This is a genomic window from Treponema denticola, from assembly GCF_024400535.1.
Classification (GTDB): domain Bacteria; phylum Spirochaetota; class Spirochaetia; order Treponematales; family Treponemataceae; genus Treponema_B; species Treponema_B denticola_C.
This window is the reverse complement of the sequence record NZ_CP038800.1, coordinates 922,743-980,413: the sequence shown is the minus strand read 5'-3', so window position 1 is coordinate 980,413 and position 57,671 is coordinate 922,743. Positions and strand designations below refer to the sequence as shown.

General features: G+C 35.0%; 54 protein-coding genes, 1 tRNA gene and 1 pseudogene (2 of these 56 cut by a window edge). 11 read left to right on the top strand and 45 right to left on the bottom strand.

Annotation, left to right across the window (positions count from 1 at the left end; translation table 11 throughout):
- The 4 genes in view from E4N78_RS04440 to E4N78_RS04425 are tightly spaced (at most 11 nt apart) and all read left to right on the top strand, a layout consistent with a single transcriptional unit that may run on beyond the window.
- Positions 1–433 carry the 3' portion of a VirB8 family type IV secretion system protein gene (locus E4N78_RS04440; RefSeq protein WP_255811848.1) on the top strand. Its footprint begins 260 nt before the window's first position, so 433 of the gene's 693 nt are visible here — the last part of the coding sequence; its start codon lies beyond the left edge, outside the window; it ends in the stop codon at positions 431–433.
- Between the two features lies 1 nt (position 434).
- Positions 435–1,466, top strand: a complete 1,032-nt coding sequence (locus E4N78_RS04435; protein ID WP_255811847.1) for a TrbG/VirB9 family P-type conjugative transfer protein — start codon at positions 435–437, stop codon at positions 1,464–1,466.
- An 8-nt stretch (positions 1,467–1,474) separates the two neighbouring features.
- Positions 1,475–3,016 (top strand): TraB/TrbI/VirB10 family type IV secretion system protein, encoded by a 1,542-nt coding sequence (locus tag E4N78_RS04430; RefSeq protein ID WP_255811846.1) that lies wholly within the window; start codon positions 1,475–1,477, stop codon positions 3,014–3,016.
- A gap of 11 nt (positions 3,017–3,027) precedes the next feature.
- Complete coding sequence (locus E4N78_RS04425) at positions 3,028–8,739, top strand: hypothetical protein (protein WP_255811845.1); 5,712 nt, start codon at positions 3,028–3,030, stop codon at positions 8,737–8,739.
- A gap of 80 nt (positions 8,740–8,819) precedes the next feature.
- Here the strand turns inward: E4N78_RS04425 and E4N78_RS04420 are convergent, their stop codons facing one another.
- From E4N78_RS04420 to E4N78_RS04390, 7 genes are all read right to left on the bottom strand, one after another.
- Positions 8,820–9,659, bottom strand: a complete 840-nt coding sequence (locus tag E4N78_RS04420) for a hypothetical protein (RefSeq protein ID WP_255811844.1) — start codon at positions 9,657–9,659, stop codon at positions 8,820–8,822.
- 118 nt (positions 9,660–9,777) lie between these two features.
- Positions 9,778–10,266 (bottom strand): hypothetical protein, encoded by a 489-nt coding sequence (locus E4N78_RS04415; protein WP_255811843.1) that lies wholly within the window; start codon positions 10,264–10,266, stop codon positions 9,778–9,780.
- Positions 10,202–10,930: a hypothetical protein gene (locus tag E4N78_RS04410; RefSeq protein WP_255811842.1), complete on the bottom strand. Its 729-nt coding sequence runs from the start codon at positions 10,928–10,930 to the stop codon at positions 10,202–10,204. Before E4N78_RS04410 ends, E4N78_RS04415 begins: the two co-directional genes overlap by 65 nt.
- 28 nt (positions 10,931–10,958) lie before the next feature.
- Positions 10,959–11,450 carry a hypothetical protein gene (locus E4N78_RS04405; protein ID WP_255811841.1) on the bottom strand — a complete coding sequence of 164 codons (492 nt, stop codon included), beginning with the start codon at positions 11,448–11,450 and terminating at the stop codon, positions 10,959–10,961.
- Positions 11,440–11,646 (bottom strand): MerR family transcriptional regulator, encoded by a 207-nt coding sequence (locus E4N78_RS04400; RefSeq protein WP_155238380.1) that lies wholly within the window; start codon positions 11,644–11,646, stop codon positions 11,440–11,442. Before E4N78_RS04400 ends, E4N78_RS04405 begins: the two co-directional genes overlap by 11 nt.
- A 294-nt stretch (positions 11,647–11,940) precedes the next feature.
- Entirely contained in the window at positions 11,941–12,681 is a 741-nt protein-coding gene (locus tag E4N78_RS04395) for a hypothetical protein (protein ID WP_255811840.1), read from the bottom strand.
- Between the two features lie 3 nt (positions 12,682–12,684).
- Entirely contained in the window at positions 12,685–13,110 is a 426-nt protein-coding gene (locus E4N78_RS04390) for a hypothetical protein (protein ID WP_255811839.1), read from the bottom strand.
- A gap of 129 nt (positions 13,111–13,239) precedes the next feature.
- Between E4N78_RS04390 and E4N78_RS04385 the strand changes: the two genes are divergently transcribed.
- From E4N78_RS04385 to E4N78_RS04370, 4 genes are all read left to right on the top strand, one after another.
- A complete protein-coding gene (locus E4N78_RS04385; RefSeq protein ID WP_255811838.1) occupies positions 13,240–20,118 on the top strand; it encodes a MuF-C-terminal domain-containing protein in 6,879 nt (2,292 codons plus the stop codon).
- Positions 20,119–20,330: 212 nt separating this feature from the next.
- Entirely contained in the window at positions 20,331–21,902 is a 1,572-nt protein-coding gene (locus tag E4N78_RS04380; RefSeq protein WP_255811837.1) for a DUF4116 domain-containing protein, read from the top strand.
- Positions 21,903–21,975: 73 nt separating this feature from the next.
- Positions 21,976–22,917 (top strand): hypothetical protein, encoded by a 942-nt coding sequence (locus E4N78_RS04375; RefSeq protein ID WP_010691781.1) that lies wholly within the window; start codon positions 21,976–21,978, stop codon positions 22,915–22,917.
- On the top strand, positions 22,907–24,019 hold the full coding sequence (locus E4N78_RS04370) for a JAB domain-containing protein (RefSeq protein ID WP_255811836.1): 1,113 nt from the start codon (positions 22,907–22,909) through the stop codon (positions 24,017–24,019). Before E4N78_RS04375 ends, E4N78_RS04370 begins: the two co-directional genes overlap by 11 nt.
- 115 nt (positions 24,020–24,134) lie before the next feature.
- On the opposite strand, the gene E4N78_RS04365 is transcribed toward E4N78_RS04370, so the two are convergent.
- From E4N78_RS04365 to E4N78_RS04230, 28 genes and pseudogenes are all read right to left on the bottom strand, one after another.
- On the bottom strand, positions 24,135–24,455 hold the full coding sequence (locus E4N78_RS04365; RefSeq protein WP_255811835.1) for a hypothetical protein: 321 nt from the start codon (positions 24,453–24,455) through the stop codon (positions 24,135–24,137).
- A 58-nt stretch (positions 24,456–24,513) separates the two neighbouring features.
- Entirely contained in the window at positions 24,514–24,789 is a 276-nt protein-coding gene (locus E4N78_RS04360; protein ID WP_255811834.1) for a hypothetical protein, read from the bottom strand.
- The gene (locus E4N78_RS04355) at positions 24,789–24,995 is read right to left on the bottom strand and encodes a hypothetical protein (RefSeq protein WP_255811833.1); all 207 of its coding nucleotides are present in this window, start codon (positions 24,993–24,995) and stop codon (positions 24,789–24,791) included. The genes E4N78_RS04360 and E4N78_RS04355 overlap by 1 nt, the downstream gene beginning before the upstream one ends.
- A gap of 5 nt (positions 24,996–25,000) precedes the next feature.
- Positions 25,001–25,162, bottom strand: coding sequence for a hypothetical protein (locus tag E4N78_RS04350; RefSeq protein WP_255811832.1), 162 nt, complete (start codon positions 25,160–25,162; stop codon positions 25,001–25,003).
- 11 nt (positions 25,163–25,173) lie between these two features.
- Positions 25,174–25,311, bottom strand: a complete 138-nt coding sequence (locus tag E4N78_RS04345; protein WP_255811831.1) for a hypothetical protein — start codon at positions 25,309–25,311, stop codon at positions 25,174–25,176.
- The gene (locus E4N78_RS04340) at positions 25,312–26,055 is read right to left on the bottom strand and encodes a P-loop NTPase family protein (RefSeq protein ID WP_255811830.1); all 744 of its coding nucleotides are present in this window, start codon (positions 26,053–26,055) and stop codon (positions 25,312–25,314) included. It abuts the gene before it with no gap.
- 9 nt (positions 26,056–26,064) lie between these two features.
- Complete coding sequence (locus E4N78_RS04335; protein WP_255811829.1) at positions 26,065–27,177, bottom strand: hypothetical protein; 1,113 nt, start codon at positions 27,175–27,177, stop codon at positions 26,065–26,067.
- 16 nt (positions 27,178–27,193) lie between these two features.
- Positions 27,194–28,057: pseudogene (locus E4N78_RS04330) on the bottom strand (DNA-methyltransferase).
- Positions 28,050–28,409 carry a single-stranded DNA-binding protein gene (locus E4N78_RS04325; RefSeq protein WP_255811828.1) on the bottom strand — a complete coding sequence of 120 codons (360 nt, stop codon included), beginning with the start codon at positions 28,407–28,409 and terminating at the stop codon, positions 28,050–28,052. Before E4N78_RS04325 ends, E4N78_RS04330 begins: the two are co-directional and overlap by 8 nt.
- 18 nt (positions 28,410–28,427) lie before the next feature.
- Positions 28,428–28,763 carry a hypothetical protein gene (locus E4N78_RS04320; protein WP_255811827.1) on the bottom strand — a complete coding sequence of 112 codons (336 nt, stop codon included), beginning with the start codon at positions 28,761–28,763 and terminating at the stop codon, positions 28,428–28,430.
- 12 nt (positions 28,764–28,775) lie between these two features.
- Positions 28,776–29,042 (bottom strand): hypothetical protein, encoded by a 267-nt coding sequence (locus E4N78_RS04315; protein WP_255811826.1) that lies wholly within the window; start codon positions 29,040–29,042, stop codon positions 28,776–28,778.
- A gap of 3 nt (positions 29,043–29,045) precedes the next feature.
- The gene (locus E4N78_RS04310; protein WP_255811825.1) at positions 29,046–29,354 is read right to left on the bottom strand and encodes an HNH endonuclease; all 309 of its coding nucleotides are present in this window, start codon (positions 29,352–29,354) and stop codon (positions 29,046–29,048) included.
- Positions 29,355–29,367: 13 nt separating this feature from the next.
- Positions 29,368–30,018 (bottom strand): DUF5131 family protein, encoded by a 651-nt coding sequence (locus E4N78_RS04305; RefSeq protein WP_255812317.1) that lies wholly within the window; start codon positions 30,016–30,018, stop codon positions 29,368–29,370.
- A gap of 13 nt (positions 30,019–30,031) precedes the next feature.
- Positions 30,032–30,958, bottom strand: coding sequence for an ATP-binding protein (locus tag E4N78_RS04300; protein ID WP_255811824.1), 927 nt, complete (start codon positions 30,956–30,958; stop codon positions 30,032–30,034).
- A gap of 144 nt (positions 30,959–31,102) precedes the next feature.
- Positions 31,103–31,345 (bottom strand): hypothetical protein, encoded by a 243-nt coding sequence (locus E4N78_RS04295; protein WP_255811823.1) that lies wholly within the window; start codon positions 31,343–31,345, stop codon positions 31,103–31,105.
- 49 nt (positions 31,346–31,394) lie between these two features.
- A complete protein-coding gene (locus tag E4N78_RS04290; protein ID WP_255811822.1) occupies positions 31,395–31,667 on the bottom strand; it encodes a hypothetical protein in 273 nt (90 codons plus the stop codon).
- Positions 31,668–32,132, bottom strand: coding sequence for a hypothetical protein (locus tag E4N78_RS04285; protein ID WP_255811821.1), 465 nt, complete (start codon positions 32,130–32,132; stop codon positions 31,668–31,670).
- Entirely contained in the window at positions 32,133–32,420 is a 288-nt protein-coding gene (locus tag E4N78_RS04280) for a hypothetical protein (RefSeq protein WP_255811820.1), read from the bottom strand.
- A 93-nt stretch (positions 32,421–32,513) separates the two neighbouring features.
- Positions 32,514–33,974, bottom strand: coding sequence for a flotillin family protein (locus E4N78_RS04275; protein ID WP_255811819.1), 1,461 nt, complete (start codon positions 33,972–33,974; stop codon positions 32,514–32,516).
- An 18-nt stretch (positions 33,975–33,992) separates the two neighbouring features.
- On the bottom strand, positions 33,993–34,646 hold the full coding sequence (locus tag E4N78_RS04270) for a hypothetical protein (RefSeq protein WP_255811818.1): 654 nt from the start codon (positions 34,644–34,646) through the stop codon (positions 33,993–33,995).
- Between the two features lie 20 nt (positions 34,647–34,666).
- Positions 34,667–35,119, bottom strand: coding sequence for a hypothetical protein (locus E4N78_RS04265; RefSeq protein ID WP_255811817.1), 453 nt, complete (start codon positions 35,117–35,119; stop codon positions 34,667–34,669).
- Between the two features lie 21 nt (positions 35,120–35,140).
- The gene (locus E4N78_RS04260) at positions 35,141–35,887 is read right to left on the bottom strand and encodes a ParB/RepB/Spo0J family partition protein (protein WP_255811816.1); all 747 of its coding nucleotides are present in this window, start codon (positions 35,885–35,887) and stop codon (positions 35,141–35,143) included.
- Positions 35,888–35,891: 4 nt separating this feature from the next.
- Positions 35,892–36,095 carry a hypothetical protein gene (locus E4N78_RS04255; RefSeq protein WP_255811815.1) on the bottom strand — a complete coding sequence of 68 codons (204 nt, stop codon included), beginning with the start codon at positions 36,093–36,095 and terminating at the stop codon, positions 35,892–35,894.
- Positions 36,092–36,484 carry a hypothetical protein gene (locus tag E4N78_RS04250; RefSeq protein ID WP_255811814.1) on the bottom strand — a complete coding sequence of 131 codons (393 nt, stop codon included), beginning with the start codon at positions 36,482–36,484 and terminating at the stop codon, positions 36,092–36,094. The genes E4N78_RS04255 and E4N78_RS04250 overlap by 4 nt, the downstream gene beginning before the upstream one ends.
- A gap of 101 nt (positions 36,485–36,585) precedes the next feature.
- A complete protein-coding gene (locus E4N78_RS04245; RefSeq protein WP_255811813.1) occupies positions 36,586–37,923 on the bottom strand; it encodes a coiled-coil domain-containing protein in 1,338 nt (445 codons plus the stop codon).
- Positions 37,920–38,297 (bottom strand): hypothetical protein, encoded by a 378-nt coding sequence (locus tag E4N78_RS04240; protein ID WP_255811812.1) that lies wholly within the window; start codon positions 38,295–38,297, stop codon positions 37,920–37,922. Before E4N78_RS04240 ends, E4N78_RS04245 begins: the two co-directional genes overlap by 4 nt.
- A gap of 12 nt (positions 38,298–38,309) precedes the next feature.
- The gene (locus E4N78_RS04235; protein WP_255811811.1) at positions 38,310–38,867 is read right to left on the bottom strand and encodes a hypothetical protein; all 558 of its coding nucleotides are present in this window, start codon (positions 38,865–38,867) and stop codon (positions 38,310–38,312) included.
- Positions 38,868–38,876: 9 nt separating this feature from the next.
- A complete protein-coding gene (locus E4N78_RS04230; RefSeq protein ID WP_255811810.1) occupies positions 38,877–39,641 on the bottom strand; it encodes a ParA family protein in 765 nt (254 codons plus the stop codon).
- A 238-nt stretch (positions 39,642–39,879) separates the two neighbouring features.
- On the opposite strand from E4N78_RS04230, the gene E4N78_RS04225 reads away from it, so the two are divergent.
- Both E4N78_RS04225 and rpmB read left to right on the top strand, forming a co-directional pair.
- Positions 39,880–39,952, top strand: a tRNA-Asn gene (locus E4N78_RS04225).
- Positions 39,953–40,011: 59 nt separating this feature from the next.
- Positions 40,012–40,203: a 50S ribosomal protein L28 gene (gene rpmB / locus E4N78_RS04220; protein ID WP_255811809.1), complete on the top strand. Its 192-nt coding sequence runs from the start codon at positions 40,012–40,014 to the stop codon at positions 40,201–40,203.
- Positions 40,204–40,280: 77 nt separating this feature from the next.
- Here rpmB and E4N78_RS04215 read toward each other — a convergent pair whose 3' ends face one another.
- The 10 genes from E4N78_RS04215 to E4N78_RS04170 form a co-directional block, all read right to left on the bottom strand.
- On the bottom strand, positions 40,281–42,200 hold the full coding sequence (locus E4N78_RS04215) for an ABC transporter substrate-binding protein (protein WP_255811808.1): 1,920 nt from the start codon (positions 42,198–42,200) through the stop codon (positions 40,281–40,283).
- A 52-nt stretch (positions 42,201–42,252) separates the two neighbouring features.
- On the bottom strand, positions 42,253–43,212 hold the full coding sequence (locus E4N78_RS04210; RefSeq protein ID WP_255811807.1) for an ABC transporter ATP-binding protein: 960 nt from the start codon (positions 43,210–43,212) through the stop codon (positions 42,253–42,255).
- Positions 43,212–44,201, bottom strand: coding sequence for an ABC transporter ATP-binding protein (locus tag E4N78_RS04205; RefSeq protein WP_255811806.1), 990 nt, complete (start codon positions 44,199–44,201; stop codon positions 43,212–43,214). The genes E4N78_RS04210 and E4N78_RS04205 overlap by 1 nt, the downstream gene beginning before the upstream one ends.
- Before the next feature lie 163 nt (positions 44,202–44,364).
- Positions 44,365–46,317, bottom strand: coding sequence for an extracellular solute-binding protein (locus E4N78_RS04200; RefSeq protein WP_255811805.1), 1,953 nt, complete (start codon positions 46,315–46,317; stop codon positions 44,365–44,367).
- A gap of 58 nt (positions 46,318–46,375) precedes the next feature.
- Positions 46,376–47,866, bottom strand: coding sequence for an ABC transporter permease subunit (locus E4N78_RS04195; RefSeq protein ID WP_255811804.1), 1,491 nt, complete (start codon positions 47,864–47,866; stop codon positions 46,376–46,378).
- 1 nt (position 47,867) lies between these two features.
- Positions 47,868–48,890 carry an ABC transporter permease subunit gene (locus E4N78_RS04190; RefSeq protein WP_255811803.1) on the bottom strand — a complete coding sequence of 341 codons (1,023 nt, stop codon included), beginning with the start codon at positions 48,888–48,890 and terminating at the stop codon, positions 47,868–47,870.
- 250 nt (positions 48,891–49,140) lie between these two features.
- Entirely contained in the window at positions 49,141–51,093 is a 1,953-nt protein-coding gene (locus tag E4N78_RS04185) for an ABC transporter substrate-binding protein (protein ID WP_255811802.1), read from the bottom strand.
- Between the two features lie 213 nt (positions 51,094–51,306).
- A complete protein-coding gene (locus E4N78_RS04180; RefSeq protein ID WP_255811801.1) occupies positions 51,307–53,259 on the bottom strand; it encodes an extracellular solute-binding protein in 1,953 nt (650 codons plus the stop codon).
- 110 nt (positions 53,260–53,369) lie between these two features.
- Positions 53,370–55,133 (bottom strand): dihydroorotate dehydrogenase, encoded by a 1,764-nt coding sequence (locus E4N78_RS04175; protein WP_255811800.1) that lies wholly within the window; start codon positions 55,131–55,133, stop codon positions 53,370–53,372.
- A 108-nt stretch (positions 55,134–55,241) separates the two neighbouring features.
- On the bottom strand, positions 55,242–56,201 hold the full coding sequence (locus tag E4N78_RS04170) for a hypothetical protein (protein WP_255811799.1): 960 nt from the start codon (positions 56,199–56,201) through the stop codon (positions 55,242–55,244).
- A 148-nt stretch (positions 56,202–56,349) separates the two neighbouring features.
- Here E4N78_RS04170 and asnS point away from each other — a divergent pair, with 148 nt between their 5' ends.
- Positions 56,350–57,671, top strand: the 5' portion of a protein-coding gene (gene asnS / locus E4N78_RS04165; RefSeq protein WP_255811798.1) for an asparagine--tRNA ligase. The gene runs 100 nt beyond the window's last position; the window shows 1,322 of its 1,422 coding nt (coding positions 1–1,322); it begins with the start codon at positions 56,350–56,352; the stop codon falls past the right edge of the window.

Genomic DNA, 57,671 nt, shown 5'->3' with positions numbered 1-57,671 from the left:
TATGAAAGTTCCCGATATTGCAATTCAATATCAGATTAAAAGGTTTGTAACAAATATGAATACCATTACAAGCGATGCCCAAGTTATGAGGCAAAATATTCGTGATTGTTACAATATGCTTTCAGGAGATGCAGGCTTAAAATTAAGCAATATTTTAAAAAATGATAATCCTTTTGATAAGTTCGGAGACATAAAGCAAAGTATTTTGCTTGAATCCATTTTGCAGTTATCTCCACAAAGTTATCAGGTAGACTATATTCAGTCAAAAATAACCATGACTGGAGTAGTTACGGATAGAACTCGATACAGAGGGATTATCTCTATAGCATTACTTGAGCCGCCTGAAGATAAAAAGATAGAAAATCCATTGGGGATTTATATAAGCGATTTTGATTTTACAAAAGTAAATACTTTAACACAAGGAGATAAATAAAATGAAAAAGATTTTTAAGGTAATTGCAATTTTATTAATTGCTATGAGTTTTGCAGGTTGTACTACAACCAAGGATATGGAGCCTTTTAATGAGCTTAAAACGGAAGCTTTAGACGGTTCTGTTTCCTTACAGGAAGAAGAAAAAAAGATTGAAAAAGAAGATGAGGCTTTAATGGTAGAAGCTCTTCAAAAACAGGTAGATATAGAAAAAACTATAGTCTATGTTGAAAAGCCTGTTTACCGTCCTATCGAAGATAAGACAAACGAATTGGCTCGAAAAAAGCTTGACGGCCAAGAAGCCGTAAAAGAAGCTATGAGATCGGCTTTAAAAACACCTGAAAGGTATTCATCAGGAAAAATGTTTTATGATTTTGATGAGAATTTTGTGTACGAAATATACTGTGCTCCATACCGTATAACCGACATCGAACTTGAGCCCGGAGAAGAAATCTTGGAAACTCCTTTTGTATCTGAACCGGAAGTATGGCAGGTTGGAGCGGGAGTTTCTAAATATAAAGGTCTTGATGTGCAGCATTTTTTTGTAAAGCCTTCATATTCCAAACTTACTACGACTATGATTATCATAACAAATAGAAGAATATATCATATTCTTTTAAAGAGCTTTAAAGATGATTATATGGCTATGGTAAAATGGAATTATCCGATTCAAATGCCTTATACAATTAAAAGCGAAATGGCTCATCCTGACTCAAAAATAAAAACCGTACTTGAAGGAATATCCCCCGAATTTCTTTCTTTCGATTATAAGATGAAATACTCGCCCTTTAAAAAACCTATATGGCTTCCTACCCGTGTCTATGATGATGGAAGGAAAACCTATATAGAGCTTGATGAAAAGGTTTTAAATACGGAGCTCCCGGCTCTTTTTGATCAAAAGAATAATATCATCAACTACAGAGTAAGAAAAAATATTCTTATCGTTGATTCTTTAATTACTAAAGTTACTTTGAAATTAAATAAATCAAAAGTGATTATTGAGAAAAAGAAATCGAAGCTTGAAGCAACAAAATGAGGTAAGTTATGAGTGATGAAAATAATATTTTTGACTTGGATCTAATGAGTCAAAGTCAAAATGAAAACATTGAGGAAAATGATTATTCTCCTATTGATAATGAACCTTCGGTGAGTCCTGATTCTGTATTAAACGGTGAGGATCAGCATACCGTGTCAAATGATGATATTTTAGAAAGCGGAGATAATGAGAAGCAGAGTGAAGCTCAACAAATACCTTCAGAAGAAGCTAAATATGAAGAAAGCAAGAAAAATCCTGATGATGTTATAAAACAAAAGAAAAAAGGTGCTTTAAAATTAAATAGACAACTTATTTTAACCATTGTCGTTTCTTTATTTCTTGCTCTTATGCTGATTACTTTTTTAAGTACTGGTAAAAAAGAAAGTAAAAAAGATGATGAGAAAATAAAATCGGCAGGTGAGGCTTATATGCCGGATTTTGAAGCTATGGCTTCCTCATCGTATAATTCTGCCGTTTCAAACGATACGGCGCCTGATGTAAATGCTCCTTCAAAATTTTTTGAAAGTAATGAAGATGCTTTGATTGCCAGTGCTAACTCAAAAATGCCTGACATAAATGAGGTAGGTAAAGCCCCTGTTTCTCCAAATCAAGGAGGCGGTAGCAGTCAAGGTTATTCACGGCCTGATACAAGGAATAATCCTATCCAAAAACAAATTCAAGGTATTAAAGGTTTAACTCCAACAGGAAGGCAAAATCAGGGATTAGGGCAAATAAATCAATCATACGGTAATCAGGAACAAGGCTCCAATAATCCATATTCACAGTTTAATTTACCTTCCAAAGAGGATTTTATAAAACAAATGCTCGCCTCTCAAGGTATGCAGGGAGGCTTTTTAGAAGGATACGGTAACGATAATGATAATGCAGGAAAAGAAAATTTCTATAGAAAAAATATAGGCTCTACTTCACAAGGGGAATTCTTAAACTCATTATCGATATGGCAAGGCACTATTATTCCGGCAGTTTTAATTACGGGAATAAACACAGACTTACCCGGTAATATTATAGCTCGTGTTATGCAAAATATTTACTCATCTCTTGACGGCCGCTTTTTGCTTATTCCGCAAGGAACCTTGCTTTTTGCAGATTATAACTCTTCGATTTCTTATGCACAAAATAGAATTCAAGTTGCTTGGACATACATGATTCGCCCTGATGGTTTTGCCGTTCAACTTGGGAACATGGGAGGAGTCGATAATCAAGGTTTTGCAGGATATAAAGGACGAGTCAATAATCATCCATGGGCATTTTTAAAGGGAATGCTTTTGGTGTCGGCTATTTCAATTGCAGATACGGATTTAAATGCTGCGGCGAAAGAACTGCAAACCGATCCTTATGCAAAAAACATAATGGAAAGATTACAAGATCCTTATAAAAAAATAACCAATAAAATAATTGATAGAGCTTTGGATATCCAGCCTACAATTATTAAAAATTCGGGTATTGGCATAAATATTTTAACCAATACAAACCTATTTCTTCCGCCTGTCGAAATACCGGAAGTTACACAAAAATACATTAGACATTAAGGAGGTCTAAAATGAAAAAATTTAATTCAAAACTTTTTATCGTGTTTGCAATATTTTTTATTGTAAATATTTCAAGCTGTAAAATGGCCATTCAAAGCCTTTTAGGAAAAAAAGATGAGCAAAAAAATGAATCCGTACAGCTTGAAATGCTGGCTTGGAGTAAGGCTTCAATAGACCTTAAAATCGGGGGAATGGACAATATTCTTTTAACTGCCAAGCCTGAAAGTAAAAGAAGCGAGGCAACGATTGTATATGAATATAATTCGGATATAATCAATTTGATCACAGACTCCCGAGGAGTTATTGTAGAAGGATTAAAAAAAGGCAAAACGACTTTATCTGCAATAAACGGTAAAATCAGAACAAACTGCATAATTAATGTTTCAGGTTATGATGAAAATTATGAGAAAGAGCCTTATATCTATTCTGTAAACAACATAATTCAGCTAAGGCCGGGTACGCAGGAGCGTGTTGCAGTTTCTCTTTATGGAGGTTCTGCAGAAGATAGTCAAAAATTTATATGGAAAAATGAAAAAAATGAAGTTGTAGAGATTGCTCCTAATGGGCAATTTTGTCTTATCAATGCTAAAGGGGAAGGAAATTCCAAAATTACAATTACTCATCCTAAAGCATCTTATCCTTATTCAATTTTAGTTTATAATTTAGCCGATACACAAAAAGCTACATATATAAGCACTACTGACAATGTCATTACATTACAAAAAAATAAAGGAGATAAAGAAATTTCGGTTGTGATGGAAAACCCTCCGGATAATTTCAACCCTTCTTTATTTAAATGGGAACTTGTGCAAAATGAAGGTGAAGTTTGCTCGATAGATTTTAATAGGGAAAAATGTGTAATCAGCCCATTGAGTGCAGGAACGGCAATAATTAAAATTTCTCATCATGCCGCTCCCTATCCTTTGGAAATTTTGGTAAGAGTTGTTGAACTTGTAAAAAATGTTTATATAAAACCGTCAGACACTTATGTTGAAATATCGGGAGATGAAAGTAAAACTTTATCTCTACAACTTGAGGGAACTTCTGAAAACTATGATGTAAATGAATTTCAATGGAATATACCGGATAATGAAGTTATAACTTATAATCATTACGGAAACGAAATATTACTTTCAGGAAAGAAAAACGGAATGGTTAAAATAACCGTCTCTCATCCTATGGCTGCTTATCCTCGTGATATTATGATAAATGTAAAAAATCAAACATCTGATGCCGTAGATTCATCACATTATATCACTACTTCTCAAAATTATATAAGAACTAAGGTCGGTGCGGAAGCGATACCTTTAAACATTCTTCTTGTAGGAGGAGAGGCCGGGGATCAGAATAATTTTAAGTGGACGATAAAGCATACTCCTAAAGTTGCAAACATGGATGTAATTAAATTTGAAACAACTCATGGAAAGGTCTTTACTCGCTCTGCCGTCTCCTCTTATGAAGACGGTACAGGTTATATTACTCCTCTTTCAGAAGGTACGGCCGTTATAGAAATTACCCATCCTAAAATTATTTATCCTACAGAAGCATTAGTAAAGGTGTTGCCCTCTTATGCCGTATTGGAAGAACCTTTTTATTTTACAGGAACTCCTATTGTAAAGATTTTAAATGGAACAGAACAAGAAGTTACTATAAGTCTTCACGGTAAAAATAAAACCGAAGCCGATAACACTAATATAACATGGAGAACGGAAAGTTCTCATATTAATCTTATCGGTAATGGAGAAAAGGCTGTTATTAAGGCTACAGGCCATGGCTCTCATATTTCACATATCAAGGCATCTCATCCTCGCTCTGATGCCGATAAGAAGATTGTAGTATTAACCGCCGACACTCAAGAAGAGCTTGATAAGATGAAAACTCTTTATGCTTATAAATATTCTTATAAGATGAAAGTAGACGATACATTGATTATTCAAGCAGAACAAACAGGTTTTACTAATGAAGAGATTAAAAACTTAACATGGACTTCTTTAACTCCTAATCTTTTAACTTGTGAACCTTATGTTGACGAGGCTTCAGGTCAAACTTTTTATACTTATACAAAAATTAAAGGCCTAAAATCAGGTGAAGCTAAAATAGTTTTAAAATCAAATTTACCCGATATTCCTAATCTTACTTTTGATATCACTGTTTTACCTAAAAATGCAAATCTTGAAGCTGAACCGGATGAGGCTTATTTGACAACATTTCAAAATGTCGTATCATTAAAAGAAAAAAATGAATCGGCTAATGTTGAAGTAACTGCCGTGGGGCTATCTTCCGAGAAATTATCAGGAATTTCTTGGACTCCGGAAAAAACAGGTATTGTTTCTATTAATGCACAAGGTGCTTCTGCCGTTTTTACCGCTTTAAAGGAAGGAGAAACTAAAGTATTCGTTTCTCACCCCGACTGTCAAAATAAACTTACCATTCATGTAAGAGTTGGAAAAGAATATATTTTTAATAACAACAATAAAACTATCTATATTTCAACAGATATAGATACGATTTTGGCTGTTAAGGATGAGCCTGCAAAAAAAATTACGGCAAGGTTAGTAAACTATTCGGATTTTACAAATGAAAAGTTTAAATTTGAAATCGATAAGCCGAATATTGCTTCCATATCGCAAAGTGATAATTCTTGTCTTGTTAAACCTATAAAAGCAGGTCAAGCATTAATTACCGTCTCTCATCCGAAAACTAATTTTACTAAATCGGTTTTGGTTGTTGTCGGAAACAGTAAAGAGGAATTGGAAGGCTTTTCTTATTTAACTACGGCAAATAATGTTATTACTGTTATAAAAGGCCAATCCAAAAATATTTCTGTTTCCGTTATGAACTCTCCCGATATTATAATTGATGGTTATTCATGGGAATCAAAAAATCCTGAAATTGCAACAGCCCAAGGAGTTGGAGCGAATGCAATTATTCACGGAAATGAAACAGGGACTGCAAGAATTGTAGTATCAAACACTAAATGCACATATCCTCTTAAACTTATTGTAATTTGTGTCGATTCATCTCAAGCGGCTTTAAATCCATTTATTGATACAACTACTAATGTGTTAAATTTAAAAGCTGAGCAAGGACCGTCTCCATGGACTACATTTACAGCAACTCTTGAAGGCGGTTCCGACTTTGATCAGCAAAATTTCAGTTGGCAGATAGAAGATTCAAATATGGTACAAATGTTCGGCCAAGGCGCAACATGCAAAATGAGAGCTTTGAAAGCAGGTACTACACGCCTTATAATTACTCATCCAAAAGCTGAATATCCTTGCTATGTTCTTTTAATCTGTGATGAGGTAAAACCGAATAAGTGTTATATCAGTGTCCCTGAAAAAATTATTTCGATGAAACCGAATCAGAGCGAAATGGCTATTACAGCTTCTTTGGTCAATGGTGATATTGAAGATAAGTATGCTTTTAACTTTTATGCCGATACTTACGATGTTATTGAGCTTAATTACTCTGCTAATGTTGCAAGTATTAAACCGATAGGTCAGGGGCAAACTAAAATCCATGTAACGCATCCGAAGGCAGCCTTTGAACAGCAAATTATTGTAAAGGTTTCAGAATATACCCAATTTGAATTTGGGATGGAGTATTATAAGCTTACTCAGGGAAAAACCGGTTATGTTTCAATGAGAGTGCCGATTACTTCAGTTCCATGTCATGTTGAGTATGAATCTTTAAATAAAAATGTCTGCATGATTGAAGGAACCAATAGTACTGCTCAGCTTACAGGCCTAGCTCCAGGAAACACCAAGGTAAAGGCAAAACTTGTTGCTACAAAAACAAATATAGTTCAAGCAACGGCAGAAATGCTTATCAATATCGAAAAAGCTGAAGAAAATTTAGTTTATATTACTACAAGTAAAACCGTTTATAGTATAGAAAAAGGAACTACGACTACCATTGCCGCCAATATTACGGGAGAAGGTATAGGTACTGCAGATCAGCAGAATTTAAGATGGAAGTCAAGTGATCCTTCAGTTATTAAGCTGGTCGGGGCTTCCACAACAGGAATCTCTACAGGCCCTCAATGTATGCTTCAAGCTTTAAAAGCCGGGGAATGTACTGTTACTATATCTCACGATAAGTGTAATACCGACTTGATTATTAAAATAATCGTTCCCGGAACCGATGATGTAGATATTTCTTTAAACAAGACATATATACGTCTTGAAACGGGAGGCAGAACTGAAGTTAAGGCAAAATTAACTAATGCAAAGCCCGAAGATTATAAAACTATAGAATGGTCTATAGAAAAACAAAATGAAAATGTTATAGCTGATGTTTTAGGAAAAGGGGAAACTGTTGCAGTTTTTGCACGGAATGTAGGTAAAACGGTTCTTCATGCACGCCTGCCTAATGGAAAACTTGCCGAATGTGAAATAGTGGTTGAAGCTTCAAGACATATTACTCTTGCAAGTCAAGAAGTATTTGTAGAGCCCGGTCAAACTAAAACTATAAAATATTCCGTAGCTCCTGAAGATGCCGGTATCACTTGGACAACCGATTCGGATGCTTACTTTGATTACTCTATTGATGAACATTCAAAAACTGTTACAATTACAGGAAAGGTAGAAGGTTTTGGAAGACTTACAGGTGTAACTCAATATGGAAACAGAACAACCCTTGCAGTAAAATGTTCTTGGAATTATAAATTCTCAATAGATAAGTCGATTATAAAAGCGGAGCCTGATGATCCTATAGTTTTAAATTATAAGGTAATTCCTGACGATGCGGAAATCGAAGTAGGACTGTTAAATAATTCCTCAGATTTTGTTGATTGGACTATAGATAAGTACAACAAGCAGATTCTTCTCACTCCTAAAAAAGAAGGTTATGGAGAGCTAAAGCTTACGGCTGTAAATCCTAGAGACAATAATCATACAATTGGTAGTAGTACATGTAACCTAAGCTTTTTATACAGAGATATTGGTCTTGATTTTAAATTCATAAATAAAGACGGAAATTTCAGTCGGTTTGATGAAAAAAAAGTAATATTTATTATCGGAGATGGCGAAAAAGCAACTTTTTCTGTAAAGGGTAGTAAATCAAAAGCGGATATAAAAATAGTTAAGATTGAAGCTGATAATAACTTAATCAATAAAGGATTTTCGATATCTGAAACTGAAGATTCAACTGAATTTAATATTAGTCATAACGAAGATGTGATTGAATATGTTTATAAAATTGATAAGGATGTTAAACTTTATCACAATACCGATCCAGATCACCCTGAGAAAAATAAGACTCTTGAATGTAAAGGTATAGATTGGAAATATTATGAGGATACCGATAATGCTTACGTCAGAATAAAAGGAATTTTTCCACATCTTATATTGATTACTGGTACTTTACACGAGCGCCCCTCGTATTCGTGGTTATCTAAGAGAATTCAATTTTCTACCTCACCTTGTACTCCATATTATGTTAGTGAATCTGAATTTAAAGCTAATTCTTTATGGTATAAACCCCCTTCATGGGAGAAGTTTTGGATGAATCTCAATAATAATTGGAATTTAATGGAAGAGTTTGATTTTCCTGAAGTTAATTTTCATAATTTTAAAAGAATGAGTACCTTCGTAAAGGATATTAAAAAAACTGAAATGGCCGGTTTTTTAAATATAACCTTCCTCCGGCTTGGGAAACAAAATGTAAAAAAAATACCTATTTTTTACGAAGAACGTAATTGTACAAAGAATCAAGAATAAAAAAAAACAAAGCCCGAGAAAACTCGGGCTTTGTTTTAATTACTAATTTTTAATACTACTCAGGAAGTTTCCTTAATCAATCACTCAATCATATTGATAGTATAGCCTTTACCTAATTTATTTTGCTCTATACTTTTTATCTTTCCTTTTAAAGTAATATTTTCACCTTTACGATATTTTATATAATTATCATTATTAGTTTTAAAGAATATCAGCATATCCTCTGTAACCCAACTGTTTCTTTTCTCTTCTTCAGGTGTAAAAATACCTACAATTTCATACTTATAACCTTCTTCTTTACTTTCAGATAACTCGTATAAAGGCATGGTAAAACTTAAAGTTCTTTCTGTTATTTTCATATCATCCATCCATTTTTTAAATGCAATGGAATTCATACCGTGACATACTGAATAGATAAAATCTAGATTAGAAATAGTTTTATCTAACTTTTGTTCAAACTCATTGTCAGACTCATTCATTACCTCAACTATTGCACCTGCAACTGCATTCTCAATATTTACAAGATCAAGACTATAATCTTCAAAAGCTTTAGTTTGAGGATTTTGTAATTTTGATTCACTTGCTTTGACAAGAACAGTAGTTTCACCATCTTGTCCCTTTTCGGTTTTAACTTTTATAGTACATCGACAAAGTGAACTTGTAAGACCAAATGTTGCAAGATTTTTTGCTTTAAAATGGTAATATCCGGAATACTCGTCTTTTAATACATCAAATCCAGTAAAAACAGTAACGGTTTTATCAGTATTCAATCCTTGGTATACCCCAACAAAAATAGGTCTGTCATTTTTATAGCTTAGACTTTCTTTTTTTGTCATACCACTAAACAAAGCACAGCTTGTAATTCCACCTGTAATAGCTGCCAGTGCTATTAAAACCATAAATGATTTAAATTTTTTCATTTTTCTTTCTCCGTAGATTATTATATTTATAGTTAATATTATACTTTAATCCTCAAAAATAAACCAGTCAGCCGGATCGATTTTTGGTGAAAATTCTATCAGTTTTTTCTCCTATGCTTTATTGTAAGATCACTGGATTTAGCAATAGAAGATGACTGGCAGTAAAAAATTCATTTGCCTTGCTTAAATACAACTGATTCATTTGGCTGATACCATCAGGTTCAATTCCAATTGCTTTTTTACTGTTTCCGACTACTACCAAAACCGATTTAGTAAAATTACTTTTAGGATGTCCTACTCTAATTATAGCATTGCCGAAAACAACTTTTTTTGCAGTAATTTTTACAGTATTTCCATTAGGGACAATACTAATAACATCTTCACCTGTAACTATATACCACTCAAATTTAGAGTTATCAACTGAAACGGATTTACCTTTTCCATCCGTCATTTTAACCGTAACCTTTATAGTTTCACCGACTTTTAAGTTTGTTATATCGGGCTCAAGAGCTATATACTTTGCTTTTGATGCTGAATTTCTATCACAGCACACAAATACAGTACTTATCAAAAGTACAGTCATATAGTAAAAAATTACCTTTTTCATTCTTTATTTTCTCCTTAGTTTTTATTTCTTCAATAGAATTAACACAATATTCTATCGGAATTTGATAACAATAATAGTGCCCTAATTTTATTTTGTTTAGCTCAACGAATCTTATGACTTCATCAATTGATATGATATACGGGGTATCCTGTACCTCTTCTCTGTCTTTGATCTCAAATACAAAAAGATATACTTTTTTATTATGCAATTTTTGCCAGTTTGATAGCTTTTCTAATTCATAATTGTTTATACAGCAATATAATTTTCCGAATGAATTATTTATAGATTGTGCTTTTACCTCAGCATATATATCCAGTCCTTGAATTATATAATCAGGACTTTTTATATTTTCACCTTGATTTAAAGCTACATACTTATCATGTTGTTCTTTATCCTGTCGAAGTCTATCAACAGGATATCCTGTATTTTGCATAAAGTTTTCAAATTTCATCTCCCCTAATTTACCCATTTTTGGCATATAAGAAAAATAATCTTTAAACTTTTCATGATCTTTAATAAATTTGGGTTTCCATCCTACTGCAGCTTCATAGATTAAACTATCTTTTGTAATTCGTTTATCTGTAATATCAAAAATATCCTCTGGTTTATCCAGATATATACTATCCAGCCCATCTTCAATTGTAAAAACTATGTGAAAACCCATAATTACTCCACTGATACCACATTATACCTTAGTCCTCAAAAATAAACCAGTCAGCCGGATTGATTTTTGGTGAAAATTCCATCATCCTTTTAAAGGTTAAAATCCTTGTCTTGCCCGTTTTTAGCTTATATATGGCTTGTTTGTCAATTTTTAATTCTAAAAACTCATCTTTACTCAATTTTTCAAGCTTCTTAAAGCCGAGGGTGTTTTTTAGTTCTACCTTTTCAATCGTTATTGTCTTTATTTTCTTTGTCTTAGGTTTTGCCTCATCGATGCTTGTAAACCATAATATAGGGTGAATTACCTCACAAAGTGCAAGGATTATATAATATCCGGGGGCTCTTTCTCCGGTTGCCATTCGGTAAACATCGCTATTCGGAATATTATGCTCTATACAGAAAGAACGTAAGGTTCTCGCCTTTATTCTATCAATCATCATTTGCTGTGCATAAGAGATGTTTTCTAAACCTTCCGACGGTACTATTTTTATAAGCTTTTCTATGTAATACTCATTTGCCATCTTTTCTAGGCCTTCCTTTGCCACGGCGATTAAAGAATTTTTCAATATCGGATTCTGTATAAAGGTAGATTTTTCTTCTTCCATCTCCAATATATTTTACTCCGTTCTTTTCAGCCCAATTCGTAACATTACGCCTGTTTTCAGGCGGATTTTTCCTTTTACAAACTTCTTCTGTCGTATAATATCCGTCAATCATAGATATAATATACCACAGTAGAGTATTTTTGTCAATAGTTTTTATCGGCTTTTTTATGCTTCTGTGGTATAATTATTAATCACATTAAAAAAAATAGATTAAAAACTAAAAAAATTCTTTAAAGCGTAGGTAATACTTGATATAAAATAAGGTAATCGATGATATAAAAATAAACAGGCTAGAAATAATAGTACAATTTTTATAATCTTGAAAGCCGTGCCTATAATACTGCAGGCTTTTCGATGTGAGCGGCTTAGTCCGAAATCCCCAAAAGATATGATTATTCTGTTGTCTTCATTGTCGTTCCTGTTGAAAAACATAACCTCTCTCCATTTTCTTTTCAAATTCCGATACTCTGTTTATAAACCCTATGTTTACGGGCTCTTTTATTTTGCAGCCGATTGTAAGTTTTCCGGTTTCTTTATCGGCAGAATCAACTCTTATAGGCTCCGTAATTAAAAAAAGACAAAGTACAGGATTGATAAACATAAGTTTTATTCCTAAAACTGACGATATAAGAGTTAAACTTTCAACTGCTCCGGTTTGAAATCTCGGATAATAAAAGCTTATTCTTATACCGTGCATTGATACATCTTCAATTATACAATCATATTCAAATCCCGATATAACAACCCTTTGTTTTATATTATCCAATCCAAAAAGTCTATAATTTTCCCTGCCTACTTTTAGCCGTAGACCTTGCCGTTTTTCTGCAGAGCCGTATTTGTCCTTTAAAACATTAATTTTATATGAGATACTTAAAGGTAAAGGTTTTATAAAAAAAATTATATATTGCTTATAGTTTTGATCAAGTTTTTTTATTTTGCATGGTACTTTTATAAATTCGTCATCTGTTTTCAATATTTCAAGATATGCCGATTTACTTGTAAAATTATTATCAAGCCCTATATATATTCTCCAGCAATCATCATAAAATTGTACAGGTAAACAAACTACTTTTTTGTCTGGTACTATACTTATGTATACTGCTTTTATTTCTATATATTCCAATATTTCTTTTGTAATACTCAGCATATTTTACTCCTTAAATAATCCGTATTTTTTCATCAATAATTTTAATTTAAACCGATTTAACTTTTTTGAATCGGCTAAAATTCCCATTTCGTAATAAAATTCTTTTGGAAAATATAAATAAGCTTCTTGTGTAGTTTTTTTTAGATAATGAAAGGCATTTTTTGTAACATCAAGAGCTTTTCCCATACCTCTAAAAAGTATAGTTGCCGGTTTATCGGTACAAGGAAGCTGGACTTTCTCTCCGGCTCCTTTGGAATGTAATATATAAAGTCTTCGATGATTTGGATAGGTGTAATATAAGACTAAAATAGAACTGTCAGAAAAATGTAAATATAAATCGCCTCGGCTTGTTGTTTCCATATCAAGTAAAGCCCCTTCTGCAAAAACTGAAAATCCGTCTCTTTGTTTAACCGGAATAAAAACTTTCATGACTTATATTTTATCATTTAATATATTTTAATGTCAATATTGACAATACAACTAAATTAAGATAAAATATAGTTGTGCAAAAATAATTCCCCTTTTTTGCAACAACATTACAAAGATGAGGTGGCCATTATGGAAAAATATGATAGGGAAAATCTTGACTTTTATTCAAATCTACTGGACGAAATCAAACAAAACTTTAATCTTGACAACGAGGGTGCTGAGACTGCCTTACTTTTAATAAGGGAGAGGGCTTTATCACTTGAATTGTCTTTATCTGAATATATGAGAACTTATCATCCTCAAGGATTTTCCGAAAAAGATAATTCTTTAAATGACGAGTATAAAGGATATATCAAGTTTATAGGCGAAGATACTGCTTCTATCATTAAAACAGGTAAAACAGCCGATTTTTCTACTTTTACCCATGAAATAGCTCATAGTTTTAGACGGCAACTATCGGGAGAATTAAAGGAGACGGCAGAGAAAGCCTTTAAAGTTGAAAATGGACAGTGGACTCAAGTTCAAGAAGAAGCCTTTGCCGTAGGGTTTGAAGAATACATAAGGCTTCGTTTAACCGAAAATGAAGAACTTGAAAAGGTTTTTGAAAAAGGAAGCCTTTATATGCAGAGAGTCTATAACGGCCTTGACCGCATAATAGAGCTTAATCCTGAAATCATTAAAGTATATGATCAAATGTTCACACACGGCCGATTCCAATTTAATCAAGAGGAATTTGATAAAACCATTGATAAGATTGCAAATTTTAAAGATGAAACATCAAAATTTTCTTCTTCCCATGTATACCTTGGAATGACTCCACCTATTTATCAAGAATTGGGTTTTGAGCGGCTGCCTGTGATGGCTACTGCATTTCATTTAAAAACGGCTATGATGGAAAGAGGTAATGATCCAAATATAAACTATCACGGTATTCCTTCTGATATGATCAAACAAATACCTGAAGCTATTAAAAAGCCTTTGCTCATTATGCAGTCGCAGAACAAACAACATAAAGAAGATATAATAGCTGTTATTGAATTAAAAGATAAAGAAGGAAAGCAAATTATTGTTCCTTTTTCACCGAATAAAAAAGGATATTTCAATGATATTGAAATAGATATAAATCTTGCGAAAAGTATCTACGGTAGAAATAATTTTAATAAGTTTGTGCAAGATGCTTTCAAAGAAAATAGAATTTTATACTTAAACGAAAAAAGCCGAGAACTTACAATCCCGCAGGTACAATACCCACGCAACCATAAATCTCAGCTTCTATACAATAATATAGCAGAATATCATAAAGCTGTCAAGGAAAAAATTCCCGATTTTAATATTTTATATCAAAAACAAGCTTATTATTCAGGCGGACAATTTGAATTTGATTTCTTAAATGATCCTGAAAAAAAGGAAGAACAAAGGGTACAAGAAAAACCTATTCAAGCTCAAAATGAAAATAAGGTGTCTATAAATACGGAGAATAAGCAAAACACCGGTATTATCGTACAAACCGATAAAATAAAAATTTTAAACAATACCGAAATGGAGCGGGTACAATTATTTTTTCCTAAAGCTCCTGATGTAGAGATAAGGAACGATTTAAAATCACACGGCTGGAGGTGGTCGCCTCGTAATTTCTGTTGGCAGAGGCTTAACACCGAAAACGGTTTAAACGATGCAATTCGTATCTTTGACAAATGGTACAGGGAAAATGAAAAAATTATACTCAATAAAGAAGATTATAATAAGCCTACTGCAAAGAATAAAGAAAAGGTCTATAATGAAACTGAACAAAATAAGGAGAAGCAAAAGGTAGAAGAAAAATTCCCTGTAGCCGAAAAGCATGAAATGCCGCTTATTCAGAAAGATAGACATCCGCCGGTACAGGAAGTCGATTGGTATCAGGCTTTTGCAGGATCATGGAATACTTTTTATCCGAACGGCAGCGATTTTAAACCATATATTGAGGGTTATTATAAAAACTCAGAAAATCTTACTATAAAATATTACAACAGAGGGGTATCAAAAACCGATTTTGGCGCATTACTTGAGGGTGTCAATGATGTCGTATTTAATGCGGAGCATCTTGGAGAGAAAGCAACAGATAATTTTTTAAAGCGGTTTAAGAATTACGGCTTTTATCCTCAGAAACAGTATACCAATGAAAGAGGAGAGAGGGCTTTTATTCTGATGATTCGTGACGGATCAAAATCAGGCAATGTTGAAATGATTACCGATCGGAAAGATAAGCGGTTACAGTATACTGTATTAACAAAAGACGATGACGGAACGATACTTGAAAAGAAAATTTTTGATAAAAGTGATAATGCTCAAGCCTATATGGACTTTAAGCGAAGAAAATTAAATGGAGGAAAAGAATATGCAGGAAACACTGATCACAGAATACCGGACAGAGAACGGAACCGTAATACGGGAAACGGAGGAGAATGGAATAAAGACGAGGGAAGAAATACCGGCTTGGATGATAGAGGACTTAAGCAGGGAAGAACAGAAGCTATTGGAAGAAGTATCGATGAATCTTCAAGAGACGAAATTCCCGAAAGTTTGCATTATGGGCAAACAGAACGCAGTAAAGTGGGCAATAGCCATGAACCGCAAAATGGGCAGAGAAATAACGCAGCAGAATATCAAGTCATCCCTAATCAACCTAGAAATGGACTTATAGATGATGAGAAAAAATCTTTAAAAGAAGTAAAATCAATTCGTGAAAAATGCCTTAATCTTCTTAATTCTAAAGAGGATCATGAGTTTACACAGGAAGATAAAAAGCTTCTTTTACAATATGAAGGTGGAGGAGGAACAGGAGAAGAAAACAGAAGCACATCAGGAGTGCTTTATGAGTTTTACACGCCCAACTCTGTTGTAAATAAGGTATGGGACCTTATAGATAGTTATGCTCCAAATGCAAAAACAGTATTGGAGCCTTCCGGAGGCACCGGTCGATTTATTCATGGAAGAGATAAAAATGAATGTACCTTAATCGAGCTTGATAAAACCTCATCACGCATTGCTTCTATATTGCATCCTAATGCAGAAGTTAAAAATCAAGCCTTTCAGGAGCTCTTTTTTAAAGACGGAGTTATCCATAAAGAAAACTATGAAGGTAAAAAATACGATGTTGTTATAGGAAATCCTCCTTACGGAGACTATACAGGTATTTATAAGGGAAAAGGCGAAGGAAAAAAGCACTCAAGATATGAGCAGTATTTTATCGAAAGAGGACTTGATACCTTAAAAGAAAACGGTATTTTAGCCTTTGTTCTTCCATCTTCTTTTTTAAGTAACGGAGAAAATGAAGGGAAACGTCTTATTGCCTCAAAAGGTGAATTGATAGACGCTTGGAGGCTTCCTGCAGGAGTTTTTAATACTACGGATATAGGTACCGATATTGTAATCATCAAAAAGGGACAGGGAAATATAAAGGATTTTTGCAGCGATACCTTCTTTTCCTTAAACCCTGATCATATTTTAGGAGAAGAAAAAGAAGTATCGGGCCGATTCGGAAAACCGGAAAAAAGAATAATTCCTTTTAACGAATATTCTACACAAGAAACTCTTAATCTTATTGTACCTCAAAAGAATATTTCTTTTACCGCAATAAAAAATATTACTGTTTCTAAACCTACAGAAAAAACTGAAAATCCAATAAAAAAAGCAGAGAATAATGAAGTTAAAGAAGTTAAAAATAATGTAGCGCAATCTTCCTTACTATCTGCCGGTGAATTTAGTTTAAAATATGGAAATGAAATAGATAAAAGAGAATTTCCTATATGGAAACTTACCGATTATGAAGGAAAAATAAATGAATCGGCAATGACTAAAGAAGATATTGATTTTATCAGTAAAAATCCCAATTATGTAAAGATAGACTCATCTTCGTGGATGCATATAGTAAACTATACAAAAGGTAATGTTTATGAGAAACTCGATGAACTTGAAAAGGAAGCCCATAAGATAGATTTTCAAGTTTATTTAAAACGAAAAAAACTTCTTCAAAATGCAATTCCTCAAAAAATACCTTACGAAAAAATAAACATTCCTGTTCACTCGTCGATTGCTCAAGAGTTTATAGTTGAAAGAAATCCTGATGGTACTGATGTAAATTTACAGGAAGGTTTTATTAAATGGGCGATCGGAGAGAAAGAGCAGGCTCAAGCCCAAGCAAATAATCTTAAAAATTATACAACTACTTATTATATCGATTATGAATATTCTCCATTAAATCAAAATGATATGCCTGAAAACATTGGCTGGTATGATATTATAAATTTTATTAACAAGGAACCTGTAAGGGCTAGGGCTGCGGATGGGATAGAAGAAAAAAAAGCGGCTCAAATAGAAGCTCAAAAAAAGAGAAACACACGCCGTGATACGGCAGAACTCCTTTTTAATAGATATATTCAAGAAGGTGTACCGCAACATTTAAAAGATGAACTTTGCGATATGTGGAATAGAAGGTTTAACGGGTATGTTAATCCGGATTATACTAAATTTCCTCTATTCGTTGAAGGTATGAATCGGTTTAAAAATGGTGAAGAATTTACTCTTTACAATCAGCAAATAAAAGGAGTTTCTTTTTTATCCAATAAGGGCAACGGTCTTTTAGCATATGATGTCGGAGTCGGAAAAACCGCTTGCGGTATAGTGTTTAATGTAAATCAAATACAGTCAGAAAGAGCAAAAAGACCTTTAATATGTGTTCCTAAGTCGGTTTATTCAAAATGGGTAAAAGATATAAAAGAGTTGTTTCCTAATATAAAGGTTAATGAATTAGGGAATTTCAGTAAAGATGTTCTAAACCCTTTTGCCGCCGATGATCATGGCCTTAATATCCCCGAAAAAAGTATTTCTGTTTGTACACTTGAAGCCTTGCAAAAGATTACTTTTATGCAGAAAACTATTGATAATGAAATAGCAGCAGATTTACTTGATGCAAGATTAAACTTAACCGGAAACGCTCGAACCGATGCTCAAGACAAAGAAAAGGTATATGAAATATTGGGAGGAGCAACACAGGCAAAGGATGAAGATTATATATTTTGGGAAAAAACAGGTTTTGATTCTATAACTGTAGATGAAGCTCATCGATTTAAGAATTTATTTACAGTTCCTAGATCCGTTAAAGAAGATGAAAAACAGACAGCAAATGAATTTGAAGGAATAGGAAGCGGAGTTCCTTCTAGAAGAGCTCAAAAGTTATTTGCAATCACTCAGCTTATTCAAAAAGAAAATGATGGAAGAAATGTATGTCTTCTTACAGCAACGCCATTTACTAATTCACCCACGGAAGTCTATTCAATGCTTTCATATGTTGCCCGTCAAAAATTAAAAGATATGCATATTTATAATTTAAGTGCTTTTTTAACCGAATTTGCAGAAACTAAAACCGAATGGGCCGTAAAACCTAAAGGAGATATTCAACCTAAACAGGTTATGAAAAACTTTAAGAATTTAAAGAGTTTACAAAACCTTTTAACCGAATATATAGATAAAGTAGATGCCGAAGAAGCAGGGGTTATACGGCCTGAAAAAAAGCCTCATGTCATAGAACTTGGAATGAACGATATTCAAAAGAAAATTATAGAGACTGAAACGAAAAGAATCCAAAACGCTTCTAAAGATGATCCCGGAGCTGTTCTTGTTGCAATGAATAACATGCGTATGGCTCTTTTATCTCCGGCCTTGGTTAATCCGGTATATGATTTTGAGCTTCCTCCTCCTTCAAAAATTGTTGAAAGCTCTCCTAAACTTACATTTGTCTGCGATTCTATAATTGCTTCTTATAAGAAAGAACCTCAAGGCGGACAGGTTATGTATATGCCGAGAGGTGTCCCGGAATTTTCTCATGTAAAAAACTATCTTGTTTCTCATGGAATACCAAAGGATGCTATCGCTTTGGTAAGTTCTTCTACAACCAATGCTCAAAAAGATAAAATCACGGAAGATTTTAACGATAAGAATAAAAAACTTAAAATAATAATCGGCAGTGAAACTATAAGCGAAGGCATTGACTTAAACGGAAATTCCTTTGCTCTTTATAATACTATGTTAGGTTGGAATCCCACTGAAAGTATTCAGGTTGAAGGCCGTATCTGGAGGCAGGGTAACGAGCAAGGACATGTTCATATAGTATATCCTGTAATGTATGATTCTATTGATTCTCTTATGCTTCAAAAACATGATGAAAAATCTTCCAGAATAAAGGATTTATGGAGTTACAAAGGAGATAAACTCAATGTTGAGCATATTCATCCTGAAGAATTAAAGTTTGACCTAATTAAGGATCCTATAAAAAAGGCTGATTTTCTAATTGAACAAAGAGTAAGTAATTTTAAAAGGGATATATCAATTATCAATATGAAAATAAAATCTATAGATGAGATTATTGAAAAAAGAAAGGAATATAAAAAAGAGGCCGCTTATTATGAAGTGAGAAATGATAAGAAAAAAATAACCTTTTTTAAAAATAGATTAGCTTCTCTCGATAAAAAGTGTAAATCTTTTGGAATTACGTCTGAAACTGAACAATATACAGTAATTGCAAAGCTAAATAAAGACAAACAAGAATTGGATGTAAAAATTGATGTTATAAAAAATGAAAAAGACGACTTTATCAAAAAATTCATTGCTGAAACCGAAAAAAGTCAAAAACAATTACTGCCTATTGATGAAATAATAAAGGATAATTGCAATAAAATTCTTAACGATTTATGCCCGATGGAAAAGTTAAAAGAGGAATATAAACTAAAAAATAATCAAGTCAATACTGTTAACAAAATTACCAATATAGACCGTTCTAAAGCCGGTATTCTCAAAAGAGAAACTGTACCGCTTAAAACCTATAAACAAGCTCCTTTTGAATTTATGGTTGCTGAAAAAAAGTCTGATTTTTTTGGTGTAAAGTCATCTCCAAACAATAAAAAAGAAGCGGTATGTTTTAATACAAAGGCTCCCATTCATAAAAAAATAGAAAATTCAATAGAAAGGTAAAAAAAATCTGCAAGAAAGAGTTTTTTTAGCGCTTTCTTGCAGAAAATTCATGTAGTTATTTTTTGTGGTAATAAATTAAGTATAACAATTTACAATAAATTTGTCAATATCTTATATACAATATTGACAAAAAGAGTTAAAGAATATATACTAATTATAGTGATTGATAAAAATTCCTTTTATCAAAATATATCACTTTTAAGGAGAAAATTATGGATGATTTATATACTTGGCAAGATTTAAAAAATCTTAAAAATCAACCTCCTGAAATGTGTATGGCTGCTGTTAGAAAAGATTGGCGGGCTTTACAATATGTCGAAAAACAAACTACCGAAATATGTATGGCCGCTATTGAGCAAAATAGTTATGCTTTACAATATGTTAAAAATCAAACCTCTGAAATGTGTATGGCTGCTGTTAGAAAAGATGGCTGGACTTTAGACTTAGTGAGAAACCAAACCCCTGAAATATGTATGACGGCAGTTAAACAAAAAGGCTGGGCTTTACAATTAGTAAAAGAACAAACTCCTGAAATTTGCATGGCTGCCGTTAAAGAAAATGGAGCTGCCTTACAACACGTAAAAAATCAAACACCTGAACTATGTATGGAAGCTGTTAAACAAAATGGGTGGGCTTTAAAATTTGTTAAAAAGGAATATCAAACTCCTGAAATTTGTGTGGAAGCTGTTAAACAAAATAAAGTAGCAATGGAATATATCACAAATGAGGCTCCGGAAATATATATAGCCGTTGCTAAACAAAATGGCTTAATTTTAAAATATATAAAAGATCCAACCCCGGAAATTTGCCTTGAGGCTGTTAAACAAAATAAACAAGCAAGTCAATTTATAAAAGAAGAGTTAAAACAAGATATATTAAATAAATATCAACAATATTTAACCTTACAAAATAAAGAGTCTTCAATCGATAAAAAATCCCTTTTTATCGATAAAAATAAATCAACATACAAGGAGAAAATTATGAGTGATTTAAATGAAAAAGTAGAAGGCAATTCTACACAAGTATTGGGAAAATCGGATCGTACCCCTGTAGAAAGGATTACAACCGATAAGTTTAAGCAGTTATTGGCTGCCGATAAACTTCCTTTTTTACCCAACGAAAACGGTTTTTGTAATGTAAAGGCTGTGAAAACTGCTGCAGGCTATGAGCTTAAAGGAGCGAATCAGCTCATTGCAAAAATGTATCTACATGAAAGAGGTGTAGATAATGACAATATTCTAACCTTTAGGCAAGCTCAAAATGCAAAAACTTCTATTCGGGCCGGAGAAAAAGGTTTTTACCTTTCTTTCTATGATAAGGAGAAAAATAGTAACACGGTAACCCGTTATTTTGCTGAAAGTCAAACTTCCAATCCTGATGTTCTTCCCTATCAGCCGGTAAAGGCTGAGTCCAAAAAAGAAAAGCATGTTCAAATCTCATCTGAGGCACAAGATTATATCACTAATTACCTCAAATGCGTTAATGAAAACAGAGTTTTTACCGCCTCTCCCGAAGTTGCAGCTGAGTTTAAAGAAAACTTTGCAAAAGAACTTGAAAAATCTCCTATGCAGATTTTCAAAATGGGCGACAGAGCCGCAAAAGAAATCTTTATCGAAACAGATAAAGGTAAAGAATGGCTTAAAACCGAAAAAGGACAGCAATGGCTCAAAACTGAAAACGGTAAAGACTTCTTAAAAACAAACCCTAATAAGGGCATTGATAAGGGAAAAGAAGTGCAAAAATCGGTAAAACCTATCGAGCGCGCTATTGCAGTTGAAAGGTAAGGTTTATTTTTAAGGATGGATTTCATATTCTAATATGAGTCCATCCTTTTTATTACTTTATAAGGAGTAAGTTATGCCTAGTTTAATGGACGGATCAATTAAAACTGTATGGGAACCTTATAAATACGGTTCTCCTGAAGATTATTATATTACTCAATTTAACTCTCTTTTACAGGAATGTTCAAGTAAGGATATTCTTCCTTTTTTTGACCATACAAAAAAAGATATTCCTGAAAATATGCTTAATCGAAGCATTATGAAAGATATAAATAAAGTTGCCGCCGAATTGCATTCGGCATCTACAGGAGCAGGAGGAAATACTTATATATTCGGAAAGGATGCTCTCGAACTGAACTTAAGTCTTGATACAACAAAAAATATAAGACCGTTACTTGTATGTGCTGATGGTAAATATTCAAGTATTCAACCTATTTTGCATGAAATGAAAGTTGCTGAATCCGGAGCAAAAACAAAGTATCAATTCATGTATAATCTTGAGCAATTTGATGAGCGAAGTCAAAAAATATTAAAAAAAGTCGCTAAAGAATATAGCCAAGAAAAAGAAACAAATAAAATTAAAAATGAAATTCAAAAAGATGCTAAAGAATTTTATAAGGATAATTGTAAAAATCCTGATAACCGAAAAAAAATGACTAATCTTTTACAGCAAAATAGAGAAGAAAATAAAAATCTACTTTCTTCGTTTGAAGCCGTTATGATTCACAATCTGGCTCAAAAACATGGCGGATTTGAACTAATAGGCGATAAATATATTAAGCCGGAAAATGAAATAGTGGCCAAGATGAAAATGCGTGAAGAAATTGACTCCAGTCTTAAAGCTATAGCCGATAATAAATTGAAACCGGATGCCTTAATGCGTTCTGTATTTAAAGGTCAGGAGACAGCTAACTTAATAATGAGTAAAGATGTTTCTTATGACCGTAGCCATGAAAAACACGAAACCATTAAGGCTAAAACTAATACGCATAAACTGGAGTATGGATATGGAAGATAAAAAGCCTCGTTTCCAACATGTTTTTTCGGCAAAAATAAGAGAACCGCCTCCTTCGGTTGATGAAATTATAGGTTTAAAACTATCAAATGCTGATAATTGTTTTAATTCAGAGTCTATAGAGAAATTAGGAGACATTCTATCTATTTATCGTAACAAAAAAGAAGAGACATTTAGATATTTGTTTTTAGACAAAGATTATAAAATAATCGAACATATAGGAATCTGTTCTCATAATCTAGAGAGCTGCAACGCTGCTCTCCAACCAAATAAACATTTTAAAAGGTTCCCATCAGAAGAACCTTTTTTAGATTTAATTTGTGAACATGTTAAAAAAAATGATCTAAAGCTTATTTTGGCTCATAATCATCCTTCCGGCAATGTCGAAGAAAGTTCAGAAGATGTTTTTCTTACTTTAAAAATCGAGTTAAAAATAAACCAGCTTGGAGATAAAAATAAGTTTTTAGGCCATATTATTTTAGATCATGGAAAATTTAATTTTTATACACCAAATAAAGGATGGGAAAATATTGAAAATTGGAATACAAGACTTATTGATAAAGATCCTCTATTTAAAAATAATATAAAATCTTACTATAATTATACTTTTACTTCTCCAAATGAAATTACAATATTACATGATATTGCAAAAAAATTAGATGCCAAAGAAAATTGGAATTTTAAATCTTTTACTCCTTTTTTTTGCGTAAATCATAATAATAATTTTGTTGCAGTAAAATTTATTGAAAATAAAAAAATTCTTGAAGCAGCCAATTCAGAAAAATCATTTTTGGATTTAAGAAATTCTCTTACACAAACTGCAAAAAATTTTGCCATTAAAGGATTTATTCCCGTGGTAGTAAATGAAAAGACAACTATACCTATTGATAAGATTGCTAGAAAAGATATTTTTATGGATGTTGTTCTTTTAAAGAATCAAAGACCTGTCGCATGGAGTGTCTCAGCTGAAAACACAAATTCTCATTATCCTCATTTCTTTGATTTTCCTTCTAGTGCAGATGTCAGTTTTGAACAATCTAAAAACTTTAAAAAAACTTATACTTCTAAAGAAATAAAAAAGAATTTCTTCTATGTTGAAAGATAATTTTTTACATTTTAAAATTAACCACAAGCTACACAAGCTCCACAATCAGTTCGGAGTTTTAGGCTCCTCCCTTTCATGTGGATTTGTGCATTTGTGGATAATTTTTTAAAAATATTTATACAACATCTTCACTTCGGATTAGAACTCCGTCTTTCCAGAACTCTCGATGTTTAAATCCGTTACTTACTCTTGCAGGACGATTTTCATCGTCTCTTGTAATAACTCCATCGGTTCTGTACTCTATAAAGCCAGGCCCTTCTACTGCGGGGTCTGGACTTTCATCTTCAAGTATAAAATTTGTAATCTTACCGTCATAGAATCGAATTACATGGTTTTCTATTATCCTTACTCCATATATTAATTTACCGTCTTCTGTGAACTCATCCTTTATAATAGGATTTTTTAACATTTCAATATTAAAATCTTTTAATTCCATTCTCTTTATCTCCTTATATTGTTATTTTATCATTAAAGCGATATAAATTACAAGGTATTTATTTTAACTTTTCGCAAGAAATAAATACTCCATTTTGCCAATATTCACGAATATTAAGATCGCCGCTTACTACGGCAGGATTTCCATGAAGACGCCCGTGTACCCAATATTCTAACTGTCCATCATCACATTCAATTGTTCCGTGTAAATAACCTTTATTATCAAACTGTAAAATACTTCCGTCTTTTAAGACTACATCATCAGTCAATATAAGGTTATGTTCATCCGTAAGCTGTGTGTTTTGCAAATGCAAAAATCTTGATATTGTATTCATTATTTTTCTCCGTTGTTTGTATTAATAAGATTAATTTCGTCGAATTCTTCCAGTTCATCCCTAACAGAAAGACATTTTTTGTTTACTATGTTTAGAATATTCCTTAAAAATGATTCCGTTTCAGGTAAAAAATTGATTTCCTTATTGTTTAAATCGCAGGCTATCTGTCTTGCTGTTTCGGGTTTTATATTCATTTTTATATCCATTTTTCTTACACTCCTTTTATAAGATGTGATAATAAAATAAACGCCAATAAGCATCCTAATGCTGCTTCAATGATTCTAATTAAAAAAATCAATAAGAGATTTGAAAGTTTTTTAAAAAACTTATCTGTAGATTTTATAATATTCATCATGTCATACTTCATTTTCATTTTTTTCCTCCTTATTTTAGTAAGTATGTTATATGTCCTCGTAATAACCGTCTAAAGCCTTTTATGGCTTTACAGACTCCAACAGTCTTTCTTGAGATAGTTTTATCTGAACTATCTTTTTTCATTGATTTCTCATCTTCATTTTTCATTTATTCACCTCTTAAATTTGGTCTATAGCTATCCCAGTCAAATTCAAAACTTTGACCGGCACATTGCCACCTGTTTATTATTGATCCGTCAAATGTCTCCTTAAGCCAGTTCCATGTAAAATTCCCTGCCAATGCTAAGGGTTTATGCCTTTCATATCTTTCTCGTATAATAAAAGATAGATGCTCTATTCTGTCTTTATCAGGCCCTTTTTCTATTTCATCAATGGCTAAAAAAGGAATAGCACAGAGTTCTTTAAATATTTCTTCTTCGGAATATTTAGCTTTTGGAGAATAACTTGACTTTATTCTTAAATTAAGCCATTCGTAAGTTGTATACTTACCGCCTAATTCTTTTACCAATGCACTTAAAAGCTTCGATTTTCCCGTGCCGCTGTTGCCGTAAAATACCAAGCATTTTCTTCCCGGTTTTTTTGCAAATCCTTTAATGGCTTCAAGATGAGTTTTTGCTTTATGAGTAGGAGGAAAAAAGTTATCAAGGGAAGCTTCATAATGTTCTTCGTATAGTCCCATTGCTTCTAACTTTCTCATCTTTTCGATAGCAGCTGTCTGACGGGCTTCATTTATCCTTTCACAATAAGGACAAACGGCTTTATCCTCAGCTTCTCCTTTAAAAACATCAACTTCTACATTTCCATGACTAGGACAATAAATAATTCTTTTTTCAAGCATCTTACTCATAATTTTTTTAGAAAATATTTCTCCTGTCATTATTTTTTTCGTCATTCACCCCTCCTAAAACGGTATTGTTTCAAAATTTTTTACCCAGCCGTTATTATAATCTTTAGCTTTTTTAGATCTTTCTTTTTCGAGAATAAAATCTTCAAGATTAAAATTTTCAGGTAAAAACTTTGATATTATTTTATTTTGGCAGAACCTGTCAAAAGGCAAGACAGCCTTCCACCAAGTACTTTCTTCACGCTTTAAAGCAAGAACTTTTGCGTAATTTTCACAAGAACTTAATAAGGCTTCTAAACTTACATAAAGTTTTTGATCATAAAGCATTGTAATACCTGTAATAAAATCAGATTCTAAAAAGTCTTTAAACTTTGTATTCGGTTTGATATTGCAAGACAAAAAGACTTCATGAATTTTTTTTGCAGTAAGTAAAAACTCTTTCTCTCTCTCATTTTTTTCTGAGTTTAACTCTTGAGTTGTAAATTCAAGTTTTTCTGATAGATTCTCTGATAGAGGCTCTGATAGAGAGAGTGGTTTATGTATGTAATTTATGATGTGGTTTATGTTACTAATAGAAAGTGGGTTTTGACCACTTTCTTGGAAAGTGGGAATTTCCCACTTTGGAAAGTGGGTTTTCCCCACTTTCGGAATTTCCGACTTTCTGAAATTCCTACTTTCGCCCTTGTTTTCTTTCTCTCTTTGATCCTGATTATCAGAGTTATCATCAGACGGTTCTTCATTGGATTTAGGCTCTTCTTCATTATCAGAAGGTGTATCATGCTCTTTATCTTCCGGTTTGTCATCTCCTTCTTTTTCGCAAGTCCCAAGCAAGAACTCTATTAAGGTTTCCTGATTGACTTTATAATGCAATACCGGAGTGTTTCCTATTTTTTTTACCATAGTGGTAATCAAATTGAGTTCTTCAAGCTTTTTTTTAATGGCCATAGCCTTATCTTTTTTTATAAAAAGCTCTTCTTCCCATTCCTGATAGGTTTTATAAATCCATCCATCAGGATTGACTCCTTTCCCTGTCCAATAGATGAGTTGACCTAAAAAAAGAGCGGCACAATGGTCTCCTTTTAGCTTTTTAACAAGAAGAGTCGGTACGGTAAGGAGATTGTTTTGTCCGAATGTGTTTTTTAATAGATTAAAAATAGCTTGTTGTTTCATTTATGCTGCCTTTCCTTTATGAAGCAAAGAGACCCAGTCTCTTTTTATACAGAGGGGTATATTCTTCATTTATGTCTATTCCTATCCAGTTCCGGTTAAATAAAGCCGCTACTTCGGCTACAGTGCCTGAACCAAAAAATGGATCAAGGATTATATCTCCTTCACGGCTTCCTGCTAAAATACAAGGTTGTATCAAAGCCGGAGGGAAAACCGCAAAATGAGCTTCTGTATATGGATATGTCGGAATTGTCCACACGTCTCGTTTGTTGCGTTTACCACTATTGTTTCCCTTTATGCTTACTACCGGTTCTTTAATGGCTTCATTATCAAAATAGTATTTTTAATTTTTTGATAAAAGAAAAATATACTCATGGCTTTTAGTACATCTGTCTTTTACTGCTTCCGGCATGACATTAGGTTTATTCCAAATAATATCCTGTCTTAAATACCAGCCGTCATCCTGCAGAGCAAATGCAACTCTCCAAGGAACACCTATTAAATCTTTATGCTTGAGTTTCCCGGAAAGAGGCGTTTTTTTAATTATTCCTCGTCTTCTGCCTTTATGGTGTGCATCTTTATATTCTTCTTTAAGTCCATAGTCTATGCCTTTTGCGTTCCTGTTCTTGCCGCTTCCTGCATAACTATCTCCAAGATTAAGCCATAAGGCGCCATCATCTTTTAATATCCGCTTTACTTCACGGAATACATTGACTAAGGACTTAACATAATCCTCTACTGAGTCTTCTAATCCTATTTGTCCTTCTATTCCATAATCCCGTAAGCGAAAATAAGGAGGGCTTGTAACTACGCATTGAACGAGCTTATCAGGAAGAGAGGGAAGTATATTTCTACAATCGCCTATTAAAAGATTGTTAATCATAGTTTATTCCTTTATTATCCTTTTCAGGAATAGGTTTAAACTCTACATGTTCTGCAATTATTTTTACCTTGCTGCAGTTTTTACCGGCAGAGTCAGTCCATCTGTCTTGTTTAAGGCGGCCTACAACACGCACACATCTACCCTTAGCTCCGTTTTCATCACATAGCTTTGCAAGGTTTGCCCATGTTTCTACATCAAAATAAGATGTTTCTTGCATAAACTCATCACCTTTTTTGTAACTCCTATTTGCAGCTATGGAAAAATTACATGTAGCTGTTCCATTTGGTGTGATTTTAAAAACAGGCTCCCTAACCATGTTTCCTTCAATGATTACCGAATTTAATGTTTTCATTTTTTCTCTCCTTAATTTTTATTCTGTCATTTCTTTAAGTCTTGCTTTAAATCGTTTAACTGTTTCGCGACAACTAGAATCTGCTTCAATTAAATACTCTTTAATTGAGTATGCAAGATTTACTGCCTGATCTGTTTCTCCTTTTATAAGGAAATCACATAGACTTTCAAAATCATCGATAAGACTTACTCTTGCGGCCCTATACCATGTTGCTTGTTCAGTAAGGCTTTCAGGATTTAATATCGTTTCGCCTACAATATATTCTGTAGATTCTCCTCCCACTCCTACGAACATTTTGTTTTTTAACTCTTTTAATGTTTTTTCATTAAAGACTACTGGAAATGTTTGTTTCATTTTCTTATCTCCTTATAATTTTATTATCTCTTTAAAAAATACATCATTGCAATCAATCAATTTTTTTATTCTTAAAGGACTTTTTCTGATATATATTTTAAAGTCATTTTTTATAGTTCCATAATATTGTTTGTTTAAACAATAAAATGTAAATACTACTATAAAATTGTTTTTATTAAATTCTTTTATCTTGCAATTAGAATTATTACCTAATAAAAGAAGTTCAATATCCTGATACATTATTTTATTTTGAATAACATAAATTTTACCGTCACCCATGTATCATACCTTTTCTTGGAGTTTTTTTAAAATTTCCTCAACTTTCTTGGTATTTAAATAATTTATTAACGTTGCATAACCTCTAAAATGTTCTAAACTAGAACTTCCTTTTCGCAAATTACATCGGGCACAAACTGGTACAAGATTATCTTTCACATCTTCTCCCGCTCTATCAGGCTTTTCATCCCAGCCTCTGAATATAGGTTTTATATGGTCAATATGAAACTTATCCCCTAGTTCTTTTCCACAATAAGCACATTTACCTCCAAATATATTTTTAATTTTTTCTCTTTCTGTTTTAGTTAGTTTCATTTTGTATCCTTCTCTATTTCAATAATCTTTTTAGATTCTTCTTTTGTACTACTTTTGTGAAAGTTTCAAGTTCTGCAATAAGCTCTAGGATTTTTTCTTTCGGAGGCTCAGGCAGTCTGTTACGCTTTGGGTTTGAGTCTGCTCCGATGTTGACTTGTACAGGGTTGCAATGTTTTATCATTGTGATAAATTCCGGTAAGTCAAAATCCATAATAGGCTCAATGGTAATATATTTACGCTCTACTGGTATTTTTGCAAAGTTTAAAACTCTATCAATTATGGCAGGGCTGTTATTCATTATTGCCCTGTATATTCTATTTGTTTCTAAAGTCGTACATAAAGAAAAATATTCATTCAGCATTTGAAAAAACATTGCAAGAGCAAGATTATCAGTATTTTTAGTTTGTAACAGATATTCGTTTTCAGTGTGCTTTTTGCAATGTTCCAATGTTTCATACACCCAATCAAAGGGGATACTTTTAGCAAACATATCGCAAGAAGAACCGACAAAAATAAAATTATTCTTTCCTAAATCTGTTTTTAATTCTTTTTCGTCAAAATGGAGTGGTGGCTGTTTACCCCACCGTTTCATATAACAGTAAGAACACCCGTGTGGGCATTTACCCTTTATTGTGTTCCAAGTGTGAGTTATAAAATCGTACATATTTCCGGTCGATTTATTTAACGGCATTTTGTTTATCCTCTAAACTTTGATATAGTTTATCTCCCAAAAGCTGAATTATTTTTGTTACGACCTGTCTTTGTGATAAATTCTGTTCGTTAATACATTCTGTAATATCAATATCATTTATATAGTTTTCTGCATGTATCGCTTTGACATAGAAGCGGGCAAATTCTATATTGTTTTTTAATGACAATCTCTCTATTTTTTGCTTAATAGAAAAACGATTGAGAACAGCATCATCAATATCATTTAACCTATTAGTCGCGGCAATCAAAATAACATTATTCGGTAACATATCAAGTTCCTGCATCAATGTTATCGTAACCCGTGATAACTCTTTTTCTGCTCCGTCAGCACCGTTGCGGCTTCCTGCTATACAATCTATTTCGTCAAGCATAAGAATGCATTCATCTTTCTTTGCGTAAGAAAATACGCTTGCAATATTCTTAGCGGTTTTACCTAATGCAGAATCAACTAGATTTGAAAAATTAAGATAAAATAACGGTAGATTAAGTCTATATGCTACATAGCGAGCAAATTCTGTCTTACCGGTACCGCTTTCTCCGTAAAGAATCGTTGAATTATGATAATGAATACGCATAGAATCCATTATCTCCGAGACGGCTTTCATTTTTATAATTGATTGTAAAACAGAATCAATCCAATTTTGATGCACATAATATCGTTCACAGATAAAGGTATCAGAAGGATAACAGATTACCTTATCTTCAATGTTTGATGGAAGTTTTACGGGTTGCTTCATAAGTTTTGTTTTCATCTGCGTAATAAAATCGGCATTTGCTTCTTTAGTATCATCATTTAAACATTTTGTTATGCATCTTCTGATCGAATATGATAAATATTCATTTTCAGTTATGAGCGTTTCTAAAAGTGCTTTTACATTTTTATTTAACGGCATATATTACCTCCTTCTATCTCAATGCAACGGTAATGCCGACAATTAACAAGAGTAACCCAATTCCACAAAATATAACTAACAGTAAAATCTTTAGAATGGTGATAATTCTTTCTGTAATGTAGTCAAAATCATAATCTTTCACTTTTATTTTCCCTTTTCATCAGTCCTATATTTTTTGCACACAGTGGAAAATCTCATTTCAGATGTGGCCTCAAAAATACAACCACACTTCCAACATTTCAATTCTACTATCGATTTATCAACAACTAGTCTAACTTCCTCTACATCTTTCACATCACCGCAACACGGGCATATAACATCTTTTTCGTTATTGCATTCAATATCGTGAAAGTCTTCGTATTCAAAATCGTCTTTATCTTTATACATTTGTATCTCCCTCTATCCTTTTAATCCTTTCTCCAATCCACCGCATAGGTCATATACCCAACCCCTTACATTTTTCTTCATATTCTTCCCAATCTAAATTAATACCGCACTGAGGGCATTGAGCTATTCTGCTGTGATAAAGAGATAGTTCTTTTCCTCTGTTTGCAATATTACAAATGGGACAAAAACATTTAATCGAATCAAAGGTATCAGATATAGGATCATAATGTGTATAAAGAACAGGCTTTACTTTTATTATTAATTTAGGAAAAATGCTATCGTTGTCTTCTTGCTCTATAATAGTAAAATCAATATCAGTCATTTACTCCTCCACCAATTCCCCGCAAGGGCTGCCGTCGTCAAAAGTATAACTTTCAAAAAGTTGTTCAAATGTTAAATACTCAAGTCCATATCTTTTTTTTATGATAACTCTATTATCAAAAGATATGCCTATTATTATACCTTCTTGAGCACCTTGTTTTGTTTTGATAAAACCTTTACATTTTACGGACGCTTTTTTTATATTTTCCATATTTGAAAAAGGCTTGTACTTCGGCTCATCGGGCGGTTCGATGAGATAGGCGTAACAATATGCACAATCATTACCTACGAACAAGTCATCGCCACTATTGTTATGTAATCTGTAAAATGTTTCAACACGATAAGTGTCTTCTTCTACTTTTCTCCGCAAGCCTTTTACAGTGTCTGCAAAAATACACTTACTCCCAATCTGCAATTCATCGGCATTAACCGCCGTGTAAACTCTTGATTTGTCAAATTTCATCATTTACTCCTCCACATCTTCAGGTTTTATTTTTTTTCCACAAAATGGGCAAAAGTCAGGGAAATAAGAACCTTTTCGTTTTTTAAACTTTGAATATTGCCCATTTTTCTTTTTTAGAAGAAATTCAATCATTAAAGCGGGTGGAAAAAAAATATATTTGCACTGCTCCGAATCTAAAGTTACACCGATTTCCAGGTTGGCAAAACTCCAATTACCTTTCCCGTATTCTTTATCAAACGCTTTACATAATTTAGCGTAACATTCTTTGCACCATACTTTATCAATTGTCATGCTTACCGCCTTGATGTTTCTTAGTATTCATCATCATCATCCATTTTTTGCAGGATAGCTTTTATACTATCCTGCACTTATTCTTAATTTATTTTATGTATCCTTATTGGCCATTTTCCCACCTAGAAAACCGCCTACAATTGACTTCACATCAAAGCCTACTGCTTCACTTGCTCCATCCAAAACTTGATTAGCGGTACCAATAATGTCTTTCATCATTTTGGTATTGTTTCCATCTCCGTACATAACAATCTTTTCTACCTTTGAAAGAGGTTCTGCAAGATTTTTTGCGACTTCGGGTAATGCATTGAAGTACATTTCCAAAATTGCAGCTTCCCCCATCTTTTTCATGGCTTCAGCTTTTTTGTCGATACCTTCTGCTTCACTTAATACCTTAGCCTTAATTCCTTCGGCCTCTGCTAAAGCTTTAAGTTTAATGGCTTCAGCCTCAGCTTCACCTCTTGCCTTTATACCTTCTGCTTCTTGTTGTGCCGAGTATTTTGCGGCCTCAGCTTGAGCTTTCAATGCTTCGGCCTTTTGTTTTTCTTCGTACACGGCCGCTTCTGCAGCTTTTTGACGGGTGTAAAGTTCTGCATCTGCTTTTTGTTGTGCTTCAAATTTTTCTGCTTCTGCTCTTTTCTTTATTTCAGCGTTAAGAGCCTGCTCTACGACTTCAACTTCTTTTTCTTTTAAAATAATAAGCTGTTGTTGTTTTGCAATTTCAGCCTTAACCGTATTTTCTTCAATTGTTTTTCTCTGCTCTTGTTTTTGAATTTCTCCGGCAGCATCTGCCTCAGCTTTTTTTGTATCACTTTGCTTTTTTAACTCAGCTTGTTTTATGACAAGTTGATTTTCACGTTCTGCTATTTCTTGTGCAGCCTTTACTTTGGCTTCATTTGCTTGACTATTTGCATTTGCTTGAGCCTTGGCTATATCTCTTTCAGCTTCAGCACGCGCTATTTGAGCAGATTTTCGTATTTGTTCGATATTATCAATACCCAAATTTGCAATGACTGATTCATCATCGTTAAAGTTTTGAACATTAAAGGAAATAATATCAAGTCCCATTGCAGCAAGATCGGGCTCTGCATTGTTTTTTACAAGTTCCGCAAATTTTTGTCTGTCATTTACCATTTCTTTCAACGACATTTTACCGACTATTTCCCTCATATTTCCTTCCAAAACTTCACGGGCAATAGCTCCTATATTTGTCGGATTGAGATTTAGAAAGTTTTTTGTAGCCTGCTCAAGCTTTGTTTCATCAGTAGATATTTTAATATTAACAATTGCATCTACCATGATGTTGATATAATCAGCTGTAGGCACCGATGATGAAGTTTTTACATCAATGGGTATAAGTCCTAAAAATAAATAATCCGCTCTTTCAAAGAATGGGATTTTTATTCCTGCCCGTCCGATTAAAAAACGCTTCCGTTTTTTAAGTCCTGAAATAATAATTGCTTCATCAGGGGCAGCTTTTAAATACCCTGTAAGAATAATTGCAATTACCGTAATTGTTGCGATTGCTATTATCGCTATCGTAAAAATGTTCATAAGGCTTCTCCTTGCCATTTATATTTTAACAGTATTACTGCTGTTAATCGGTGTTTGATTGTTTTTCATGTTTTTATAATTGTAAGTCATAAAATCTTCTACGCATATTTCCATACAGCAACTATAAATATTTCCGCTAATATCATTAGCTCTCCTTATGGTTTTTGCGAGTTTAATATACTTTTTTATGATTTTTTTCGGTAAAATTGAATTTAAAATCGTAAAATCAAATTTTCTTAAAGTTAAGATTGTTATGTGAAAAATATTTAAAAGCTCTATATAGTCGTGATAATTTTCAATGAGATCATCATTGCTTACGGTTTTTACAATTTCGTTATAACAATTATTTATATAACCTTGTACTCCTGAACAGGTAAGTCCGGTATTATCAAAGGAAATATAGGCATTATATTTATACCGATTTCCTCTTTCTTTTCTATCTAAAAGAAAATATAATGAGACAAAAAAACTGTTATCATCTTCAATAGAAAAGTTAATATTCCATCTATCATCAATGCCTAAATCAGATAAAATTTTTTCTAACTTATAATATGCAAGCTTTATATCATCATTATTAAAACTTTTTTTTATATCTTTCGCTATTTCACTTAAAAGCACAATAGCCTTATCTATACAATCAACTTTTCCAAAAATATTTTTTTCCGTATACATTATCTATTTTCTCCTTTCAATCAGTATTCAATACCAAAGTTTTTTTCATCTATCACGAATAAACCAAAAATTAGAACATTACATAATGCATTATGCCGCATTATATCTTCTTGCAATTGTAGTTTTTTGTTTAATATTTCTTTTTCTACTTCTTTAATTTCTTGTATCATTTCAGAAAGATAAGATGATGATGCTATTCCTAAATGGTCAACACATTCAACTTTTTTTTGCAAAATATCACTTTCTTTCAAAACTTCTTCTTTTTTTTCTCTTACCATTTTTTCCTGCATGAGTATTATTTTATTTCTTGTTGAAAATCCTCCTTTATAATTATATCCTGCGATTGTTGCAATTACCAAAATTATAAAAAAAATCGCTATAGAGAAACCAGTGAAAAGAACAAATATATCCTCATCAAAAACAATAAGTAAAATCACGAAAATGACACAAATAAATAAAATAATTAAAATCATATTTTCCTCCGTTAATATATTTTAAAGTTTCTTTACTAAAGAATATTTTATATTTTCTTTTTTTAAAAAGCTTTCGATTCGCTTGACCTGTTTTTCATCCATTTCAAGTTCACAGGTATAAGGTTCCAATATTATAGAGACTTCAATTTCTTTCGATTCATTTTGAACAATGTTATAGGCCGCATTGATTGACATCTCACCTTCTTCAACAGCCTTTTTTATTTCTTCAGAGGCTTTATTTTGCACCGTCCTAGCTTTTTCAACTTTAGATCTTGAAACTCCGATTTTTTTGGCTGTGATTTCGGCTGATTTTCCGGAAGATTTTTTATCGGAATCTAAAGCTATTCTTCCAACCTGTTTTAATTGATCAAGAGTTTGTAATATTTTTAAAAGTTCTGCATCTGAGAGATTTCTTCTATCGGTTTGAAGTTTAATAGCATAGGCTAGGGCTTCTTCCAAATCTTTAAAATAATGATAGAATACGGGTATTTCTTTTAATCCTGCCTTTTTTGCAGCAGCAAGTCTATGATGACCATCGACTAAAATCATACCTTCTTTCCATACATGAATAGGTTGGCTTTTATCATAAGCACCTGATAATATATTTTCTGTAATTATATCTACCATGTTTTCATTTAACGGAAACAGATTTTTAAATTCGTCTTTTAAATTTATATTTTCTATTGGAACCATAACAGATAGTTCACTCGCTCCTGAATTGGCTATAGAGGTTTTCCCCACATTGCCTAGTGCCGTTAATTTTGCCATTTTCTTATTCTCCTATATTTTTATTTTGAACTTTATATGCCGCCGATAAAGTTTTTCTATAATGTTTCTTTACCGTATACCCATTTTTTAATATATAAATTTGATATTTATACGAAAGCTCCGGTATATTTACTATTGCAGATTCAATGAAATCTCTTTCAATCATCTTATGCCTATGATTATGTTTTATTGAAGTATAATTTTTCATTGAAAGCCCTCCTTTTTTGCTCCTTTCATTTCAATAAATCCATTAAACTTTTCTTCATAAATTTCTGTAGGCATTGTTTCTGTGTTGCACGTACAAAAAACCAAATCGCCTTCTTTTAATAAAGAAAATTCTTTTCCTGTTACAGGAATGGTTAATCTATTTAGAAAAGAACTATTTGCTTGTTTAAGAATAATTTTATATGAATAATAAAGGTGATAAGAGTCTCCAAAATAGAGCAAGCGACAATATATTTTTTTTGAGGTTATATAATATATTTTACCATTTTCTTCTGACTTCCTACATGTTATTAACTTGATTAGCAAAATTAATAATAAAACGCCTAATAAAAATAAATCTATAAAATCATTTGTTAAATTAGCTAATATCATTATTTACCTCCGTACAATGTTCAATATTTACAAGATATTTTAAATCAAAATCAAACCCAAGTTCTTCTAATATTCCCATTTTACTTCTCCTTTAATTAGCCTCACTTGAGGTTAATTTTTTTTCTATTGATATGTTCAATCATCAATCGGCAGTGTACAGTACTTTGTTTTTGTGCTTTGCTGTTCGTGATAAAACTATATCCATCCGATAGCAGCGAAAATTTTTTAATAGTTCCTTTATAGTCAAAATAAATTTCTTGAATAGGATAATATTCTTTACCATATGAAAATTCTTTTACAAGGAGAACAAACTCAGGGAAGCTTGCAGGTGTACTACTATCGTACCGAATAGTCATTGTGTTTTTAGCTTTGCTTATCTTCACCACAACCGGGTACAATTTTTGATTTGCGATAATTTTTTCAAGCAGTTTTTTTGCCTGTTTAGAAATCGGTTTAAGTGAATTGAACTCTTTTGATTGATTTTCTTTTATGACTTTATTATTCTCACTTTCAGACGATTTTATTTCATTAAAAACATCTTCAAGTCTCTCTATATCTATCTCAGGTACCTTACATTCTATTGCTTCTCTTCTGTCAATTTCTGCCATTTCAAGAACTTCTTTTACTGTAGCTCCTTCATTTATTTGACCTAGGGCAAGACAGATGCCGCGAGTCATAGCTTCTTTTTCCTTGTCTACCTTTTCTGCAGCAGTTGAAGATTGGTTTATATATAATTGTTTTCTTACAAGCTTTGGGTTATTAGGTTTTATATTTTGTTTTGCCTGATAAATAGTTTTTCCGTTTTTAATATCTTCTATGATTGAAGTTTGTTTTTCGTTATCTCTTTCTAATATAACGGCCTGTTGTAAATCTTGACCTAGAGAGGCCTCTATATTATAAACATAAGCTTTTTCTGCCATTTCAGCAGTTTTTTTGTTTAATTGACATTCACGAATAAGAATATCTTCAATACGTATTTCGTACTTGTCTGTTGCCTTGCGAATTTCTTTTATTTTTTCTCCAAGCTTTTTATAAAGAGATGCAATTTCTTTATTGATCTTTTTTGCTTCTGATACAAGATTTTGTATTTCCTTTTTTATGGATTCATCAGGATATTTTTTATACAAACCTTTTTCTTCTGCCAAATCAATAAAGTTATACATAATGCTCCAAAACTCATTATTATGTTTTGGTATTTTTCCTGTTTTGTGATATTTGCACCACATAAGATGATGAGAATACTCATGTATAGCTGTATAGATAAGTTGATTATCGTTTTGAAAATTTTTATTATGTATAATAATCTCATTAATATCCTGCTTATACAATCCGTTTACTTTACCGGATTTTTTACCTGAAAAAATTACTCTAAAATCAGTATCACAAGTTTCAAGTTTTAAAAGTAATTCTTTTACAGACTCTTGATTGATGTTTATCATTTTGCGTCCTCCTTATCTTTTAAGGATTTAATAAGTTCAGCAAACTTTTCTTCATCAAGTTTGATTGATTTTGTTTTTGTGTTAACTATAAAAGGAATCTCATTACTTTTTTTTAATAAGTCATATTCTTCCTTTGTGATATAAATATCCTTGTTGTTAAAGATAAAAGAATTTTCTATTTTAAAGTTAAGCTTGTATGTTATTTTTTCTTTATCTCTATCTACTTTTTTTAAAACTATAGGATATGATAATGATATACTTTGTTGATATATAGGATCTTCTTCAAATTTAAAAAATGATACCGTTGAGATAATCATTATACTTACAAAAAAAATAAGAAATGCCATTAAAAAAAAGGTTTTTAACTTTTCCATTTTCTTTCTCCTTTAATTAGCCTCACTTAAGGCTAAATTATATTTTTTTATATTTTCAGAAAAACTACTAATTATTTCTTCTAACTTGATAAAAATTCTATACAATGGATTTATGTTTTTAGAATCAGATAACATATTACTTTTTATATCTTTAAATGTGCCCAAAAAATAATCTATCCAATGTTCCCATACATAGTTTTCATCAGATATGTTATGTAATATTTTAGGTAGATTATGTATATATTCAAGCATTAGATATAGATTTTTAATATTGGATTTATTTGGTTCGGTTACATTTTCTTTTGCTAGATACCTACTAATACAAATAGTAGTTTCCAAGATGTGATAACCATCAAATAATAATCTTTTCTTTATCTCGGTATTTTTCATTACCTTTTTATCAGATAACCATGGTTTATCTTCAAATTCATCTTCAATAATTTTTTTTAAATCATTGCAAAGTTTTGTAACTTCTATTGATGCATTACTACTGCCAATGCTTAAATGATCAAAATGTGCAATGTCTTGTATGTCATTGATTCTTTTGTATAGTTTTTCATATAGTGTCATAATTTATCCCTAAAATTTTTCAGGACGAATTTCTTCATCCATAATGACGGAACATAAATCGCATACGGATTTATGAAGTTTTAGCGTCTGCCCTTTATTTTGAATTATTTCGCCTGCATCGGCGAATTTTCTTATGTTTCTAGTGAATGGGAATGTAATATCTAATACTTTTGTTCCGAAAGTTTCATTTTGTTTAAAAAGTTCTTTATACTGGTTTTGTAAACTTTCAGGATTTCCATCATAACGACTTTCATGGCCGTTAAAAAACAAGAACCATTTATCAAAATGCTCAGTTTCCATTCTGAGCTTTTGCCCTAAAAAAATTGAAGAGTTAAAGTCAAACTGAGAGTAATTTATCGGTGTTATAACATAATCGGAAGCATTCACAGCATTCAGGACTATGTTATCGTATGTAGGAGCCGTATCTATAATTACTATGTCATAAGCATTTTCAAGGCTTGGAATAAGCCTTTTTAGAATACTTGTAGACATCGCTCTCAAGTCTACAAGCCTAAGACTGGAGGGAATAATATCAACTCCCTTGTTCGTATGAATTATAAAATCTAAAAGATTATCGCCTTGCAATGCATAGGCGATGTTTTTTCTTTCACTTTCATTACCATCTTCTAAAAAATAGAATGAAAATGAGTTGTTGATGTCCATGTCGATTCCAAGGACTCTTTTTCCTGCCGATTTCAACGCCATTGATACTATAATCGCCGCCGATGACTTGCCGGTACCGCCTTTAAGGCTGGAAAATGTTACTACTACCACAAAAACTCCATAAATAAAAGGGCACGCAGAACGTCTCTTGGGTTGTCCTACGTGCCACTTTAGCCGAAAACCGGCCAAAAAAGTAACCCAAGAACCTTTTTTGGATGGTTTTTCAATAAAATTATTATTTACTTTTGTTATAATTATTATTAACATAAATTATTGAGAAAATACGAATTTTCTATTGACATTTTATAAAAAATAGTGTAATATCCTAAAACTTCCTAATTGGAAGCATTCCCCTGTAGCTCAGTAGGCAGAGCAAGTGGCTGTTAACCACTGGGTCCGTGGTTCGAACCCGCGCGGGGGAGCTATTTTAATGACGGCTGACCTTTCCAAGGTCAGCTGATTTTTTAAAGGTAGGTGCGATATGTCAAGAGTATGTGAAATTTGCGGAAAAGGCTCAATGTCAGGTAACTCTGTAAGTAAGTCCAAAATTCACACAAAAAGAGTTTGGAAGCCCAATTTGGTAAATGTAAAGACAGAAATCTGCGGCAGGACTCTAACCATTAAAATGTGTTCTCGATGCTTAAAAAGCGATTACGTTACAAAAAAAGTTTAGTTTTTTCTTAATTTACTCCTTTTTATTTACATTTCGAGTCTGCTTTCCGGCAGACTCGATTTTTTTTGCCTTAAAATCTACTTGTATCTTTCACTTAAAAAATAAGCTCTCATTTGAAGAATTTTATTTTCATCCTTTGCTTTTAGACACTCTTTTTCAATATCGCCGTCAAACCACATATAACCGAACATGGGGTCATCAAGGTATTTTTGATACTTCATATTAAGCCATGCGGGGAAGCAAATCCACTTCCAAGCCATAACATCTATTGTATCCTTGTAAAATGAAGGAATCATAAGGGCATCCTCATCTACAATTTTTTCAATCTGCCGGTTTACATCAGCTTTTTCTACATAGGATAAAGAGCCTTTTTCATATTTTTCTAAAAGAATATCCATTTCTGGATTTGAATAACCGAAAAAATTATTAAAACTTTTCGATTTGGCAAATGAAGAATGAAAAAGGGTGTAATTATCGGGGAGGCGGTAAGAATTAAGACTGCCCCACCAAGCTTGGAAGTCTCTGCTTTCAAGCTTATCAAAGAGTTTACCTCCCATTTGTCTAAACTCAAGTTTAAGGCCTGCAAGCAGGGCCTGAGCATATAAAAGCCCGAAAGCTTCATACAATGAGGGATCGTCATATAGAATAACAAAACTCAATTCTTTCCCTTCGGAATTGACCAAAATACCTGAAGAATTTACCCTATCATACCCGGCCTTTGAAAAAAACTCACGGGCTTTTTTAGGATCAAAAGACGGTTTTTTTATCTCCGGATTATTAAATTCAGCACTGCCCCATGTTTGACCTGAACCGATTGTGTGAAGCCTGACTCTTTTATCGGCATAGACCCTGCTGATCATCCCATCGATATCAACCGCATAATAAAGCCCCTTTCTTACAAATAGATTATCGAGGGGAGGAGCCTGTGTATTAAAAAATAAACCTGCCGGCCCTTGTACCGGAACATGACGGCCCCGCCAAAGGTTTATAAAACCGTTTTGTACATCTGCAGAGGCCTCGGCCTTGGCCCATTCTCCCGGATCGTCTATATGAATTACATCGAATAGACCTCGGGCAAATTTTGTAAAAGCAGGTCTTTTATCGCCGGTTATTATCCTATAAAAAATCTCATCAAAATTAGCAATAGCCTTAAAATGAGGATAGGTTTGAGCCCACCAATTTTCAACTTTAGCAAAATGGAGCCCGTTATTATAGTCATACTTTTTAAGAATATAAGGTCCTGTAGTAGGCTCAACCGTACGGTTATACTTTGCAACCCAGTCATCAGGAATTTGCCCCTTATAAAAGTGTTTTGCTATGGGCTTAAAATTACTTATATCTAAAAGTTCCTGTTCAGTATAAATTTGATTATCTAAAACATGTACGGATAAACAAAAGTCATTTATTTTTTTTACTTCAAGATTATTATGTTTTCTGTTTTTTGCCGGATCAACAATTTTTTTAGATTTACAAAATTCGTCAGCAAAGATCCAATCGTCAGCCGTACAAGGCTCGCCGTCCGACCAAAAAATATTTTCGTTGAGCTTATAATACACCGTTTTAGAAGAAATATCGACAGCCCAGAATACGGCGGAACAGGGCATAAATTCAAAGGTTTCAAATGAGGTCCATAAAAGCGGCATTTGAGTATTAAAAAGCTTTTCACAAAGCTCATCGGCACCCGGCCCCATATAACGGAAGGTATTCGGTATATCGCCTAAAAAACCGTAAAAAATACCGCCTTTTTTTAAAGCCTTAGAAGAAAGGTCTTTAGGATAGGATGTATACCATTTCAAATCGGAAGGAGTTCCGTCAATGCGGAAATCTTTAACTATGACGGCAGGAGCGGAAAAATCCGGAAGATTTTCCATCTCTTCCTTTAAAATGTTATCGTAAGCATCGGAAGCCGGCTGATCAAGATAAGATATTGCTTTAGAACCGCATGAAACAAAAAAAAGAGTGCATAAAGCACAAATAAAAAAAAACTTAATTTTCAATTTTTATTACCAAAAATTAAAGGTGCCGCAAAAACGGCACCTCTTATAATACTTATACCAAATGGCAGGCACACATGTGCCCTTCTTCAACTTCTCTAAGCACAGGTTTTTCGACCGCACACTTATCAATTTTCTTTGTACAGTTTAAATGGAAGGGACAACCCTTAGGAAGATGAATCGGCGAAGGTATTTCACCTGTAAAAGGAATCCTTCTGCGTCTGTTATCAGGATCCGTATCGGGAATAGCCGCTATCAGGGCCTGAGTATAGGGATGCAATGGATCTTTATAGATATCCTCCGAAGGAGCCATCTCCATAATAGAGCCCAAGTACATAACCGCAACTCTATCAGACATGTGCTTAACGACATTTAAGCCGTGTGAAATAAACAAAAGGGTTAAATTCCTTTCTTTTTGCATATCCAATAGGAGGTTTAATACCTGAGATTGAACTGAAACATCAAGAGCACTTACAGGCTCATCGCATACAACTACTTCAGGATCTAAAACAAGAGCGCGTGCAATTGCTATTCGCTGACGCTGGCCCCCTGAAAATTCGTGGGGATATCGGTAATAAGCATCTTCAGGAAGGCCTACATATTTTAAAAGCCCCATAACCTTTTCTTTTCTTTCGTGCGGAGCCATTTTTGTCTGGATAAGAAGGGGTTCTTCAATAATGTACCCTACATTCATTCTGGAATTCATAGAATCGGCAGGATCTTGGAAAATCATCTGAACATTTCTACGCACATCTTTTAACTTTCTCTCAGGCAATCTCTCAATGCTCTTGCCTTTATAAAGTACTTTCCCGGAAGTCGGCTTATAAAGACGCATCATAGCTCGGCAAAGAGTGCTCTTGCCGCAGCCTGTTTCGCCTACAAGACCGAGGGTTTCGCCCGGATATACCTTAATATTTACGCCGTTAAGAGCATGAACAACGTTCTTGGTGTACTTGCCTTGTGAAAATTCTTGAACTAAATCAACTGCTTCAAAAATAGGTTGTCTTTCAGCCATTAGTCTAACTCCTTTGCCCTAAAGCATCTGATAAAATGCCCCGGCTCAAATTCCTCAAGCTTAGGTGTATTTGAACGGCAATAATCGGTTGCATAAGAACACCTTTCTGCAAAACGGCAGGTAGCAGGATAGGCCCTTGGAGAAGGTACTGCACCCCTAATATATGGTAAATGCGTCTTAGGCTCAGAGTTCATCTTGGGCATGGACGCTATTAATCCTCGTGTGTAAGGATGGCGCGGGTTTTTAAAAATAGTATTAACATCGGCGGTTTCCACAATCTGTCCCGCATACATAACCGCAACATCATCACTGACTTCTGCAACAACACCCATATCATGCGTGATATACAGAACGCTCATATTATTTTTTTCTTGTAAGGCCTTTATTAGGGCCAAAATTTGGGCTTGAACGGTAACATCCAAGGCCGTCGTAGGTTCATCTGCAATAAGCAGTTTAGGATGGCCGGCAAGAGCCATAGCAATCATAACGCGCTGTCTCATTCCGCCTGAAAGCTGGAAAGGATAGTTTTTTAAACGCTGTTCGGCAGACGGCATTTCTACATCTTTTAAAACCTTCAAAACGTGTGTCTGCCGTTCGTCCTTCGGTATTTCGGGACGGTGAAGTTCAAAGACTTCTCCAATTTGCTTTTGAACAATGTGCACAGGGTTTAAAGCCGTCATAGGTTCTTGGAAGATCATCGCAATCTCTGCACCGCGTTTTTTATACATCTCATCGATGGGCAGATCCAAAATGTTTTGACCCTCAAAAGGAATTTTTCCATTGGTAACAATTCCGTATGGCTGAGGCAAAATACGCATAACCGAAGAAGCGGTTACACTTTTTCCGCAGCCTGACTCCCCTACAAGGGATAGAGTCTTTCCGCGTTCCAGTTTTAACGATACTCTGTCTATTACCTCTACAGGATCCCCTGCACCGCTTTTAAAAGCAACGGAAAGGTACTCAATCGTGAGAAGGTTTTCTCCACTCATAAATACAACTCCGAATTCGGCGCAGGTCTGTTCCCTGCACCTTAAGATTAATTTTGATTTGGAGGCTTTAAGCTAAGGTTTTAGCCCAGCTTTCCGGCCTCCAAACCTTATTGATTTTTATAATCCTATAACAAAAAGGTCATAGGATTATAAAACTTACAAATTATTCCGAGATATAGCGGGTTGAAGGAGTCCATACACGGGGTTCAAAGGTTTTGCCTTCAGCTTTTGCCTTAAGAACCTCTTGGCGGATATCTTCATCAATCCACATATAACTCTTGTAATTCATGAAGTCTTCGTCATAATCAAGCTTTCTGTTACCCCAAGAAGGCATTCTTATCCACTTCCAAACACCGCTTCTCACAAAATCGAGATAGTAATGGGGGATAACCAAAGCTTCTTCATGAACAAGGCGTTCAATCTTCTTGTTGTTTTCAGCCTTTTCTGCCAAGGGCGGTCCTGACTCTTCAAATGCAAGAAGTTTTTCCATCTCTTCGCTCCACCAGCCGAAAGAGTTGTTTGTACTTACCTTTTCGGCATTGGCCTTTGAGAAATACTGCCAATATGAGGGCTCATACCATGTGCTCATACCGCCCCACCAAGCCTGGTGTTTTTTGTTAAGAACGGTATTAAAAGCACCGCTTTCCATCATCTTAAGCTCAATTTCTACACCGGCTTTTTTGGCCTGTTCTTTAAGAATCGACAAGCGTTCTGTGTGATTAGGTGCAGAATAAAGAAGCTCGAAAGAAACTCTTTCACCTTTTGCATTCTGTAAGATTCCGTCAGAACCTACAACAGTGTAACCTGCTTCACCTAGCATTTTTCTTGCCGTATCGGGATTAAAATCAGGCTTTCTAATTGTGTGGTCATTAAAATCTACGCCGCCCCAAATCTGGCCTAAACCGATGTTGTGGTTTCGCTTATATTCGCCATAGAGTGCCTGATCGATCATGCCCTGAATGTCGATTGCATAGTACATAGCCTGGCGAACTTTCTTATTGCTGAACAATGGGAACTGAGTATTAATGAAGATACCCTGAACACCCTGTAAAGGAAGATAGTTTATAACCCAGCGGTCTACATAACCTTTGGTGATGTTTTCGTTTGTAGCACATCTTCTCCATGTTGCAGGAATGTTCATATAAAAGTAGTCGAGCTCACCGTTCCAGAAATAGTTTTCAACCATATCCTGTCCGCCGGTAATAACCTTGTATTCGATTGTATCAATGTTACATCGGTTTTTCCAGTAAGGATATTCATGTCCCCACCAGTCCTTAACTTTTTCAACAATGAGCATTTCACCCTGAACGCATTTATCGGCATTTACGATATAAGGTCCTGTTGTAGGCTCAACCTTCCAGTTATATTCGTTGTACCAGCCCTTTTTAACTTCGCCGTTATGGAAGTGCTTGGGCCTCGGGATAAAGGATGTTTCACTAAGAAGAGATACTTTCGGCAGCTTGTCCGATTCCAAGTATTTAATTGAAATACAGTAGTCATTAATTTTTTTAACTTCATATTTTCTGTAATTGTTATTGTACCAAGGATCTTCGAGGTTGGGAGAACAATAAGATTCCCAACAAAAGATAAAGTCATCTGCCGTACATGGAACACCGTCAGACCATTTTGCTTTTTCATTAAGTTTATAGTAAACAGTCTGATTATCGGCACCGAAAGCCCAGTGAGTTGCAGCATAAGGCATGTACTCCTGTGTTTCAGCATTTACATCTAATAAGGATGCATTAACCCTCATCAAAGATCTTGTAGCTAAGTTTGATTCGGGGCCTACATATCTAAATGTTGTAGGATACTCACTTAAAGAAAGATGCAATGTTCCGCCCTTCTTTGTATCTTTTGATGATAAGTCTTTCGGATAACTTGTAATCCAAACTACTTCCTCAGGCATACCTGAAACCTTGAGGTTCTTGTCCTCTACAGGCGGTGAAGTAAAATCGGGTACACCTGCAGCAGTTTCTTCTGCCATAATTGCTTCAGCCTTAGCTATGGGGCCCTTTGCAGCAGCTCCGCCGTCAGCTCCGCTACCGCCGCAAGCGATTATACCGAGAGCAACTGAAACCAAAAGAATTAACATAGTTAATCTTTTTAATGTTTTCATAGAATTCCTCCTAATAAAGAATCATATCTTAGTTTTTTATATAATTAACCTAAAAAGGCTATTTATATACCGTAAATCTGCGCGGGTCAAAGGCATCCCGCAAACCTTCACCTATAAAGGTGATCATAACCAAAACAAGAACAAAGCCTGCAACAGCCGAAGAAAGAATCCATGGAGCTTCCAAATAAGTGGCAGTTCCGACGCTTAAAAGTTCTCCCCAGCTCGGTGTAGGAGGCTGTAAACCGTAACCCAAATAATCAAGAGAGGTTAAAGCTCCGATATTTCCCGATATAACAAATGGTAAGGATGTAACGATTAGAACTATAACGTTGGGCAGAATGTGTACGGTAATTATTCTCCAAGCACTTGCACCCATTGACCTTGCAGCCAAAATATAGTCTCTCTCTCTTTCTCTATAAGTCATAGCCCTCATACCCCAGGTTTTTCCTGTCCAGCTGAAAGCTATATTTATTAAAACGAACATGGTAAATGTAGGCTTAAATATTGAAGCTAAAATCATAACCATGTAAAGATAGGGTATGCGCTCCCATATTTCTATAAATCTTTGAGAAATCGTATCAAATTTACCTCCGAAGTACCCCATTGCAATACCGATAATAGTTCCGATAAAGTAGGTTGCTGCAGCTACAAGCAAGGCAAAGGACATAGCAATCCTATAACCGTAAATAAGACGGGCAAAGATATCCCGTCCGATTCGGTCGGTACCCAAAATATGGCGTGTCTTAAAAGAAGGAGAAAGAGGATGGAACATCTGTCCCTTATCGCCTTTTGCAAAACGGATTGTTAAAATCTTTCCGTTTCCAAGGTCTATTCTGTTATCTTTTGAACCTACTTTATGCCAAATATAGTCTGAAGCATTTACGGATTCATTCGGATGAGAACGGCCTACAGAAATACCGACCCACTGTCTTGAAGCTGAAGGAAAGTCGGATAAGGGCTGCTTCGATGAGGCTGAATCGGCAAATTTAATCCAAGTATAATCCTTTTCTGCCATTTTTATTCCGTTTATAACACCTACCGCTATCCACTCATAGTCTGCTGGATCATCCATAGGCAGATTATCCTTAGATGTAACGGCGATACCCATACTGGGAGTTCCGTCAAAGGTAAGAGATAAAGGTGCGGCAGCAGTATCAGCCTCATAGGGGTTATAGGGAATCAAGGGAAGAAGAACCCAGCCTCTTTTTTCGGCCTTAACATGTTTTTTAAACTCTCTATAATTTAATTCAAGTTCATTTTCAACTCTGAAACCGAAATCTTCGGCCAGGAGCATTTTACTATAGGTTGGAAAATAGAGCTTACCGTCAACCCACATCATAATGGGTCTGTTTGAAATAAACAACTCGGCAATAAGGGATAGGAGATATAAGACTCCGATAAAAATAAGGGCAAATTTAGCCTTTTTAATTTCTCCAAAGCGTTCAAAACGCTTTTTCATAAGGGGATCCATTCTAAATCTGTTTCTAAATGCTCCCCAATATTCTTTTAAAGTATCTAAAAAAGTTCTTGATTTTACATCATCGCTCATACTATTCACCTAACCTTATTCGGGGATCTACCACCGAAAGAATAAAATCGCTTAAAATATTACCTATTAAACTCAAAAGAGATGTCATTACCAAGGAGCCCAATACTACCGGATAATCCCTATCAACAATTGCTCTAAATGAAAGAAGTCCCATACCGTTTATATTGAATATCTTCTCAATGAGGAAAGCTCCTGAAAAGAAAATGGTTATAAGACCGCCCAACCCGGCAGCAATAGGGATAATACTGTTTCTAAAGGCATGTTTCCACATAGCATCTTTAAATGTTCTACCCTTCGCAACAGCTGTTTTAATATAATCTGCAGCCATATTTTCCATGAGGTTGTTTTTCATAACCATGGTTGTAACGGCAAAGGAACCTATAACATAGGCTATCATGGGTAAGAACATGTGCCAAACATTGTCTACGACCTTTTGGAAAAAATTCATATCCATGTAATTTCGTGAATAAAGGCCGCCTGATGGGAACCAAGGAATAGTAAATGCAAAAATTTGTAATAAGATAATAGCGACTATGTAGCCCGGGAGAGCATAACCTATAAATATAAACACCGAAGAAACGTTATCAAAAAGGCTCCGGTGTTTTAGGGCTTTTTTGATACCCAATGGAATACATATTGAATAAATCAAAATAACCGAAATAATACCGAATCTTAAAGATATAGGGAATTTACTTACAATCATCTGAAATACCGGATCGTTGTATTTTGTAGAACGTCCCATATCTCCCCTTAAAAGGCTTCCCATCCATTCGAGATAAGCTATAGGCCAAGGTTTGTCAAAACCGTAAAAGGCTGCAAGTTCAGCTAAAGCCTCAGCATTAAGGGGCTGAGAGTCTTGTCTGCTTGTTTTTCCTGCTTTACCTTCTTGGGCCAACATTCTCTGCATAATAGCCCTTTCAATAGGACCTCCGGGAACGATGCGCGTTACTGCAAAAACTACCAGAGTTATTCCTACAAATGTTGGAATAATCAACAGCAATCTTCTTACGAAATAATTATTCATTATAAGCTCCAAAAAAACCAAAATGGTACAACATATACGGCATCAGCCCATTTGAGCTCATAAAAAATTACAGATGTAAGAGATGCACATATATATTATACTCTGCCGGATAATAGCATATTCTAAAAAAAAAGTCTATAGTCAAACAGCTATTTTAAGACAGGACCTGCAGTATATAAGTTTTAATAAAATATGTCAACATCCTATCCAATATTCGGTGCAGGGTAAATCCCCTGCACCTTAAGATTAATTATTCCGCGATATAGCGGGTTGAAGGAGTCCAAACACGGGGTTCAAATGTTTTGCCTTCAGCTTTTGCCTTAAGAACCTCTTGGCGGATATCTTCATCAATCCACATATAACCCCAATAATACATGAAGTCAGCATCAATATCCAGCTTTCTATTACCCCAAGAAGGCATTCTTATCCACTTCCAAGCACCGCATCTCAAAAAGTCGGTGTAGTAGTTAGGCACAATCAATGCTTCTTCATGCACAAGGCGCTCAATCTTCTTGTTGTTTTCAGCCTTTGCTTCCAAGGGAGGTCCTGACTCTTCAAATGCAAGAAGTTTTTCCATCTCTTCGCTCCACCAGCCGAAAAAGTTGTTTGTATCTACTTTTTCTGCATTAGCCTTTGAAAACAGCTCCCAATATGAGGGCTCATAATCCGTGCTCAAGCCGCCCCACCAAGCCTGGTGTTTTTTGTTAAGAACAGTATTAAAAGCACCGCTTTCCATCATCTTGAGCTCAATTTCCACACCGGCTTTTTTAGCCTGCTCTTTAAGGATTGACAAGCGCTCTGTGAGAGTCGGCCTTGAATACAAAAGTTCAAAAGATACTCTTTCACCCTTTGAATTCTGTAAGATTCCGTCAGAACCTACAACAGTGTAACCGGCTTCGCCGAGCATTTTTCTTGCCGTATCGGGATTAAAGCCGGGTTTTCGGATTGAATGGTCATTAAAGTCTATACCGCCCCATACATTGCCTAAACCGATATTATGGCTTCTCTTAAATTCTCCATAGAGAGCCTGATCAATCATGCCCTGAATGTCGATAGCATAATACATAGCCTGCCGAACTTTCTTATCGCTGAACAAGGGGAACTGGGTATTAAAAAAGATACCTTGAATACCTTTCAATGGTAAATAGTTAGCAACCCAGCGGTCTACATAACCTTTGGTTATGTTTTCGTTTGCAGCGCATCTTCTCCATGTTGCAGGCATGTTCATATCAAAGAAGTCAAGTTCTCCGTTCCAGAAATACTTTTCAATTATATCCTGCCCGCCTGTGATAACCTTGTATTCGATTGTCTCGATATTACAGCGGTTTTTCCAGTTAGGGTATTCATGACCCCACCAGTTTTTAACTTTTTCAACAAGCAGCATTTCGCCCTGAACGCATTTATCGGGATTTACAACATAAGGACCTGTTGTAGGCTCAATCTTCCAGTTATACTCATTGTACCAGCCATTTTTAACTTCGCCGTTATAAAAGTGCTTAGGTCTGGGACTAAAGTTTGCCTTACTAATAAGAGAAGCCTTAGGCAATTTGTCCGATTCCAAGTACTTAACTGAAACACAGTAGTCATTAATTTTTTTAACCTTAAATTTATCGTAATAGTTATTACACCAAGGATCATCGAGATCGCGAGAACATAGAGACTCCCAAGCAAAGACAAAGTCATCTGCCGTACAAGGAACGCCGTCAGACCACTTCATATGCTCGTTAAGTTTGTAGTAAACAGTCTGATTATCGGCACCGAATGCCCAGTGGGTTGCAGCATAGGGCATAAATTCCTGTGTTTCAGGGTTTACTTCTAAAAAGGTTGCATGAGGGTTCATTAAATATGTTGTACTCAAGTTTGATTCGGGCCCTACATATCTAAATGTTGTGGGATATTCATCTAAAGAAAGATGGAAAGTTCCGCCCTTCTTTGTATCTTTCGACGATAAGTCTTTCGGATAACTTGTAATCCAAACTACTTCCTCAGGCATACCTGAAACCTTGAGGTTCTTGTCCTCTACAGGCGGTGAAGTAAAGTCGGGTACGCCGGCAGCAGTTTCTTCTGCCATAATTGCTTCAGCCTTAGCTACGGGCCCCTTTGCAGCAGCTCCGCCGTCAGCTCCGGTACCGCCGCAAGCGATTATACCGAGAGCAACTGAAACCAAAAGAATTAACATAGTTAATCTTTTCAATGTTTTCATAGAATTTCTCCTAATAAAGAGTTATATTAGCTTTTTATATACTTAACATAAAAAAGGATAAAGTTCAAGAAGAGTTATTTATATTTTTAATTATTTATTAATTTAATTTGGAGGCTTTAAGCTAAAGGTTTTAGCTCTGCTTTCCAGCCTCCAAACCTCATTGATTTTTATCAACCTACAGCAAAAACTGCTTAAGGTTATAAAACTTACAAATTATTCCGAGATATAGCGGGTTGAAGGAGTCCATACACGGGGTTCAAAGGTTTTACCTTCAGCTTTTGCCTTAAGAACCTCTTGGCGGATATCTTCATCAATCCACATATAACCCCAGTACTCTAAGAAGTCGGCATCAATATCCAGCTTTCTATTACCCCAAGAAGGCATTCTTATCCACTTCCAAACACCGCTTCTCAAGAAGTCGAGATAGTAGTGGGGGAGAACCAAGGCTTCTTCGTGTACAAGGCGTTCAATCTTCTTGTTGTTTTCAGCCTTTTCTGCCAAGGGCGGTCCTGACTCTTCAAATGCAAGAAGTTTTTCCATCTCTTCGCTCCACCAACCGAAAGAGTTGTTTGTACTTACCTTTTCAGCATTAGCCTTTGAGAAATACTGCCAATATGAGGGCTCATAACCTGTGCTCATAGCGCCCCACCAGGCCTGGTGTTTTTTGTTAAGAACGGTATTAAAAGCACCGCTTTCCATCATCTTAAGCTCAATTTCTACACCGGCTTTTTTAGCCTGCTCTTTAAGGATTGACAAGCGCTCTGTATGGTGAGGCCATGAATACAAGAGTTCAAAAGAAACTCTGTCACCTTTTGCATTTTGTAAGATTCCGTCAGAACCTACAACAGTATAGCCGGCTTCTCCGAGCATTTTTCTGGCTGTCTCAGGATTAAAATCAGGCTTTTTAATTGTGTGGTCATTAAAATCTACACCGCCCCATACCTGGCCTAAACCGATGTTGTGATATCGCTTATATTCGCCATAGAGAGCCTGATCGATCATGCCCTGAATGTCGATAGCATAATACATAGCCTGTCGAACTTTCTTATTGCTGAACAAGGGGTACTGGGTATTAAAGAAGACACCCTGAATACCCTGTAAGGGGAGATAGTTTACAACCCAGCGATCTACATAACCTTTGGTAACATTCTCGTTTGTAGCACATCTTCTCCATGTTGCAGGAATATTCATAGCAAAGAAGTCAAGTTCTCCGTTCCAGAAATAGTTTTCAACCATATCCTGTCCGCCGGTGATAACCTTGTACTCGATTGTATCAATGTTACAGCGGTTATTCCAGTGAGGATATTCATGCCCCCACCAGTCCTTAACTTTTTCAACAATGAGCATTTCACCCTGAACACTCTTATCGGGATTTACAACATAAGCACCTGTTGTAGGCTCAACCTTCCAGTTATACTCATTGTACCAACCCTTTTTAACTTCGCCGTTATGGAAATGCTTGGGTCTGGGATTAAAGTTAGTAGCATCTACAAGAGATACTTTGGGTAACTGATTCGATTCCAAATACTTAACGGAAACACAGTAGTCATTAATTTTTTTAACTTCGAGTTTGCTGTAGTAGTTATTGTACCATGGAGCTTCAAGGTTGGGAGAACAGAAAGATTCCCAAGCAAAAACAAAGTCATCTGCCGTACAGGGAACACCGTCAGACCACTTCATATGCTCATTAAGTTTGTAGTAAACAGTCTGATTATCGGCACCGAATGCCCAGTGGGTTGCAGCATAGGGCATGTACTCCTGTGTTTCAGGGTTTGTATTTAGGAACACAGCGTGGGGCCACATTAAACCTCTTGTACTGGTGTTCGACTCGGGACCTACATATCTAAATGTTGTAGGATACTCACCCAAAGTAAGATGTAATGTTCCGCCCTTCTTTGTACCTTTCGACGATAAGTCTTTCGGATAACTTGTAATCCAAACTACTTCCTCAGGCATACCTGAAACCTTGAGGTTCTTGTCCTCTACAGGCGGTGAATTAAAATCGGGTACACCTGCAGCAGTTTCCTCTGCCATAATTGCTTCAGCCTTAGCGATGGGGCCCTTTGCAGCAGCTCCGCCGTCAGCTCCGGTACCGCCGCAAGCGATCATTCCGAGAGCAACTGAAACCAAAAGAATTAACATAGTTAATCTTTTCAATGTTTTCATAAAATTCCTCCTAATAAAGAATTATCTTATTTTTTTATATAATTAACCTAAAAAGGCTATTTATATACCGTAAATCTTGCGCGGGTTAAAGGCATCCCGCAAGCCTTCGCCTACATTTGGTCAAGACTGACAAATGTTCCCTTTTTGCAGGTCAAGATATTTCCGCAAGAACATTCGCCGCAAATACCTACCCCGCACATCGTGTTCATCTCTAATGACATAAAAATCTGATTTTTACGCACACCCATTTTTAAAAGGATTTCGGAGGCCCTGCGCATAAAAATCATGGGCCCGACCAGATAGGCCGCAAAAAAGTCCGGCTTACCCATATTTTCGGCTTTTCCTTGAATCGGGAGGCCGGTATTTCCTTCAATATTGTCTTTTTGGAATTGGTTTAGTACCCTGCCTATAACGCCCTTGTCGGCCACTTTTTTATAGGTACCGCATTCAATTAGAATTTTTTCGATGCCGTTGGGCTCCTTTTTTTTAATTTCTTCGGAAGTTCCCACATAGGTAGAAATTAAGGCTCCTTGCTTTTTTAAGCATTTTGCAAGGGCAGGAAGGACTGCAATACCAGTTCCGCCTGCAATTAAAAGGGCATTTTCGGTTTTAGGAGGTTTTATTCCTTTGCCGTAAAGGCCACGCATATAGATTGTATCCCCTTCTTTTAGCTCAAAAAGAGCTTCGGTAAAGGGGCCTCGTTTTTTTATGATAAGGCTTATAGGATCGGCTTCCGCAAGGGAAAAGGGCTTTTCGCCAACTCCGGGAATCCATAAGAACACAAACTGCCCTGCTTCGAATTTACACTTTCCTTTTAGGGTAATTATAATGATATCTTCACTTTCTTTCTCGATTTTAACGATGGTCTTAGCTTCGTATTCCAAGGCCTTTTTTTTGCGTAAAAATGAAGAAGTCTTATCGGTTTCTTTGCCGCGTATGCAGTTTAGAGCATCCGAGGCAAGGTTTTGAAAAAAAGGCTTTAAATCGTCTTGTTCAAGCATGCCGCAGGCAGAACCTATGCCTATTATATCAGCCCCTGCCCTAACGAGTTCGGCAGCTTGAGAACCAGTCATAACGCCGCCCATTCCGATTATAGGAATTTCTTCTCCTACAGCCTTCCGTATTTGCCCGATACATTCCAAAGCCCTTGAGAATACCCATGACCCGCTCATGCCGCCCTTTCCGCCCAGTTTATTTTGTAAGATGGGCTTTCCCGAATGGGGCTCAATGTAAACCTTGGGGCCTACAGTGTTAATAGCCGTTATGCCGTCTGCGCCTGCTTCAATTACGGCGGAAGCTATGGCTCCTATATCTTCTACATTAGGGGTAAGTTTTACAAAAATCGGCACGGTGCAATCGGGGAGAGCTTTTTTTATCGTCTTTACGTATCCGCAAGCAATTGCAGGGTCGCAGCCTATGGAGGCACCGAAGCCTGCCGAAGCATGGGGACATGAAAAGTTAAGCTCAAAGCAGTCGGCTAATTCTTCAAAGCCCTTTAAAAGGCTGATAAAATCTTCAGGGTTTGAGGCAGAGAGGGAAACGTTTAAAATAGAATCGGTTTTCCATGAGGAACGCAGCTCTTTAAGCTCTTTTACAGCCTGTTCCATTCCGCAGTTACGAAGACCGACGGAATTACCGAAACAGCCTAATTCGGGCTCGCAAAGGATGGGTTCTCTATTTCCCGGATTGGGCAGCACCTGAAAGCTCTTTGTGGTTATAAGACCGAAGCCCAGCTCATCGGCACAGTACCTTATCAAATTAGGTTTTGTAGAAAGAACGCCCGAAACGGTTGCAAGAATAGGCTCAGCCCTTCCTTCCCTGGCTGCAAGCCCTGCATTCTTAATTTTTTGTATTACTTCAGCCTTATTTTTCATTCCTCCCCCTTCCATAATAATACGACGTTTGCCGAAAGGCAAACTCGGCAGATAAACAGTGAGGCTGAATTCCTGCCGAACTGCTTATCATACCTCCTTGTGGTTTTTCTATCTATTAATATTCATATAAAAAACGATACCGACCTGATAAAATTTAACCTGAGTTTTTTTATCGGTATCAATAATCTTCGTTTGGTAAAAATCGTCTTTAACCTCATTTTTATAAACCGGATAAGTATACCATTGAGCCAAAAGCATTATATTATAATCTTTTTTAATATTAAAATTAATGACAGGGCCGAAAGTGGTTAGGAATAGGTCTTCACCCCATTTTTTATTATCAAGCCCTTTGGGAGAAGCAAACAGTTTTTTTTCTACATCTATTTTCATTGCAATTAAATCTAAAAATAAAGGCATCTTGTACCCTATTACATAGGAACTCATGTATCTCCAACCATTGCGGTTTGCTCCGGAATCGGCCTGGTAAAGCCATGAAGTTTCGGAATTTACTCCGCTCATAGCCTTATAAAGAGCATACTGATCCGTTTTAAAAATAACATGGCTCCAATCATGAGGTATGACGGCTCCTAGGTCAAACTGAAAAGTTCCTCCTAATGTAAATGAATATACAGCTTTACTAAAATTTATAGGAATAGAGTTTGACTTTCCGCCTTTATTTTCATTAATGGCCGTACCTAACAACTCATTTGTAAGTTTCCAGCCTGATCCGACACGGGACTCGGTATAAAATTCCAAAAAGGCGATAGGAGTCCAAGTAATACTGAATTTTCCCTCAAAACTTATAGGACTCAATTCCGCCCCTATTTTAAAGTTGATATTATTATCCTTCGTCAAAGGATTATCAAACTGCATGAGCGGAACTTTAAAACTTTGAGTTACACCTACCAAGGCTTGAGGCGGCCATGTAACAATAGCATTTATAGTTGTAGTATAGGCAACTTTCTTATTACTATGCTCTGAAGAATGGTTTTCATGAGTCTCTTCGCGGGCAGCCAAAGGTAAAAAGAAAAACGAGCACAAAGCGATACAGATAAAAGGTTTTTTCATAAAAGGTAACTCCTATTTGTTAATCTTTATTGTTATGATTTTATCACATACTAAGTATCAGGTCAAGATATTTTGCAACTTATCAGCCGTCAATCCATTTTAAAAGACTTGCTTGACAGAATCGGAATTTACCATATAATATATTTATATGATACATTTAATTAAAGATATTTTAACCTCCGAACCTAAAGGCCAGGCAATCGATGTTTACGGCTGGGTTCGCACAAAGCGGGAAACCAAGAATTTGGTTTTTATCGAGATTAATGACGGCTCTTGTTTTGCCTCCATTCAGGCAACATTTGACAGGGATAAGGGTCTCGATAATAATACCGAAGCTCTCTTAAAAAAGGCCGGCACCGGAGTTTCGGTAAAGGTATCTGGCAATCTAGTTCCCTCCCCTGCGGCAGGGCAAAGAGTTGAGCTTCAGGCCAATAATATCCATATCTTCGGTGAGGCTGATCAGGAAAAATATCCTTTGCAAAAAAAGCGGCATAGCATGGAATTTTTAAGGGACGTAGCTCACTTGAGGGCACGCACCAATACCTTCGGGGCTGTTGCCCGTATGAGGAGCCAGATGGCCTATGCAATCCACACCTTTTTTCAGGAAAGAGGTTTTCAATATGTGCATACGCCGATTATTACCGGCTCGGACTGCGAGGGCGCAGGCGAAATGTTCCATGTTACAACCTTTGATATAGAAGAAACCGTAAAGAAAGCTCTAAAAGAAAAAAAGGATCCCGATTCCTTTAAAATAGATTATTCTCAAGATTTTTTCGGCAAGCAGGCTCACCTGACCGTTTCAGGCCAGCTTGAAGGAGAAACCTATGCGACGGCTCTTTCGCGCATTTACACATTCGGCCCGACTTTTAGAGCTGAAAACTCGAACACAAGCCGCCACCTCGCGGAATTTTGGATGGTTGAGCCCGAAATGTCCTTTTTTACCATAAAAGAAAACATGGAGCTGGCAGAAGACTTTATCGTCTATCTTTTAAAATGGGCCTTGGAAAAGTGCAGGGAGGATTTGGAATTTTTTGATTCAAGAATCAAAAAAGGGCTTATCGAGATGCTCAAAAATGTTGTAAACACGCCCTTTACGCGCCTTACTTACACGGAGGCTATAGCAGAGCTTGAAAAGCACATTGACCGCTTTGAGTTTAAACCCTACTGGGGCTGCGACCTCCAGAGCGAACATGAAAGGTTTTTAACCGAGGAAGTATATAAAGGCCCCGTGATTGTTACAAATTATCCCAAGGAGATTAAGTCCTTCTATATGAAATTAAACGAGGACGGAAAAACGGTGCGGGCGATGGACGTGCTTGTACCGGGCTTGGGCGAAATAATCGGGGGCTCGGAAAGGGAAGAAAATCTTGATATTTTACAAGGGCGAATTAAGGAATTGGGTTTAAGGGAAGAAGACTATTGGTGGTACCTTGACCTCCGCCGATACGGTACGGTTCCTCATTCGGGATT

What these genes read in the sequence shown, in the direction of transcription:
- E4N78_RS04395 (WP_255811840.1), bottom strand. Translation starts at nt 12,681, where the DNA reads ATGCTGAGTATTACAAAAGAAATATTGGAATATATAGAAATAAAAGCA.
- E4N78_RS04270 (WP_255811818.1), bottom strand. Translation starts at nt 34,646, where the DNA reads ATGTATACGGAAAAAAATATTTTTGGAAAAGTTGATTGTATAGATAAG.
- E4N78_RS04245 (WP_255811813.1), bottom strand. Translation starts at nt 37,923, where the DNA reads ATGATAAACATCAATCAAGAGTCTGTAAAAGAATTACTTTTAAAACTT.
- E4N78_RS04280 (WP_255811820.1), bottom strand. Translation starts at nt 32,420, where the DNA reads ATGACAATTGATAAAGTATGGTGCAAAGAATGTTACGCTAAATTATGT.
- E4N78_RS04320 (WP_255811827.1), bottom strand. Translation starts at nt 28,763, where the DNA reads ATGAAACAAACATTTCCAGTAGTCTTTAATGAAAAAACATTAAAAGAG.
- E4N78_RS04325 (WP_255811828.1), bottom strand. Translation starts at nt 28,409, where the DNA reads ATGAAAACATTAAATTCGGTAATCATTGAAGGAAACATGGTTAGGGAG.
- E4N78_RS04430 (WP_255811846.1), top strand. Translation starts at nt 1,475, where the DNA reads ATGAGTGATGAAAATAATATTTTTGACTTGGATCTAATGAGTCAAAGT.
- E4N78_RS04275 (WP_255811819.1), bottom strand. Translation starts at nt 33,974, where the DNA reads ATGAACATTTTTACGATAGCGATAATAGCAATCGCAACAATTACGGTA.
- E4N78_RS04295 (WP_255811823.1), bottom strand. Translation starts at nt 31,345, where the DNA reads ATGTATAAAGATAAAGACGATTTTGAATACGAAGACTTTCACGATATT.
- E4N78_RS04390 (WP_255811839.1), bottom strand. Translation starts at nt 13,110, where the DNA reads ATGAAAGTTTTTATTCCGGTTAAACAAAGAGACGGATTTTCAGTTTTT.
- E4N78_RS04425 (WP_255811845.1), top strand. Translation starts at nt 3,028, where the DNA reads ATGAAAAAATTTAATTCAAAACTTTTTATCGTGTTTGCAATATTTTTT.
- E4N78_RS04305 (WP_255812317.1), bottom strand. Translation starts at nt 30,018, where the DNA reads ATGTACGATTTTATAACTCACACTTGGAACACAATAAAGGGTAAATGC.
- rpmB (WP_255811809.1), top strand. Translation starts at nt 40,012, where the DNA reads ATGTCAAGAGTATGTGAAATTTGCGGAAAAGGCTCAATGTCAGGTAAC.
- E4N78_RS04435 (WP_255811847.1), top strand. Translation starts at nt 435, where the DNA reads ATGAAAAAGATTTTTAAGGTAATTGCAATTTTATTAATTGCTATGAGT.
- E4N78_RS04195 (WP_255811804.1), bottom strand. Translation starts at nt 47,866, where the DNA reads ATGAGCGATGATGTAAAATCAAGAACTTTTTTAGATACTTTAAAAGAA.
- E4N78_RS04300 (WP_255811824.1), bottom strand. Translation starts at nt 30,958, where the DNA reads ATGCCGTTAAATAAAAATGTAAAAGCACTTTTAGAAACGCTCATAACT.
- E4N78_RS04250 (WP_255811814.1), bottom strand. Translation starts at nt 36,484, where the DNA reads ATGATATTAGCTAATTTAACAAATGATTTTATAGATTTATTTTTATTA.
- E4N78_RS04205 (WP_255811806.1), bottom strand. Translation starts at nt 44,201, where the DNA reads ATGAGTGGAGAAAACCTTCTCACGATTGAGTACCTTTCCGTTGCTTTT.
- E4N78_RS04170 (WP_255811799.1), bottom strand. Translation starts at nt 56,201, where the DNA reads ATGAAAAAACCTTTTATCTGTATCGCTTTGTGCTCGTTTTTCTTTTTA.
- E4N78_RS04310 (WP_255811825.1), bottom strand. Translation starts at nt 29,354, where the DNA reads ATGAAACTAACTAAAACAGAAAGAGAAAAAATTAAAAATATATTTGGA.
- E4N78_RS04360 (WP_255811834.1), bottom strand. Translation starts at nt 24,789, where the DNA reads ATGAATACAATATCAAGATTTTTGCATTTGCAAAACACACAGCTTACG.
- E4N78_RS04410 (WP_255811842.1), bottom strand. Translation starts at nt 10,930, where the DNA reads ATGGGTTTTCACATAGTTTTTACAATTGAAGATGGGCTGGATAGTATA.
- E4N78_RS04255 (WP_255811815.1), bottom strand. Translation starts at nt 36,095, where the DNA reads ATGAAAAATTATACTTCAATAAAACATAATCATAGGCATAAGATGATT.
- E4N78_RS04420 (WP_255811844.1), bottom strand. Translation starts at nt 9,659, where the DNA reads ATGAAAAAATTTAAATCATTTATGGTTTTAATAGCACTGGCAGCTATT.
- E4N78_RS04185 (WP_255811802.1), bottom strand. Translation starts at nt 51,093, where the DNA reads ATGAAAACATTGAAAAGATTAACTATGTTAATTCTTTTGGTTTCAGTT.
- E4N78_RS04385 (WP_255811838.1), top strand. Translation starts at nt 13,240, where the DNA reads ATGGAAAAATATGATAGGGAAAATCTTGACTTTTATTCAAATCTACTG.
- E4N78_RS04355 (WP_255811833.1), bottom strand. Translation starts at nt 24,995, where the DNA reads ATGGATATAAAAATGAATATAAAACCCGAAACAGCAAGACAGATAGCC.
- E4N78_RS04235 (WP_255811811.1), bottom strand. Translation starts at nt 38,867, where the DNA reads ATGACACTATATGAAAAACTATACAAAAGAATCAATGACATACAAGAC.
- E4N78_RS04350 (WP_255811832.1), bottom strand. Translation starts at nt 25,162, where the DNA reads ATGAAAATGAAGTATGACATGATGAATATTATAAAATCTACAGATAAG.
- E4N78_RS04375 (WP_010691781.1), top strand. Translation starts at nt 21,976, where the DNA reads ATGCCTAGTTTAATGGACGGATCAATTAAAACTGTATGGGAACCTTAT.
- E4N78_RS04190 (WP_255811803.1), bottom strand. Translation starts at nt 48,890, where the DNA reads ATGAATAATTATTTCGTAAGAAGATTGCTGTTGATTATTCCAACATTT.
- E4N78_RS04340 (WP_255811830.1), bottom strand. Translation starts at nt 26,055, where the DNA reads ATGACGAAAAAAATAATGACAGGAGAAATATTTTCTAAAAAAATTATG.
- E4N78_RS04400 (WP_155238380.1), bottom strand. Translation starts at nt 11,646, where the DNA reads ATGATTGACGGATATTATACGACAGAAGAAGTTTGTAAAAGGAAAAAT.
- E4N78_RS04175 (WP_255811800.1), bottom strand. Translation starts at nt 55,133, where the DNA reads ATGAAAAATAAGGCTGAAGTAATACAAAAAATTAAGAATGCAGGGCTT.
- E4N78_RS04415 (WP_255811843.1), bottom strand. Translation starts at nt 10,266, where the DNA reads ATGAAAAAGGTAATTTTTTACTATATGACTGTACTTTTGATAAGTACT.
- E4N78_RS04180 (WP_255811801.1), bottom strand. Translation starts at nt 53,259, where the DNA reads ATGAAAACATTGAAAAGATTAACTATGTTAATTCTTTTGGTTTCAGTT.
- E4N78_RS04315 (WP_255811826.1), bottom strand. Translation starts at nt 29,042, where the DNA reads ATGGGTGACGGTAAAATTTATGTTATTCAAAATAAAATAATGTATCAG.
- E4N78_RS04405 (WP_255811841.1), bottom strand. Translation starts at nt 11,450, where the DNA reads ATGGCAAATGAGTATTACATAGAAAAGCTTATAAAAATAGTACCGTCG.
- E4N78_RS04335 (WP_255811829.1), bottom strand. Translation starts at nt 27,177, where the DNA reads ATGAAACAACAAGCTATTTTTAATCTATTAAAAAACACATTCGGACAA.
- E4N78_RS04285 (WP_255811821.1), bottom strand. Translation starts at nt 32,132, where the DNA reads ATGATGAAATTTGACAAATCAAGAGTTTACACGGCGGTTAATGCCGAT.
- E4N78_RS04210 (WP_255811807.1), bottom strand. Translation starts at nt 43,212, where the DNA reads ATGGCTGAAAGACAACCTATTTTTGAAGCAGTTGATTTAGTTCAAGAA.
- E4N78_RS04290 (WP_255811822.1), bottom strand. Translation starts at nt 31,667, where the DNA reads ATGACTGATATTGATTTTACTATTATAGAGCAAGAAGACAACGATAGC.
- E4N78_RS04380 (WP_255811837.1), top strand. Translation starts at nt 20,331, where the DNA reads ATGGATGATTTATATACTTGGCAAGATTTAAAAAATCTTAAAAATCAA.
- E4N78_RS04365 (WP_255811835.1), bottom strand. Translation starts at nt 24,455, where the DNA reads ATGGAATTAAAAGATTTTAATATTGAAATGTTAAAAAATCCTATTATA.
- E4N78_RS04260 (WP_255811816.1), bottom strand. Translation starts at nt 35,887, where the DNA reads ATGGCAAAATTAACGGCACTAGGCAATGTGGGGAAAACCTCTATAGCC.
- E4N78_RS04345 (WP_255811831.1), bottom strand. Translation starts at nt 25,311, where the DNA reads ATGAAAAATGAAGATGAGAAATCAATGAAAAAAGATAGTTCAGATAAA.
- E4N78_RS04240 (WP_255811812.1), bottom strand. Translation starts at nt 38,297, where the DNA reads ATGGAAAAGTTAAAAACCTTTTTTTTAATGGCATTTCTTATTTTTTTT.
- E4N78_RS04370 (WP_255811836.1), top strand. Translation starts at nt 22,907, where the DNA reads ATGGAAGATAAAAAGCCTCGTTTCCAACATGTTTTTTCGGCAAAAATA.
- E4N78_RS04265 (WP_255811817.1), bottom strand. Translation starts at nt 35,119, where the DNA reads ATGATTTTAATTATTTTATTTATTTGTGTCATTTTCGTGATTTTACTT.
- E4N78_RS04200 (WP_255811805.1), bottom strand. Translation starts at nt 46,317, where the DNA reads ATGAAAACATTAAAAAGATTAACTATGTTAATTCTTTTGGTTTCAGTT.